54 protein-coding genes (2 of these 54 running past the window's edge) are annotated in these 56099 nt (G+C 71.9%); 25 read left to right on the top strand and 29 right to left on the bottom strand.

The genetic code is table 11. The annotated features are described in order from the left end of the window. On the top strand, positions 1 to 423 hold the 3' end of the coding sequence (locus tag CLV40_RS18745) for a VWA domain-containing protein (protein WP_104480289.1). 561 nt of this gene lie to the left of the window's left edge; the window shows 423 of its 984 coding nt (coding positions 562-984); the start codon falls outside the window, past its left edge; the stop codon is at positions 421 to 423. A 218-nt stretch (positions 424 to 641) separates the two neighbouring features. Next, entirely contained in the window at positions 642 to 1304 is a 663-nt protein-coding gene (locus CLV40_RS18740; RefSeq protein WP_104480228.1) for a hypothetical protein, read from the top strand. A gap of 128 nt (positions 1305 to 1432) precedes the next feature. Here CLV40_RS18740 and CLV40_RS18735 read toward each other — a convergent pair whose 3' ends face one another. Beyond that, positions 1433 to 2059: a DUF2461 family protein gene (locus CLV40_RS18735; protein ID WP_104480227.1), complete on the bottom strand. Its 627-nt coding sequence runs from the start codon at positions 2057 to 2059 to the stop codon at positions 1433 to 1435. Positions 2060 to 2221: 162 nt separating this feature from the next. Here CLV40_RS18735 and fabG point away from each other — a divergent pair, with 162 nt between their 5' ends. Genes fabG through CLV40_RS18720 form a run of 3 tightly spaced genes read left to right on the top strand, consistent with a single transcriptional unit; the run spans position 2222 to position 4776 of the window. Continuing rightward, positions 2222 to 2926 carry a beta-ketoacyl-ACP reductase gene (gene fabG / locus CLV40_RS18730; protein WP_104480226.1) on the top strand — a complete coding sequence of 235 codons (705 nt, stop codon included), beginning with the start codon at positions 2222 to 2224 and terminating at the stop codon, positions 2924 to 2926. Between the two features lie 48 nt (positions 2927 to 2974). Continuing rightward, positions 2975 to 3742 carry an enoyl-ACP reductase FabI gene (gene fabI / locus CLV40_RS18725; protein ID WP_104480225.1) on the top strand — a complete coding sequence of 256 codons (768 nt, stop codon included), beginning with the start codon at positions 2975 to 2977 and terminating at the stop codon, positions 3740 to 3742. A gap of 5 nt (positions 3743 to 3747) precedes the next feature. Then, the gene (locus CLV40_RS18720) at positions 3748 to 4776 is read left to right on the top strand and encodes a ferrochelatase (protein ID WP_104480224.1); all 1029 of its coding nucleotides are present in this window, start codon (positions 3748 to 3750) and stop codon (positions 4774 to 4776) included. Positions 4777 to 5591: 815 nt separating this feature from the next. On the opposite strand, the gene CLV40_RS38115 is transcribed toward CLV40_RS18720, so the two are convergent. From CLV40_RS38115 to CLV40_RS18705, 3 genes are all read right to left on the bottom strand, one after another. Continuing rightward, positions 5592 to 5759: a hypothetical protein gene (locus CLV40_RS38115; protein WP_181043580.1), complete on the bottom strand. Its 168-nt coding sequence runs from the start codon at positions 5757 to 5759 to the stop codon at positions 5592 to 5594. 77 nt (positions 5760 to 5836) lie between these two features. After that, the gene (locus CLV40_RS18710; RefSeq protein WP_104480222.1) at positions 5837 to 6409 is read right to left on the bottom strand and encodes a hypothetical protein; all 573 of its coding nucleotides are present in this window, start codon (positions 6407 to 6409) and stop codon (positions 5837 to 5839) included. A gap of 433 nt (positions 6410 to 6842) precedes the next feature. After that, complete coding sequence (locus tag CLV40_RS18705; protein WP_104480221.1) at positions 6843 to 7637, bottom strand: hypothetical protein; 795 nt, start codon at positions 7635 to 7637, stop codon at positions 6843 to 6845. Positions 7638 to 7698: 61 nt separating this feature from the next. On the opposite strand from CLV40_RS18705, the gene CLV40_RS40315 reads away from it, so the two are divergent. Continuing rightward, positions 7699 to 8175, top strand: a complete 477-nt coding sequence (locus tag CLV40_RS40315; RefSeq protein WP_146108099.1) for a YcxB family protein — start codon at positions 7699 to 7701, stop codon at positions 8173 to 8175. A gap of 22 nt (positions 8176 to 8197) precedes the next feature. Here CLV40_RS40315 and CLV40_RS18695 read toward each other — a convergent pair whose 3' ends face one another. Together CLV40_RS18695 and CLV40_RS18690 are read right to left on the bottom strand one after the other, a co-directional pair. Further along, positions 8198 to 8425, bottom strand: a complete 228-nt coding sequence (locus CLV40_RS18695) for a DUF397 domain-containing protein (protein WP_245931369.1) — start codon at positions 8423 to 8425, stop codon at positions 8198 to 8200. Then, positions 8400 to 9296 carry a helix-turn-helix domain-containing protein gene (locus tag CLV40_RS18690; RefSeq protein WP_104480218.1) on the bottom strand — a complete coding sequence of 299 codons (897 nt, stop codon included), beginning with the start codon at positions 9294 to 9296 and terminating at the stop codon, positions 8400 to 8402. The genes CLV40_RS18695 and CLV40_RS18690 overlap by 26 nt, the downstream gene beginning before the upstream one ends. Positions 9297 to 9580: 284 nt before the next feature. Between CLV40_RS18690 and CLV40_RS18685 the strand changes: the two genes are divergently transcribed. The 4 genes from CLV40_RS18685 to CLV40_RS18670 all read left to right on the top strand — a co-directional run bounded on the left by CLV40_RS18685 (position 9581) and on the right by CLV40_RS18670 (position 14467). Beyond that, entirely contained in the window at positions 9581 to 10975 is a 1395-nt protein-coding gene (locus CLV40_RS18685; protein WP_104480217.1) for an ATP-binding protein, read from the top strand. Further along, the gene (locus tag CLV40_RS18680; RefSeq protein WP_104480216.1) at positions 10972 to 12912 is read left to right on the top strand and encodes a vWA domain-containing protein; all 1941 of its coding nucleotides are present in this window, start codon (positions 10972 to 10974) and stop codon (positions 12910 to 12912) included. Before CLV40_RS18685 ends, CLV40_RS18680 begins: the two co-directional genes overlap by 4 nt. Next, on the top strand, positions 12912 to 13229 hold the full coding sequence (locus tag CLV40_RS18675) for a DUF2695 domain-containing protein (RefSeq protein WP_245931368.1): 318 nt from the start codon (positions 12912 to 12914) through the stop codon (positions 13227 to 13229). The genes CLV40_RS18680 and CLV40_RS18675 overlap by 1 nt, the downstream gene beginning before the upstream one ends. 302 nt (positions 13230 to 13531) lie before the next feature. Next, positions 13532 to 14467, top strand: a complete 936-nt coding sequence (locus tag CLV40_RS18670) for a hypothetical protein (protein ID WP_146108098.1) — start codon at positions 13532 to 13534, stop codon at positions 14465 to 14467. A 687-nt stretch (positions 14468 to 15154) separates the two neighbouring features. Here the strand turns inward: CLV40_RS18670 and CLV40_RS18665 are convergent. Further along, positions 15155 to 15730, bottom strand: coding sequence for a TetR/AcrR family transcriptional regulator (locus tag CLV40_RS18665; protein WP_104480214.1), 576 nt, complete (start codon positions 15728 to 15730; stop codon positions 15155 to 15157). A 61-nt stretch (positions 15731 to 15791) separates the two neighbouring features. Here CLV40_RS18665 and CLV40_RS18660 point away from each other — a divergent pair, with 61 nt between their 5' ends. Next, a complete protein-coding gene (locus CLV40_RS18660; RefSeq protein WP_104480213.1) occupies positions 15792 to 16451 on the top strand; it encodes an SDR family NAD(P)-dependent oxidoreductase in 660 nt (219 codons plus the stop codon). A gap of 127 nt (positions 16452 to 16578) precedes the next feature. Next, the gene (locus CLV40_RS38110; RefSeq protein WP_181043579.1) at positions 16579 to 16755 is read left to right on the top strand and encodes a hypothetical protein; all 177 of its coding nucleotides are present in this window, start codon (positions 16579 to 16581) and stop codon (positions 16753 to 16755) included. 61 nt (positions 16756 to 16816) lie between these two features. Here the strand turns inward: CLV40_RS38110 and CLV40_RS18655 are convergent, their stop codons facing one another. From CLV40_RS18655 to CLV40_RS18635, 5 genes are all read right to left on the bottom strand, one after another. Beyond that, on the bottom strand, positions 16817 to 17095 hold the full coding sequence (locus CLV40_RS18655; protein ID WP_104480212.1) for a DUF1048 domain-containing protein: 279 nt from the start codon (positions 17093 to 17095) through the stop codon (positions 16817 to 16819). A 1-nt stretch (position 17096) separates the two neighbouring features. After that, a complete protein-coding gene (locus tag CLV40_RS18650) occupies positions 17097 to 17453 on the bottom strand; it encodes a DUF1048 domain-containing protein (RefSeq protein ID WP_104480211.1) in 357 nt (118 codons plus the stop codon). Beyond that, positions 17450 to 17776 (bottom strand): PadR family transcriptional regulator, encoded by a 327-nt coding sequence (locus CLV40_RS18645; RefSeq protein WP_104480210.1) that lies wholly within the window; start codon positions 17774 to 17776, stop codon positions 17450 to 17452. The genes CLV40_RS18650 and CLV40_RS18645 overlap by 4 nt, the downstream gene beginning before the upstream one ends. A gap of 70 nt (positions 17777 to 17846) precedes the next feature. Continuing rightward, positions 17847 to 18635: a hypothetical protein gene (locus CLV40_RS18640; protein WP_104480209.1), complete on the bottom strand. Its 789-nt coding sequence runs from the start codon at positions 18633 to 18635 to the stop codon at positions 17847 to 17849. Continuing rightward, positions 18632 to 18853 (bottom strand): hypothetical protein, encoded by a 222-nt coding sequence (locus CLV40_RS18635; protein ID WP_146108097.1) that lies wholly within the window; start codon positions 18851 to 18853, stop codon positions 18632 to 18634. The genes CLV40_RS18640 and CLV40_RS18635 overlap by 4 nt, the downstream gene beginning before the upstream one ends. A 329-nt stretch (positions 18854 to 19182) precedes the next feature. On the opposite strand from CLV40_RS18635, the gene CLV40_RS18630 reads away from it, so the two are divergent. Both CLV40_RS18630 and CLV40_RS18625 read left to right on the top strand, forming a co-directional pair. Then, positions 19183 to 20466, top strand: a complete 1284-nt coding sequence (locus tag CLV40_RS18630) for a toll/interleukin-1 receptor domain-containing protein (protein WP_146108096.1) — start codon at positions 19183 to 19185, stop codon at positions 20464 to 20466. Between the two features lie 31 nt (positions 20467 to 20497). After that, entirely contained in the window at positions 20498 to 21715 is a 1218-nt protein-coding gene (locus CLV40_RS18625) for a TIR domain-containing protein (protein ID WP_104480206.1), read from the top strand. On the opposite strand, the gene CLV40_RS18620 is transcribed toward CLV40_RS18625, so the two are convergent. From CLV40_RS18620 to CLV40_RS18605, 4 genes are all read right to left on the bottom strand, one after another. Next, positions 21667 to 22572: an ADP-ribosylglycohydrolase family protein gene (locus tag CLV40_RS18620; protein WP_104480205.1), complete on the bottom strand. Its 906-nt coding sequence runs from the start codon at positions 22570 to 22572 to the stop codon at positions 21667 to 21669. The two genes, CLV40_RS18625 and CLV40_RS18620, sit on opposite strands and share 49 nt — an antisense overlap. Next, positions 22573 to 23664 carry a J domain-containing protein gene (locus CLV40_RS18615; RefSeq protein ID WP_104480204.1) on the bottom strand — a complete coding sequence of 364 codons (1092 nt, stop codon included), beginning with the start codon at positions 23662 to 23664 and terminating at the stop codon, positions 22573 to 22575. It abuts the gene before it with no gap. Positions 23665 to 23756: 92 nt separating this feature from the next. Further along, the gene (locus tag CLV40_RS18610) at positions 23757 to 24638 is read right to left on the bottom strand and encodes an ABC transporter permease (protein ID WP_104480287.1); all 882 of its coding nucleotides are present in this window, start codon (positions 24636 to 24638) and stop codon (positions 23757 to 23759) included. Positions 24639 to 24733: 95 nt separating this feature from the next. Next, the gene (locus CLV40_RS18605; RefSeq protein WP_104480203.1) at positions 24734 to 27601 is read right to left on the bottom strand and encodes an alpha/beta fold hydrolase; all 2868 of its coding nucleotides are present in this window, start codon (positions 27599 to 27601) and stop codon (positions 24734 to 24736) included. A gap of 392 nt (positions 27602 to 27993) precedes the next feature. Between CLV40_RS18605 and CLV40_RS18600 the strand changes: the two genes are divergently transcribed. Then, a complete protein-coding gene (locus tag CLV40_RS18600) occupies positions 27994 to 29079 on the top strand; it encodes a TerC family protein (RefSeq protein ID WP_104480202.1) in 1086 nt (361 codons plus the stop codon). A gap of 117 nt (positions 29080 to 29196) precedes the next feature. Continuing rightward, a complete protein-coding gene (locus CLV40_RS18595) occupies positions 29197 to 31122 on the top strand; it encodes a S9 family peptidase (RefSeq protein WP_104480201.1) in 1926 nt (641 codons plus the stop codon). 613 nt (positions 31123 to 31735) lie between these two features. Here the strand turns inward: CLV40_RS18595 and CLV40_RS18590 are convergent. Both CLV40_RS18590 and CLV40_RS18585 read right to left on the bottom strand, forming a co-directional pair. Then, positions 31736 to 32389 (bottom strand): RES family NAD+ phosphorylase, encoded by a 654-nt coding sequence (locus tag CLV40_RS18590; protein ID WP_104480200.1) that lies wholly within the window; start codon positions 32387 to 32389, stop codon positions 31736 to 31738. A gap of 18 nt (positions 32390 to 32407) precedes the next feature. After that, positions 32408 to 32992 (bottom strand): DNA-binding protein, encoded by a 585-nt coding sequence (locus tag CLV40_RS18585; RefSeq protein WP_104480199.1) that lies wholly within the window; start codon positions 32990 to 32992, stop codon positions 32408 to 32410. 200 nt (positions 32993 to 33192) lie between these two features. Here CLV40_RS18585 and CLV40_RS18580 point away from each other — a divergent pair, with 200 nt between their 5' ends. Continuing rightward, on the top strand, positions 33193 to 35187 hold the full coding sequence (locus CLV40_RS18580) for a beta-propeller domain-containing protein (protein WP_181043578.1): 1995 nt from the start codon (positions 33193 to 33195) through the stop codon (positions 35185 to 35187). On the opposite strand, the gene CLV40_RS18575 is transcribed toward CLV40_RS18580, so the two are convergent. Both CLV40_RS18575 and CLV40_RS18570 read right to left on the bottom strand, forming a co-directional pair. Continuing rightward, the gene (locus CLV40_RS18575; protein WP_374065073.1) at positions 35160 to 36473 is read right to left on the bottom strand and encodes a nitric oxide synthase oxygenase; all 1314 of its coding nucleotides are present in this window, start codon (positions 36471 to 36473) and stop codon (positions 35160 to 35162) included. The genes CLV40_RS18580 and CLV40_RS18575 overlap by 28 nt on opposite strands. Positions 36474 to 36978: 505 nt before the next feature. Further along, on the bottom strand, positions 36979 to 37371 hold the full coding sequence (locus CLV40_RS18570) for an SSI family serine proteinase inhibitor (RefSeq protein WP_104480196.1): 393 nt from the start codon (positions 37369 to 37371) through the stop codon (positions 36979 to 36981). A gap of 303 nt (positions 37372 to 37674) precedes the next feature. Between CLV40_RS18570 and CLV40_RS18565 the strand changes: the two genes are divergently transcribed. The 4 genes from CLV40_RS18565 (at position 37675) to CLV40_RS18550 (ending at position 41751) form a co-directional block, all read left to right on the top strand. Beyond that, complete coding sequence (locus CLV40_RS18565; protein WP_146108095.1) at positions 37675 to 38679, top strand: transposase domain-containing protein; 1005 nt, start codon at positions 37675 to 37677, stop codon at positions 38677 to 38679. A gap of 204 nt (positions 38680 to 38883) precedes the next feature. Further along, positions 38884 to 40335, top strand: coding sequence for an MFS transporter (locus CLV40_RS18560; RefSeq protein ID WP_245931366.1), 1452 nt, complete (start codon positions 38884 to 38886; stop codon positions 40333 to 40335). 105 nt (positions 40336 to 40440) lie between these two features. Next, positions 40441 to 40998: a hypothetical protein gene (locus tag CLV40_RS18555; protein ID WP_104480194.1), complete on the top strand. Its 558-nt coding sequence runs from the start codon at positions 40441 to 40443 to the stop codon at positions 40996 to 40998. Positions 40999 to 41049: 51 nt separating this feature from the next. Further along, entirely contained in the window at positions 41050 to 41751 is a 702-nt protein-coding gene (locus CLV40_RS18550; RefSeq protein WP_104480193.1) for an alpha/beta fold hydrolase, read from the top strand. Positions 41752 to 41893: 142 nt separating this feature from the next. Here CLV40_RS18550 and CLV40_RS18545 read toward each other — a convergent pair whose 3' ends face one another. Then, positions 41894 to 42268 carry an FKBP-type peptidyl-prolyl cis-trans isomerase gene (locus CLV40_RS18545; RefSeq protein ID WP_104480192.1) on the bottom strand — a complete coding sequence of 125 codons (375 nt, stop codon included), beginning with the start codon at positions 42266 to 42268 and terminating at the stop codon, positions 41894 to 41896. A gap of 105 nt (positions 42269 to 42373) precedes the next feature. Continuing rightward, complete coding sequence (locus CLV40_RS18540) at positions 42374 to 43081, bottom strand: GAF and ANTAR domain-containing protein (RefSeq protein WP_104480191.1); 708 nt, start codon at positions 43079 to 43081, stop codon at positions 42374 to 42376. A 144-nt stretch (positions 43082 to 43225) separates the two neighbouring features. Here CLV40_RS18540 and CLV40_RS18535 point away from each other — a divergent pair, with 144 nt between their 5' ends. Both CLV40_RS18535 and CLV40_RS18530 read left to right on the top strand, forming a co-directional pair. Further along, positions 43226 to 43942, top strand: a complete 717-nt coding sequence (locus tag CLV40_RS18535) for a response regulator transcription factor (protein WP_104480190.1) — start codon at positions 43226 to 43228, stop codon at positions 43940 to 43942. Continuing rightward, the gene (locus CLV40_RS18530; protein ID WP_104480189.1) at positions 43942 to 45165 is read left to right on the top strand and encodes a sensor histidine kinase; all 1224 of its coding nucleotides are present in this window, start codon (positions 43942 to 43944) and stop codon (positions 45163 to 45165) included. Before CLV40_RS18535 ends, CLV40_RS18530 begins: the two co-directional genes overlap by 1 nt. Positions 45166 to 45308: 143 nt before the next feature. Here CLV40_RS18530 and CLV40_RS18525 read toward each other — a convergent pair whose 3' ends face one another. The 5 genes from CLV40_RS18525 to CLV40_RS18505 form a co-directional block, all read right to left on the bottom strand. Beyond that, on the bottom strand, positions 45309 to 45647 hold the full coding sequence (locus CLV40_RS18525; RefSeq protein WP_104480188.1) for a DUF4180 domain-containing protein: 339 nt from the start codon (positions 45645 to 45647) through the stop codon (positions 45309 to 45311). Beyond that, positions 45644 to 46051, bottom strand: a complete 408-nt coding sequence (locus CLV40_RS18520) for a helix-turn-helix domain-containing protein (protein ID WP_104480187.1) — start codon at positions 46049 to 46051, stop codon at positions 45644 to 45646. Before CLV40_RS18520 ends, CLV40_RS18525 begins: the two co-directional genes overlap by 4 nt. 47 nt (positions 46052 to 46098) lie before the next feature. Further along, positions 46099 to 46533, bottom strand: a complete 435-nt coding sequence (locus CLV40_RS18515; protein ID WP_104480186.1) for a YdeI/OmpD-associated family protein — start codon at positions 46531 to 46533, stop codon at positions 46099 to 46101. A 15-nt stretch (positions 46534 to 46548) separates the two neighbouring features. Further along, complete coding sequence (locus CLV40_RS18510; protein ID WP_104480185.1) at positions 46549 to 50121, bottom strand: ATP-binding protein; 3573 nt, start codon at positions 50119 to 50121, stop codon at positions 46549 to 46551. Between the two features lie 128 nt (positions 50122 to 50249). Then, complete coding sequence (locus tag CLV40_RS18505) at positions 50250 to 51050, bottom strand: TetR/AcrR family transcriptional regulator (protein ID WP_104480184.1); 801 nt, start codon at positions 51048 to 51050, stop codon at positions 50250 to 50252. 69 nt (positions 51051 to 51119) lie between these two features. Between CLV40_RS18505 and CLV40_RS18500 the strand changes: the two genes are divergently transcribed. Both CLV40_RS18500 and CLV40_RS18495 read left to right on the top strand, forming a co-directional pair. Continuing rightward, positions 51120 to 53405: an excinuclease ABC subunit UvrA gene (locus tag CLV40_RS18500; protein ID WP_104480183.1), complete on the top strand. Its 2286-nt coding sequence runs from the start codon at positions 51120 to 51122 to the stop codon at positions 53403 to 53405. A gap of 76 nt (positions 53406 to 53481) precedes the next feature. Beyond that, positions 53482 to 54519: a hypothetical protein gene (locus CLV40_RS18495; RefSeq protein ID WP_104480182.1), complete on the top strand. Its 1038-nt coding sequence runs from the start codon at positions 53482 to 53484 to the stop codon at positions 54517 to 54519. On the opposite strand, the gene CLV40_RS18490 is transcribed toward CLV40_RS18495, so the two are convergent. Further along, positions 54485 to 55774, bottom strand: a complete 1290-nt coding sequence (locus tag CLV40_RS18490) for an alpha/beta fold hydrolase (RefSeq protein ID WP_104480285.1) — start codon at positions 55772 to 55774, stop codon at positions 54485 to 54487. The genes CLV40_RS18495 and CLV40_RS18490 overlap by 35 nt on opposite strands. A gap of 140 nt (positions 55775 to 55914) precedes the next feature. Continuing rightward, a protein-coding gene (locus tag CLV40_RS18485) for an ABC transporter permease (protein ID WP_104480181.1) crosses the window boundary here: on the bottom strand, positions 55915 to 56099 show its 3' end. The gene runs 607 nt beyond the window's last position; the window shows 185 of its 792 coding nt (coding positions 608-792); the start codon falls outside the window, past its right edge; it ends in the stop codon at positions 55915 to 55917.

Raw genomic sequence — 56099 nt, 5'->3', positions numbered from 1 at the left:
GGCCCGGACGGCCCCCCGCCCGCGCGCATAGTCCTCATGTCGGACGGAAAACAGACCATCCCGACGGAGAACGAGGACGACCCCCGCGGCTCCTTCACCGCCGCCAAAGCCGCCGCGGAACGCAAGATCCCCATCACCACGATCTCCTTCGGCACCGCCGACGGCACGGTGGAAATCGAAGGCCGCACCCAATCGGTAGCCGTCGACGACGACGCCATGAAAGAAATCGCCTCCCTCTCCGCGGGCGATTTCTACAAGGCGGCGACGGCCGACCAACTCCGCAAGGTCTACGACACCCTCGGCGAGCAGATCGGCTACGAGATCAAGGAAGCCGACGCCAGCCGACCGTGGCTCATCCTCGGCACCATCGCGGCACTCATCGCCGCCGCGGGCTCCCTCGTCCTGAGCCAACGGCTACCCTGACCGCGAAAGCGCCCGGCCACCCACCAGGCCGGGCGCCCAATCCGAACGCGAACCGGGAACAAGGCCACGCCTGTCCATCCATGGAATAGCGGGCACCACCACTGGTCAATTCCTGGACAACCGCCTCCGCGCCGCGCGAATTCCGCGACAACGGTCCGTGAACCGCCGTTTGGCAAGATCGACAACCACTACCTTGCCGGTGCGGGAGATGGCCCGTCGTGCTGCCCGCACAACAGGCGATCGGATCCTGGATCAACAACAACACCGAGGCCGCGATCGCCTTGGTCATGCTGGTGGTCACCATCCTCGGCTACGCGGGGAACCTGTGGCTCAAGCGCATCGCCTACCGCGTGCACCTCGACGCCCCGATCGGCGTCACCCCGCGCGAAGCGCCGGACATCGACCTCATCGAGGTCGAGCCGCGCGACAAGGGTCGACTGGTGCCGGATCCGGCGTTCGCGCTGGTCCGGATCACCAACTCGGGGAGCAGGGAGATCCACGAGAGCGACCTCACCAGCTCCCTGGTGCTGCTCTCCGGCGTGGCCACCGAGAAACCCGCGGTGGTGTGCCGGAACTTCCCGCGCGGCGGTCGGATCATCCGGGACACCACCAAGGGCAACGGCCGCAGCCTGGTGTTGGGCGGTCTGGCCCTGGTCGTCGTCAGCGCGTCGACCACCGTGCTGCTCGCGGACGGCGCCGGCGGATTGGTCGGCAAGTGCGCGGAGGGCACCCTCGAGGTCGCCGGGTCGAGCGCCTTCGCGGACGTCACGAACACGATCGGCCCGCAGCACGAGTCGGACTGCTACCGGTCTGGGTCGTCGAGTACTCCTACGGCCGCGGCAAGGACGACGGACCGCTCAGCCGCTTCCTCACCTACCTGACCTCCGAGACGCCAAGGCCGTCCTGCGCGACCGGGGCTACTTCCCCCGCGGCGACCCGTGGCCCAACGTCGTCGCCAACGGCGCGCGGAAGCACCCCCGCGACCGACCCACTGTCCACACCAGACTGATCACACCTGCTCCGGCACGTGCCGCGCCAGCCAACCGAGCAGCTCCGCCAGTTCCTCCGTCGCGTTCAACACCTCCGCCAACGCCTCCGCCGAGTGCAGTGACTCCTCCGAGCACACCGCCCGCGATGCCACCATCGACCGGTACCGCAGCAGTTCCGCGCGCGGGTGCGACGGCGGGTACTCGCGGGGTGCGCGGCGCATCAGGTCGCCGTGGAGTTCGTAGTCCTTGGGGAGTTCCGCGATGATCCGCTCCAGTTCGCAGCCGCTGTCGTCCTCCGCCACCGCCGCCCGGAACCGCCGGACCTGGGCCGGGTCGGGGTAGTGCCAGGCGCCTTTGACGTGCAGGCCGTCCAGGTCGAAGCGCAGGCCGATCTCGACGTTGCGGGCCAGGCGGACGATCGCGCCCTGGTGCTGCCACCACCACACGTTCTTGCCGTAGTGCCAGACCGAGTAGTCGGCGAACCGGGGGTTGGCCGACGCGAGGCCGTCGAGCAGCGCGAGCATCGGGCGGCGCACGAGCCGCTCGCGGTCGGCGCGGACCCGGTCCCTGGTTTGCTGGGTGGGGATCCCCTCCAGCTTCAGCAGTACCTCGTACGCCTGTTCGGGCCAACCGGTGAACTGGGGCATGACACCACATTCTATCCGGTCTGCGATCACACAGTGAGACCGATTCGGCGCGCAGAGCGACGAATCACGGTACCGGCGAGTACACCCGGCCGCGCACGGCGCCCGCCACCCCGCCAGATAGCCTCACTGGCGACGGGTTCCCGGTGGACAGGAAGCAGGGCAATGGGCAGGTCGGTACTGGTCACGGGCGGCAACCGGGGCATCGGACTGGCGATCGCGCGGGCCTACCAGGCCCAGGGCGACAAGGTGGCGATCACCCACCGCGGTTCCGGCGCCCCCGAGGGCCTCTTCGGCGTGCGCTGCGACGTCACCGACTCGGCCGCCGTCGACGCGGCGTTCACCGAGGTGGAGGCCGAGCACGGCCCGGTCGAGATCCTCGTGGCCAACGCGGGCATCACCGACGACACCCTCCTCATGCGAATGGATGAGGAGCAGTTCACCCGGGTGATCGACGCCAACCTGACGGGTGCCTGGCGGGTCACCAAGCGCGCGACGCGCGGCATGCTGCGCGCCCGCTACGGCCGCATCGTCTACATCTCCTCGGTCGTCGGCCTGCTCGGCTCGCCCGGCCAGGTCAACTACGCCGCCAGCAAGGCCGGTCTGGTCGGCATGGCCCGATCCATCGCCCGCGAGCTCGGCTCCCGCGACATCACGGCCAACGTCGTCGCCCCCGGCTTCGTCGCCACCGACATGACCGACGCCGTCTCCGAGGACCGCCGCAAGCAGATCCTCGCCTCCGTGCCCGCGGGCCGCTACGCCAGCCCGGAGGAGATCGCCGCCGCCGTCACCTTCCTCACCTCCGAGGGCGCGGGCTACATCACCGGCGCGGTGATCCCGGTCGACGGCGGCCTCGGCATGGGCCACTAGCACTTTCCTTACCGCACAACCAAGAACACCCCCGGAGGAGACCCCGCGATGACCGGACTGCTCGACGGCAAGCGCCTGCTGATCACCGGCGTGATCACCGACGCGTCCATCGCCTTCCACACCGCCAAGGTCGCCCAGGAGCAGGGCGCCGAGGTCGTGCTGACCGGCTTCGGCAGGCTCAGCCTGGTCGAGCGGATCGCCAAGCGGCTGCCCAAGCCCGCGCCGGTCGTCGAGTTGGACGTGCAGAACCCGGAGCAGCTCGACTCCCTGGCCGACCGCGTCCGCGAGCACGTCGACGGTCTCGACGGTGTGGTGCACTCGATCGGGTTCGCTCCGCAGTCGTGTCTCGGGGCGCCGTTCCTGGACGCACCGTGGAGCGACGTGTCGGTGGCGGTGGAGGTGTCGGCGTTCTCGCTGAAGTCGCTCGCCGTGGCGGCGCTGCCGCTGATGGGGCCCGGCGGGTCGATCGTCGGCCTGGACTTCGACGCGCGCGTGGCGTGGCCCGCGTACAACTGGATGGGCGTGGCGAAGGCCGCGTTCGAGTCGGTGAACCGGTACCTGGCGCGCGAGCTAGGCCCGAAGGGCGTCCGGGTCAACCTGGTCGCGGCGGGCCCGGTCCGCACCATGGCGGCGAAGTCGATCCCCGGTTTCGGTGAGCTGGAGGCCGGGTGGAGCGACCGGGCGCCGCTCGGCTGGGACGTCGACGACGCGATCCCGGTCGCGAAGTCGGTGTGCGGGCTGCTGTCGGACTGGTTCCCGGCGACGACAGGGTCGATGGTGTGGGTCGACGGGGGCGTGCACGCCCTGGGGCTCTGAGCGACATGGCCGACGCGCTGCTGTGGCTGTCCTTCGGCGGGCCGGAGGGGCCCGCCGACGTCCGTCCGTTCCTGGAGAACGTGACCCGTGGCCGGGGCGTCCCGGCCGCTCGCCTGGACGAGGTGGAGAAGCACTACCAACACTTCGGTGGTGTGTCACCCATCAATGAACTGAACCGTTCCGCGATCGCCGCGGTCGAGTCGGCGCTGGCCGCCGCGGGCCTGGACCTGCCGATCTACTTCGGCAACCGCAACTGGCACCCGATGGTGGAAGACACCGTCGCAACGATGCGGGATGACGGGATCCGGCGGGCATTGGTCTTCCCGACGAGCGCCTATGGCGGGTACTCGGCGTGCAGGCAGTACCACGAGGACATCTCGCGGGCGCGGGACGCGGTCGAGGGCGCGCCGGACCTGGTGAAGCTGCGCCAGTTCTTCGACCACCCGCTGTTCGTGGCGGCCTTCGCGGACGCGGTGCGGGCTGTTGCTCCTGTGGGTGACTACCGATTGGTGTTCACCGCGCACTCGGTACCGGACTCGGCGGACCTCGCGGCCGGACCGGTCTCGTTCGGGGGACGGCTGTACTCCCGGCAGGTGGCGGAGGCGTCGCGGCTGGTGGCGGAGTCGGTGGGGGCCGCGGAGTACGACGTGGTGTGGCAGTCGCGGTCGGGGCCGCCGCAGGTGCCGTGGCTGGAGCCGGACATCGTGGATCATGTCGAGGCGCTGCACGGTGCGGGTGTGCGGTCGGTGGTGGTGTGCCCGATCGGGTTCGTGAGCGACCACCTGGAGGTCGTGTGGGACCTGGACACGGAGGCGCGGGAGAAGGCGGAGGAGCTGGGGATGGGCTTCGCCCGCGCGGCTACGCCGAACGGGGACGCGCGGTTCGCGGAGCTGGTGGTGGAGTTGGTGCGGGAACATCTCCAGGGGGAGACGGCGGAGAAGCTGTCGGACTTCCCGGTGCTGGGGTGCGCGGCGAACGGGGCGTTGTGCGCGGTGGCTTGTTGTGAGCCGCCGAAGCGGCCGAGCCGGGGGTAGAGGTCGACCGCCGCTGAGTGTCGGGGACGGGTTATCCACATGCCTCGGACCTGTCCACAGGTCTGGGGGAGTGGGCGGTGGCGAGCCGCGGAAGTGAATGAGAATGGGTGGTGCGGCTGGGAACGCCGCAGGTCAGCAAGTATCGTCCCCGCGCACGCGGGGCTGGTCCCGCGAACACGTGCCGCGGGTGGTCATCGCGCTGGTCGTCCCCGCGCGAGCGGGGCTGGTCCTGCGTCCAACACCTTCTCCGTGATACGGCCCATGTCGTCCCCGCGCGAGCGGGGCTGGTCCCAGCGGCACCGCGGCGGGGGTGCGGACACAGGTTGTCCTCCCGAGCGGGGCTGGTCCCGGGCCACGTCGGCAGAAGGCGCCGATGACAAGGTCGTCCCCCCGCCTGCGGGGCTGATCCCAGCTCGCCCACGTAGTTCGGGGTGTTGACCGTGTTGTCCCCGTGCGAGCGGGGCTGGTTCCGCCGGTGACGTGTACTTCGAGCAACTCGAGGAGTTGTCCCCGCCCAGGCGGGGCTCGCACGCGGGGCTGATCCGGCGCGCCCGTCTCGATGGGCTACTGCGGACGAGTCGTCCCCGCGTACGCGGGGCTGTTCCTGAAACGGTGATCACCATCGGCGACAGGTTCCCGCCGTCCCCGCGTACGCGGGGCTGGTTCGGTCACGCGGGCGCCCAGGCGGCTTCGTGTGTTGTGGTCCCCGCACACGTGGGGCTGGGACAAGTGTGGTGGACGGGCTGGGGGCACCTCAGCCGAAGGGAGGGGGCGGAGTCGGGGGTGCAGGGGAACCCCCGACTCCGCCACCCGTATCAGGCGCGCAGCCGGACCTCGTGCCGGAGGTCTGGCGCTGTCGCCCCGGTCGGGAACACCGCGGCCACGTAGGCGATCGCGCACTCCGGGCACACGGTTCGCGCCGGTGGGCGGTCGCGGTGCCGCGTGTCCACCGGCAGTCCGCACAGGCCGGCAGCGCGGCTCATGAGGACCACGTGTGCCCGTCCGCCGTAGGTGGCGCTGGTTCCCCAGCACACCTCGCCGCGTGGGTCCCTGGTCGGTTTCATCCGTGGGCCGTCTGGGCTAGGTCCAGTCGGGTGTGCAGTTGCCTGCCGGTCTCGCTCAACGTCACCATCCGGCAGTCGCGCAGCCGGGCGGCGCCCACGATCAGGTGGCCCGCCGACACCAGCTCACGCAGGCGCGACGCCAGCCGGCTCTCCACGGGCATCCCGCGGTCCACCACCTGGTTGGCCTCGGTCATGCCCAGGTCGCCGCGCTGGGCGCAGCGCAGGAGCACGAACCAGTCGCGGCTGCGGGCGGCCTCGTCCGGCGACCGCCTGCCGCGGCGCAGCCAGATGTCGAGCAGCCGCTCACCGGCCGACGTCAGGCCCGCGCGCAGCCAGCCGTCGTGCGGGTCGGCGACGGCGTCGCCGAAGCCGATGAAGCCGTCGCGGCGCAGGGTGAACAGCGCGCTCACCATCAGCACGCCCAGGTCGTCCGTGCGGTGCCGCAGAGCCGCCCCCGCGCCGTACGCCCCGACCTCACCGCGCGCGACCATCTGCAGGGCACCGAGGTGGTTGGTGTCCAGGGCAAGCGGCCGGGCGGCCTGCTTGGGGTCGACGAGTTGTGCGGTCATGGTGTGACTCCGGTAACAACGGTTGGTCCAGTGCGATCACTATCGGGGAGTTCTCGCCCGGCCGCTCATCCCAAAGACCCATAGCATCGGGTTATGTCGTGCCCGATGTGGATGTTTTCGCAGCTCTAACCCGAAATCACGGTCATGCTGGCGCACCCGGGGACCCGATCGCAAGATGGGTTCGCCGATTGTCCGGTTCCCGCCCCGGCCTCGGCGAACCTCCCGCTACCACGCGGTTTTCGCCAACCGTCGACATGGTCGATCGACGTCGCGCAATTCGTCAACAACCATTCGCTGCACGTGCATCGGAATGGTTGAGGATGGAAACGACCCCGGACCGTGAGGGGTCCGGGGCCATCCGCGCGAATCGTATGGTGAATGTGAGTGAATGTCTTTGTGAATGGTGACGAATGTCCGGGAATGGTCCAGCGGGCTACAGCTGCTCGGCGTGGTCCGAGAAGACGCGCACCGCCTCGTCCACCGCCGCCAGCCGCGCCATCCGCACCGCGTCGAACAGCGGCCGCAGTGCCTCCGCCCGCCTGCGCGCCGAAGACGACGACAGAGCGTTACCGGGCGCGTCCTCCGACGCCAGCTCCAAGATCGCCGACACCTCGTTGGACCGCTGCAACACCCGCAGCGCGCGCGGCGGCGTCCCCTCCGGCCACGGCGCGGCCGACCGGTGCGCGATCCGCGCGGTGATCTCCTCCCGCACCCCCGCCCGGTGCTTGGCCACGCCCAGCTCGGTGAGCACCCCGGCCGCGACCCGCATGGCCCCGGTCAGCTCGTGCTCGGCCTCGCCGAGCGGCAGGTGCTCGGCGGCGGGCGCGGCGCCGATGTCGAAGGCGGTCCAGCGCAGCACGCCGTCCGCGATCGGCTCGGGGACCAGGCCGTACGGGGCACCGTGCAGCACGAGGGCCTCACCGGCGTGCAGCGCGACGCCCGCGAACTCGCTGCGGCCGCCGAGGCCGCGCACATCACCTGGCACCGGCAGAACCATCCGCCCACCGGTGGCTCCCACGCGGCGCACGGTGGCGAGCAGGGCGGCGACCTGGCCGCCCGCGCGACCGCGCGGCGGGACGTCGAGGGTGTCCGCGGTGGACTCGTCGACGGCGACCACGTCGTGCGCCTGAGACCAGTGGCTCAGGGCGTCCAAGACGTCGTCGGCGGCGGCGGAGCCGTTCAGCCAGGCCGAAACCCACACCGCGAAGGTGGCACTTGGAGTCGACACGGGAATCGAGCCTACGCGACCCGTTCCCGACCGTGGAGATCAGCTCCCTATGCTCGCCACCATGCGACTGCGCTGGACACCCGAACCGGGGGATTGGTCCGACGGCATCCGGGCCACCCTGCCGTTCGCGAGGTGGGTCCCGTGGTTCGCGGGGGCGTTCGGGGTGTTCTCGGTCGTGCTGGTGGTCGTGGGGCAGGTGTGGCCCGGGGTGTTCGGACTCGTGTGCGCGGTGGTGATCGGGTCGTTGCCGACGGTGGCGGTGCGCCGGTCGTTCCGGCGGGACCCGATCGCGGGGCGCGAGGTGACGGCGGAGGTGTCGTCGGGGGCCGTGCGGATGATGGCGGCCGACGGGACGGCGTGCAGCGATGTGGTGCTGGGGGAGTTGACGGGCTGGGTGGAGACGGAACGCAGCTTCGTGCTGCGGACGGGCGGGGGATCGTTCCACCCGGTGCCGGGACGCGCGTTCGCGTCGGTCGAGGACATCGACCGCTTCCGGGAGATCCTGGAGGAGGAGCTGGGACCGGCGCAGCGGACGTAGGACGCCGCCGCGCCGGTGGTCCCTAGCGAGTGGCGAGGAGGGTGTGCCAGGCGCGGGTGGGGATGGCGAGGGTGGGGCCGGTGGAGTTCTTGGAGTCCCGGATCAGGACACCTTCAATCGACGGCTGGCCGGTCCAGGCGACCTCAACGCACGAGGTTCCCTCTTGTCCGCTGTAGCTGCTCTTGCGCCAGGCGACCTCGACGCAGGCCGATCCCTGTTCCCCGCTAAAGCTGCTCTTTCGCCACGACATCTCCGACAACGTGGTGACTCCCTCGGTCGTACTCATCGGCCAAGTTGGCCATGAACTCCCGAGATTGTCCCTTATCCAGCGCGACCTCTGCGAGCTTGGGCACCAGGTCGCGGTAGTTGCGCACGTAGTCGGGGTCTTCGAGGATGAGACCGCCGCCGTGGTAGTTGTCGAGGTACACCATGGGATTGTGGTTCTCGAACGTCATCACGTTGAACGCGCCGCCTAGCACGGATCGTTCCCCGGCGTCGCTCGGCACGATCTGCACCGTGATGTTGTCCGCCGCAGCGACGAGCACGAGGTGAAGTAGCTGCTCGTGCATGATCTTGTCTGTGCCGATCCGGAGCCGCAGCGCTTGCTCGTGGATGTAGAAGGCGAACCGACCGGCGTTGGGCGTGGTCAGGATGCGGCGCCTGTCCAGCCGCGTGTGGACGGCGCCGACAACCTCCTCCTCGGTGACACCCGCCCCCGCGCCGATGATCGAGCGGGCGTAGTCCGGTGTCTGCAACAGCCCATTGACCACCTGCTGCTCGTAGATGATCGAGGACCTCGCCAGGGACTCGTGGAAGATCAGGGATTGCAGGGGACCGTTGATCTTCGCGTCCGACAGGTAGTAGCCCTGCCTGCGTTCGGCCATCTTGCTGAGTTCCACGTACGGGCGCATCTCCTTGACCTTCAGCCCGCACTGCACCAAGTAGTGGATGACATCCGGGGTGCTCACCGGTCGGTTGCCGCTCTCCACTCGGGAGAGGTACGACACCAGCCAGTCCAGGCGGTATGACAGTTCGGTGGAGGAGAGGCCCGCTCGTTTGCGGGCTTCGCGGAGGAGTCCGCCCAGTTCTCGGTACGCGGCTGATGAGTAGCTCTTGCCCATGGCGTCACGCTAGGGCGAACCGGGGGCGAATCCCGAGAGCGGCGCGGCAAGTCCACCCCATCGGCGCAGGTCAGGGGGCGATTTGCAGCCGGTGCAACGTGCAACCGGTGGTTGCGAACATGATCAACGTAGCCTCCGGCCCCCCGGAATCAATTCTAGGGGGGAGGGGTGACAGAAACCGGCGGCGATGATCTTGGCTGTGGACAACTCGCGATCTCGCGGAAGTGTCGGGTTGGAGTGGGCTCCACGTCGACCTGGCGACCGATCCTGCGTAACGTCGGGTCGTGACCGTTGTGAACACGCGCGCTCGTACTGTCGGTGAACTGCGCGCGCAGGGGCATGCCCCCAAAGGTGTGAAGGCCGAGATCCGGGACAACCTCCTGGCCGCGCTGCGGGCCGGGCGGGACCCGTGGCCCGGGATCGTCGGGTTCGGCCAGACCGTCCTCCCCCAGCTCGAGCGGGCCTTGCTGGCTGGACATGACTTCGTGCTGCTGGGGGAGCGGGGGCAGGGCAAGACGCGCCTCCTGCGCACCCTGGCCGGGCTGCTCGACGAGTGGACGCCGGTGATCGAGGGCTCCGAGCTGGGCGAACACCCCTTCGAGCCGATCACCCCGCGGTCGATCCGGCTGGCCGCCGAGCTGGGGGACGAGCTGCCGGTCGGCTGGCGGCACCGGTCCGAGCGGTACACCGAGAAGCTCGCCACCCCCGACACCTCCGTCGGTGACCTCGTGGGCGACGTCGACCCCGTCCGGGTGGCCGAGGGCCGCGCGCTCGGCGACCCCGAGACCATCCACTTCGGACTCGTCCCCCGCGCGCACCGGGGCATCGTGGCGATCAACGAGCTGCCGGACCTCGCCGAGCGGATCCAGGTCGCACTGTTGAACGTCATGGAGGAGCGCGACATCCAGGTGCGCGGCTACACCCTCCGGTTGCCGCTCGACGTCCTCCTCGTCGCCACGGCGAACCCCGAGGACTACACCAACCGCGGTCGGATCATCACCCCGCTCAAGGACCGGTTCGGCGCCGAGGTCCGCACCCACTACCCGCGCAGCGTCGGCGCCGAGGTCGAGGTCGTCCGGCAGGAGTCGGAACTGGTCGCCGAGGTGAGCGACGCGCTGCTGGAGGTCCTGGCCCGGTTCGTCCGCAACCTGCGCGACTCCACCGCCATCGACCAGCGCTCGGGCGTCTCGGCCCGGTTCGCCGTCGCCGCCGCCGAGACCGTCGGGGCCGCCGCCCTGCGCCGCTCCGCGCTGATCGGCGAGGAGCCCGCCGTGGCCCGGCCGATCGACCTCGACGCCGTGCCCGCCGTGCTGCGCGGCAAGCTGGAGTTCGAGTCGGGCGAGGAAGGCCGCGAGACCGAACACCTCAACCACCTGCTGCGCCGTGCCGTCGCCGAGACCGCCCGCGACCGGTTCGCCGGTCTGGACCTCGGTCCGCTGGTCGACGCCGTGGTCGACGGCCACCTCGTGGCCACCGGCGAGCGCGTGCCCGGCTCGGAACTGCTCGCCGCCCTGCCGGAGCTGCCGGTCCTGCACGAGGTCGCGGCCCGCCTCGACGTCAAGGCCACCGACGCCCCGGGCCGCATCGCGGCGGCCGTCGAGCTGGCCCTGGAATACCTGTACCTCACCCGCAAGCTGGCCAAGGATTCCTCCGACGGGGAGGCGGTGTACGGACCGTGAGCTACCGGTACGGCCCCTGGCACGAGGGACCCGACCCGCTCGCACCCCCGGTCGACCTGCGGGGCGCTCTTGAGGCCATCGGCCGCGACGTCATGGAGGGCTCGTCGCCGCGCGCCGCCCTCCAGGAACTCCTCCGCCGCGGCGAGGGGACCACCCGGGGCCTGGACGAACTGACCCGCCGGGTGTGGGAGCGCCGCTCCCGCATCCAGCGCCGCCACCGCCTCGACGGCACCCTCACCGAGGTCCGCGAACTGCTCGACCGGGCCCTCGACGCCGAGCGCCGGGAACTGTTCCCCGACCCGTCCGACGACGCCCGCTTCCGCGAGGCCCAGCTCGACGCACTACCCCCGGGCACCGCCGCCGCCGTCCGCGACCTCGCCGACTACGACTGGCGTTCGTCCGAGGCACGCGAGGCGTACCAGCGGATCCGCGACAAGCTCGGCTCCGAACTCATGGAATCCCGCTTCCAGGGCATGAAGCAGGCCCTCAGCGAGATGGGCCCGCAGGAGACCGAGCGAATCCGCGAGATGATGGCGGACCTCAACGCCCTGCTCCTGTCCCACCTCCGCGGCGACGACACCGACGACCAATTCGCCGCCTTCATGCGCGACCACGGCGAGTTCTTCCCGGAGAACCCCCAAACCGTGGAGGAACTCGTCGACGCCCTGGCGGCCAGATCCGCCGCCGCCCAACGCGTGATGAACTCCATGAGCGCCGCCCAACGCGCCGAACTGGCCGAACTCATGGGCAACGCCTTCGGTGACCCCCGCTTCGCCGAACAGGTATCCACTTTGGACGCCAACCTCCGAGCCCTCCGCCCCGGCGAGGACTGGACCTCCTCGACCCGCTTCCGCGGCGACAACCCCCTGGGCTTCGGCGAAGGCGCCCAAGCCATGGCCGACCTCGCCGAACTGGACGCCTTGGCCGAACAGCTCGCCCAGTCCTACCCCGGCGCCCGCCTGGAAGACATCGACCTCGAAGCCCTGACCCGCCAACTGGGCGAGGAATCGTCGGTCGACGCCCGCCGCCTGGCCGAGCTGGAACGAGAACTCCGCTCCCAGGGCCTGCTGGAACGCTCTGCCGACGGCACCCTCACCCTTTCCCCCAAAGCCCTGCGCCGCCTGGGCGAAACCGTGCTTTCCGAAGTCATCGGCGCCATCCGCGCCCGCCGCGGCGAACGCGACACCGCCCGCGCGGGCGCCGCGGGCGAACTCACCGGCTCCACCCGCCCCTGGCAATTCGGCGACACCGAACCCTGGGACGTCCCCCGAACCGTCCGCAACGCCTTGCTGCGCACCATGTCCACCAACGACAACGTCCACTTCGACGTGTCCGATGTAGAGGTGGTCGAAACCGAGGAACGCGCCCGAGCCGCCGTGGCCCTCTGCGTGGACACCTCCTGGTCCATGATCCAAGACGGCCGCTGGGTCCCCATGAAGCGCACCGCCCTGGCCCTGCACCACCTCATCCGCACCCGCTTCCGCGCCGACGCCCTGCAACTCATCACCTTCGGCCGTCATGCGTCCACAGTGGACATCGGCGAACTGACGGCCATGGAAGGCGTGTGGGAACAGGGAACCAACCTGCACCACGCCCTCCTCCTGGCAGGCCGCCACCTGCGCCGCCACCCCGACGCCCAACCCGTGGTCCTGGTGGTCACCGACGGCGAACCCACAGCCCACCTGGAACCCGACGGCGAAGCCGTCTTCCACTACCCGACAACCCAATCCACCCTGCGGAAGACCCTCGCCGAGGTGGACTCCCTGGCCAAACTGGGCGCCTCGGTCACCGTCTTCCGCCTGGGCGACGACCCAAGCCTCGCCGCCTTCGTAGACCTCCTGGCCCGCCGCGGCGCGGGCCGGGTCGTGGCCCCCGACCTGGACGGCTTGGGCGCGGCGGTGGTCAGCGACTACCTGAGCAACCGCAGGTCCCGCTGATGCCATCTCGCGAGGAACGCAAGCGCCTCAAGGACGAATACCTCCGCGCCGAACACAAAGCCTCCCGCGAGCGCATGGTTCTCGACCTCGCCCAACTCGATTCCTTGGTCACCTCCGTCGAGGCTTCCGTCGCCGAACACGGCTGCGACCACACCCTCCACGCCACCATCGCGTGGGCAGAGGAACGGGCGGTGGATCTGGAAAGCCTGATGATCGGCCTCGAAGACCAGGGCGCTTACTGCGACTGCGAAGTCGTCATGAACATCGACCCGGAGGACATCTTCGGCCCGGTCCGCGAGCGCCCGACCGGGGCGTGAGTATGGGCTGTGGAACCGGTCGAACCGCGAACGGAACCGGAATCCAGTGACCCCATCGGGTCGGTCGTGCAACGCCGTGATCGGGTTCAGCGACATTGATGGACGTGAGCGACGACGCACCGACGCCCCCTGAACCCGCTGCACCGGCTCCGTCGGGCACATCCGCGACGGCAGAGCGGGCGTGGCCGCGAGACCCGTCGCCGACGTGGACCAGGTACCTGGCTTCCGGTGCGTCGTTGCTGTACGCGGTCTGCCTTGGTGTGTACATCAACAAGATCTCTGACATCGCCGACAGTTGGTGGGTGTTGCTCTTGGGCGCGATCACCCTGGCCGTGGCCTTGGCGGTGTCGGTGCGCAGGCGCGGACAGGTAGCGCCGGTAGTCCGGACCGTGTTCTACGCGGCGTCGGTGATGTCGGGCGCGGGCATGATCCTCTCGGTGTTGTCGTGGCCACCCGCGCTGCAACGGGGTGGAGCCATCGCGGCGGTCAGCGGCCTCTTGGTCGTCGGGCTGATCACGCGGGGCGTCGACCGGGCGACCCGACGGTTGACCTTCGTCGCGACGTCCTTCCTCGGGCTGTCATGCGCGGCGTCCGCGGTGTGGACCGACGACAGCGCGTCCCGGTGGTTCCTCCTGCGATTCGCGGCGGTACTGCTGTTCATCGCGTGGAAGAGCCGGTCGGGCGGGCGGAACTGGGCGACTCTCGCGGTGGTGCTGCTGGCGGTGGTTGCCTCGATCGGCCTGCCGATGCGGTCTGACGCCCCGGTGGGCGCGGCCGTGCTGGTCTTCGCCTGTGGGCTGGCGGGCCTGGTCGCGAGGGACGACCGGTTGCGCCCGTTGGTCACGATCTTCGGCTTCTGCGGGGCGATCTTGGCGTATGTGCTGATCCAGGGACAGCACGCGACCCTGAACGGTGCTTTGGTGGGTGTGGCGGTATCCGCAGTGGGATGGTCGGTCGCGACTCGGCGCGGTCGGGACGACCTGGCGCTCGCGGCACTGGTGGTCTTCGCGCTCTGCACGGTGGTGGTGGGGGTCACCATGGCGTGGTCGACGACGCTCGGTCTCGGCTGCGCCTACCTCGCCACGGCTGTCGCGGCGCTGCTCAACGGTGTGCTGGTGTGGCTTCCCCGGTTGCCCGTGGCGCGTGCCAGGTGGAAATACTTCCTCACTGGCCCGGACAATGGCGGTGATGTGCCGGTGGCCGTGGTTCGCGGTGGGCCGGAGGACCAATGCCACTAACTTAGCGCGTTTTCGCTGGCCAGTATCGGTCTAAGCGATTGGCGATCGACCTCTGGAACACTCGGATCAAGTCCACTTGCGACAGTGGGTTGCGTGTTCGCTCGATGCCCCAATGCGGGCCATGGAACTATGGTGTGCCGCAGGGCGTCGTCGCACGTGCCGCCTGCCTCTCGCACGGCACCCCTCAAGATGCCGTTGACCTGCAACGATGCTCCGTAAGTTAGTGGCATTGGGCCGGAGGACGACACGGGCCAGACGGACCCCCGCGCCGGGTAAGGAGGCCCAATCGTCCGATTAGGTGATGTGCAAAGCTATGCGCTTTGGTCGGTTCCGATCCTCCAATCCATCAAACGTCTATTGTTGAGTGGACGTTTGGAAGATGGTTTTGATTGTGTGCGAGCAAGAGGTGTGATAGCTGCTTTCTGTCGACGTATTGGCGGCGAGCTTGTCGTGTGGCGGACATGACAATCGGCGATGGTCGACCTGCGGGTATTCGCTCAGGTGGTGTCGGACCGTAGCGGCGGTTACCCGGCTCGTGCTCGTGGCCCTGTTGTCAGGTTGTTGGACTCTCGCCCTCGTGACGAGTGGAGCGGTCACGTCGAGGTGATCGAGGTGTGCCTCCGCCTCTCGACGACCAGGCTCTCCGCGGGCGTCGGCGGTTCCCATGAGGGCGGGTGGTTCGCGGGGTCAGCGGGGGCCGAGCAGTTCCCCGATGAGAGTGTTCGCGAGGGTTCGGGGGATGGGCGAGTTGGTCAGGGCGCAGTAGACGATGGGGCCGAGGAGGACGTCCAAAGTGGCGTCCGGGGGGAGTTTCGGGGTGATCTCGCCCGCGTCGGTGGCGGCGGTGATCATGGCGCGTTCCTGTTCGCGGCGCGGGCCGAGGTAGCGCTCGTGGAAGGTCTTCGCCGTCGCCGGGTTGTGCTGTGACTCGGCGATGAGGGTCAGGAGGACCTTGCCCGCCGGGTCTTCCGTGACGAAACGGGCGTAGGCGCGCAGGTATTCGCGGATGGTGTCCGCGGTCGGGGGGTCGGTGGGGATCGGGAGGCGCTTCTCCGTGTCCTCGATGAGGGTGTCCAGGAGGATGTCGACCTTCGACGGCCACCACCGGTAGATCGTCTGCTTGGCCACCCCCGCCCGCTTCGCGATCGCCTCGACGGTGAGCCCGCCGAAGCCGTGCTCGACGAGGAGGTCGTCGGCGGCGTGCAGGACGTCGAGCCGGGCGGTCTCGTCGCGGCGGTTGCCGGAGCGGGTCCTCGGGGGCATGCCGACAGCGTAGTGGGGTACTGTCTAGACGCAACGTCTCGTCTATTCAAGGGGTGGTCGTGTGGAACGGGTCGCGTTGGTCGTGGGGGCGTCCCGTGGGCTGGGGTTCGTGCTCGCGGGGGAGTTGGCGCGGCGGGGGTGGCGGGTGATCGCGACGACGCGCGGGAGCGATGAGGGGTTGGTGGGGGTTGAGGTCGAGTCGCTGGAGATGACGAGTGCGGGTGAGGTGGCCGGGTTACGGGCGCGGTTGGCGGGGCGGCGGTTGGACCTGGTGTTCGTGAACGCGGCGATTGACCGGGGGGACGTGCCGATCTCCGAGGTGTCCGAGGAGGTGTTCACGGAGGTGATGGTGACGAACGCGCTGAGTCCGCTGCGGGTGCTGGAGGCGTTCCGGGATCTGGTGGTGCCCGGCGGGACGGTGGCGGTGATGTCGTCGGACCAGGGCAGCGTGTCGCTGAACGTGGAGCCGGGGTACGAGCTGTACAAGGCGAGCAAGGCGGCGCTGAACCAGCTGATGCGCAGCTACGCCACGCGGCACGCGGGGGACGGGCAGACGAAGCTGCTGATCGACCCCGGTCACAACCGGACCGCGCTGGGCGGGCCGGGCGCGTCCCTGGAGCCCCGGGACAGCGTTCCGGCGATTGTTGATGTCCTGGAGGCGCGGAAAGGGGCGCTGGGGCTGCGATTCCTCAACCTCCACGGCGAGACCGTTCCCTGGTAGGAAATCCTCGCGTACGAGTGGTTCGCGTGCGGACGGGTTCGGTTCTCGATGGGTGACAGCTCGGTGCGGGTGGTTGACCCGCCCGCGCGAAGAGGGCAACGATCGAATTCGCGTGGAGCCTGCGTAAATGCGCCACAAGAAAGGATCTCTCCGTAACCGGCAGTGGCTCGCAAAAGCGAACACCTATCAGGCCGACCAGACGGACGGCCTGTTCACCACCGCCTACTGGACATGCGACTTCGACGCGGGCAAGTACGAGGTCGTCGGTTTCGAACCGCTCCAGTACATCGACTGCACCGACTGAGGAGTCGACCCGCTGGAGCGCGCCGTTCGGGCGCGCTCCAGCGCGGGGTCGCGAAAATGAGCTAGTGCTCGGCTGTGCGGGAGCCTGCCAGCTCGTCGCAGAACTTGGCGACGTCGTGGCCGATGACCTCCAGCACGCCTTTCCCGGTCGCGGCGCTCTCCTCGAAGAAGTCGAGGACCCCCGAGAGCGGCTGCCCGTCGCGCGGGTCGATCGGTCCGACCCGGAACAGGTACTTCTCGATCTCCTCGTAGACGATCCGGTAGTCCGGCGGCAGCGCCCGCACCCGCGCCACGTGCGCCCGCCACTGCCGCTTGCCCTCGATGATGCCCCGAATCCCCATGTCAGCCTCCCAGCCTGCCCAGTTTCCGCGCGACGCTGCCGTTCAACCGGTCGCGCGCCCGGTCGCGGTAGTCGCGCGCCCCCTCCCCGCCCGCCAACTCCGCGCAGAAGCCCTCGATGTCCTCGCCCAGCACGTCGTGGCTGGACTGGCCGTCCGCCGCCGTCTCCTCCAGCAGGATCAGGGCGCTGTCGAGGATCGGCACCAGGTTGCGGCCCGTGAAGTCCGATCGGGTGCCGAGGTACGCCTTGATCCGCGCCCACGCCGCCCGGTGGTCGGCGGGCAGCGCGGCGGCCCGCGCCTCGAACGCCTTCCACTCGCGGGTGAGGTCGCTGCCGGTGATGGTCTGCCAGAAGGTCATTTCCCGCTCTCCCTGAGGCTGTCGATCCGCGACGACAGGTACTCCCACTTCGCCCAGAACGCCGCCAGCTCCGCGCGGCCCGCCGCGTTGAGCGCGTAGAACTTGCGCGGCGGGCCCTTCTCCGACGGTCTTTTCGTCACCCGCACCAGGTCGCCGCGCTCCAGGCGCAGCAGGATGGTGTAGACCGTGCCCTCGATGACGTCGGCGAAGCCGAGTTCGTTCAACCGGCGCGTGATGGCGTACCCGTAGGTCTCCTCGCTGCCGATGATCTCCAGCACGCAGCCCTCGAGGGTGCCCTTCAACATCTCCGTCAGGTCGTCCACCGCACCCCACTAGTACGTGCCACCGAGTACTGCTACACGGTATCACCGAGTAGTGGGGTGGTGTCCAGGGTCAGGACAGCACCTCGGCGAGGGAGCCCAGTCGGTCCAGGACGCCGGTGGTCTCGGCGAGGGCGGCGAAGTCGGTGCGCTCGGCCGCGGGGAGGGTGCGGACGGCGGCGGCCAGGCGGGTCAGAGCTGTCGGGTCGAGGTGGGGGAGGAGCGGGTAGACGTCCTCCGCGAACTCCGCGTCGGCCGCGGCGAGGGTGTGGGCGACAGCGGGCAGGCGCTCGTCCGGGAGGAGTGCGAACAGGACCGGGAACCGGTCGACCGACTCCGAGTAGACCGCCGTCCGCAGGAGGGATTCCTCATTGAGGATGGTGATCGTGGCCCGGAGGGTGGGTGCCGGTAGGTCCGCCACGAAACGGCCCATGGTGATGTGGTCGCGGCGGCGGAGGAGTTCCTTGCCGACAGCCAGGACCCGCTCGACGGGGAGTAGGGCGAGGACGTCGGCGATGCGGCGCGGGTCCAGTTCGGCGGCCACGTCGGCGAGGAACGGCACCGGGAGTCGACCCGCCAGGTCCACGGCGCGCGAAGGCTCCAGCGCGCCTGCCACCCGGGCGGACAGGAGCGGCCCGAACGTGCGCTGGGCGATCGCGGCGGTGATGGCGGACGGGACGAGTCGGCTCGCGGCGGCGATGCGGTCGAAGACCTGGCGGTTCGCGCCGAAGAGGACGTCCGTGGCGCGTTCGCGGACCACGCGCACGTCCGCGGCCGGGAGGGCGGCCAGGTAGGCGAAGCGCTCCGGGGGGTCGCCGAGGAGGCGGGCCAGCTTGGCGATCTCCGCTCGGGTGCCCGTCACCGGCCGATCGCCCGACGCACCAGGGGGCGGAGCAGGGCGGGGATCTGGGCGACGGAGGCGTCCGTGGCCTCGGTCAGGTGCCTGCCCTGCCGCTTGCGGGCCGCGCGCAGCGCCGCCGCCAGGTCGCGGACGTCCCGCTCGGCCATGTCCTCCACGGCGCTGGGCAGCTCCGAGCGGAACTCCGCCCGCAGCGCCGCCACCGGATCCGCCTCTGCCACGCCGCCCATGGTGGACCGATCCCGGCGCCCGCGCCCGCCCGGGACGGCGTGATGCGCGATTTCCGGACTCGGCGCGGGCCGCGGGACAAGATCTCCATTACCCAATGTGATCACCCGGGTGCCGTGGGGGCCGTCAATCACCGACCCGATCCAAGATCCACTCGTGAGTTGCCATCATGTGCCACACATCGCCTCCGGCCTGCGATCTTCCGGATACGGGGCGCGCTCCCAATCCGCCCACTAGGGCCGTTGGTCCCTGTCGTTCCCGCGATCGCCAACATAACGTGCGTGCACCCGCGAACTACGGACCGTGAACGTGAGAAGTGCGGATGCACGTATTCATCAGTTACGCCCGCCGCGACCAGGCGTCGATCTCCACGCTGCGCTCCGACTTCGAGCGGTTCGGCAATCGGGTGTGGTACGACCGGGAGAGCCACGGTGGGCAGGACTGGTGGGGTGACGTGCTCAGCCACGTGCGTGGGTGCGCGGTCTTCGCGTTCGCCGTCTCACCCGACTCGGTGCGCTCCCGGGCCTGCCTCTCGGAACTGCACTACGCGCGCGCACTGCGCAGGCCGATCCTGCCCGTGCTCGTGCGGCCCGTCGGCCGGGGCGTGATCCCCGACGGCCTCGACCCGCCGGTCGACTACGTCCACCGCACCGAGCAGAGCGTGATCGTGCTGCGCAAGGCGCTCAGCGCCCTGCCCGCCGCCCGGCCGCTGCCGCTGCGCCTGCCCCAGGAGCCCGAGATCCCCACCTCCTACCTCAACGCCTACCTCGCCCGCATCGACGCCCCCGAGCTCGATGACCGGGCCCAGGTGGAACTGCTGACCCAGCTGCGCAAGCGGATGGCCAACCCGGACGAGCGCGCCGAGGTGTGGGACCTGCTGGTGCGGCTGCGCGGCCGGGCCGAGCTGAGCCGCCCGGTCGCCGACGCCGTCGAGCGGATCCTGGCGCCGGGGTGGCAGCCCGACCCGCGCGAGCGGTTCGAGGGCCGCTACTGGGACGGGCAGAGCTGGACGACGCTCGTGCGCCAGCAGGGCCGCGAGTTCAACGACCGCAACCAGCCCCCGCGCGCGCACGCGCACCTCACCACGAGCACCGGCCCGTTACCCCGCGTCGTCGAGGAGACCCCGGCCGCCAAGCGGGAACCGGCCAAACGGGAACGTGAATCCGCGAAACCGGTCGACCACCGGCGGCGGACGCCGATGTCCAAGCGGCGGAAGGTGATCCTCATCGGCTCGGCCGCGGCCGTCGTCGTCGCGGGTGGCGCGGCCGCCGCCGGGGCGTTCCTGCTGGAGTCCGGACCGGACGAAGCGGCTGGTACGCAGGTCGCGCGCAACTTCGTCGACGCGGTCAACACCCACGACGCCAACGCGATGCAGCAGTTCGTGTGCGCTAAGGACCGCGAAGACAACGCCCACCTGTATACGGCGTTCCTCGACGCGGCTAACGTTACGCTCGAGAGCGTGAGCGTAACCGGGTCCGATCCCCGTTTCACCGTTCTCGCCACACGCACCGTCGGGGCAACCTCGGTGCGGTTGAGGATCCCGCTCATCGAGGAGAACGGTGAGTGGCGAGTGTGCGATATCAGCCGTGCGCTGTCGGGACGCTGACTGATCGCCCTGAATCGCCGGAGATTTCAAGATGCAGGTGTTCGTCAGTCACGCACCGTCCGACCGGGACGCCGCCGCCGCGCTGCGCGCCGACCTGGCCCAGTTGGGCAGGCAGGTCGCGCTCGACCGCGGTGAGCCCAACGGCGCGCGCTGGTGGGAGACGGTGCTCCAGCGCGTGCAGCGCTGCGACGTGTTCGTGCTGGTCGCCTCCCCGGCGGCCATGCGCTCCCCGGGCTGCGTGGCCACGGCCAAGTACGCGGCGTCGCTGGACCGCCCGGTGCTGGTGATCTCCGCGGCGGACGTGGCGCTGCCCGCCGAGCTGGCGTCCGCGCCGGTGTTCACCCCCGGTGGACTGTCCATTACGGAGCGAATTCCCCAGTTGCGCGGCGTGCTGCTCAAGCTGCCCGCCGCCCCGCCGCTGCCGGAGCCGCTGCCGCCGCAGCCCGTGGTGCCCTACATCGAGCAGCTGCGCGAGCGCCTGGAAGAGCCGGAGCTGGCGCCGGAGGAGTCCCGGGAACTGCTGCGGCAGCTGCGATTACGGCTGCGCGACGAGGGCGAGCGGGCCGCGGCCTGGAGCCTGCTGGTCCGCATGCGGACCCGGCCCGACCTGCCCGCGCCGGTCGCGACGGAGATCGAGAAGGTGCTGGCCCCCGGCTGGCAGCCCGACCCCGAGCGGCGGGTGGAGAAGCGCTACTGGGACGGCATGGCCTGGACGACGCTGGTCCGGCACGAGGGCCGCGAGTTCAGCGAGCGCCGCGTGCCGCCGCCCGAGGCGACCTGGTCCGGAGAGTCCGCCCCGGCCAAGCCCGGCCGTTCGCGGGCCGCACAGACCGCCACCCCGCGACCGGCGGCCGCGCCGAAACCCCAGCGCGACCCGGGTTCCGCGCCCGACCGCGGCCGGATGCTGCTCATCGGCGGCGTCTCGGTCGTCGTGGTCGGCGCCGCGGTGGCCGCGTTCACCCTCGTCGGCGGGAAGTCGACTTCGGACCCGACGTCCGCCGCCCGCGCCTTCGTCGACGCGGTCAACGTCAGCGACGTCGACGCGCTCGGCGACGTCACCTGCGAACGCGACCGGGCCCGCGCGTCCACGCTGTTCCTCGGCGTGCAGCTGACCCTGGAGCGGGTCGACGACGCCGCCGACCCGCCGACCTTCACCGTGCTGGCGTCGGACCCGGGTGGCCTCGGCGGCGACCGCCGCACCTACTCGCTGGTCAAGGAATCCGGTTCCTGGCTGGTCTGCCGGGGCTGACCCGGAGGACCCGGGGCCGGTCGGCCCCGGGTCAACTTCTCATCCACAGTGGACAGGTAGGCGCGGCCGTACGGGCCGTCCTCCAAGGTGTCCACCAGGTGCGCGGGCAGGTCGTCGGTGATTTCCGGTGACCGGGACGCGGCGGCGAGCGCGATGGTGGCCACGGTGTCCACGTCGCCGGTGTACGCCACGCACGCCCTCAGCAGCGCGCTCATCGTGCGGTGCGCGGCCAGGGCGGTGATCGCCGCGCGTGCGCTGTCCATGCCCGCGGAGCCGACTGTGCCGCGCCACGGGGTTTCCCACGGTCCCTCGACGTGCGAGGCGATCCAGGCGGGCAGGTCCGCCAACGGGCCCGGCGCGCGGTCGCAGTAGAAGACGGCGAGCGCGGCGGCCTGGGACGAGGCGACGCCGCCGGGGGAGTCGTGGGTGACCCGCGCCTGGATGTCCGCGTACCGCAGGACGTCCGGGACCGTCGGCAGCAGGCCGACCGGGCTGACCCGCATCGCCGCGCCGCTCTTGTCGCTGTGCGGGCGCAGCCTCCGCAGCAGCTCGGCGCCACTGTCCACATCGGACAGCAGGCCGTGGAAGCCGGACGCGTAGCCCTCGCGCGGGTCGCGGTCGAAGACCTCGAAGAACCGGTCGGCCAGGGCCTCGGGCGTCCACGGGCCGCCGTCGACGAGCAGTTCCGCGACGGCGAGGGTCATCTGGGTGTCGTCGGTGTAGCGACCCGGGGTGATCCCGGCGTGCTTGCCGTGCTGGACATAGCGTTCGAGGGTGTTGTGCTCGGTGACGAACGCGGCCGGGGCGTACTCGAACCCGGCGCCGTACGCGTCGCCGATGGCGAGGTGCACGAGCATCTAAGCGGCTTCCTCCTTCACGACACGGGCCCGCACGGCGCGCAGCACGTGGTGGTCGACGGTCGCGCACTCGGCGGCGAGCCACTCGCCGACGTCGCGGACGAACGCGGTCGGCACCATCGCGGACACGCCGAGACCAGGTGCGTCGTCGGTGGTGACCTCGCCGTCGCGGCTCGGGTAGACGATGACCACGCCCCACACCTCGACGCCGGGCAGGTGGTCGGCGAACGCCTTGACGGCGGCGAACAGGTCCGTGCCGCCGCCGCGGAACGGGTGGTCGTTGCGCCACAGCGAGCCGTCGTCGTCGATCTCGTAGTGGCCGGGCAGCCAGAGCCGGGACTCGATCAGCACGAGTCTATGTCCACAGAGGACGGCGTGCTCGATGTCGGCGAACACCGAGCCGGGGCGCGAGAGGCCGTGGAAGACGCGGGCGCCGGGGAGCCTGCTCAGGTAGGTCGTCAGCAGGTCGGAGGTGAGGCGCTCGCCCACCGGCTCGGCGTCGGCGACACCGAACTCGGTGCGCTCGCCGAACTCCTCGCGCACGGCCTTCTGCGTACGGGCGGCGGCCAGGTAGCGGCGGACGAGCCGGACGGTGGCAGCGATGGCGGCCGCGACGAGTGCCAGCCAGAGGACAAGGAGTGCCGGTGGCAGCCAGCCGGGGAGGACCAGGGGGAGCACCAGCACGAGGTTGGTGAGCGCGAGGTACGCGGCGGGGGCGTGACCGGGGGCGCCCGCGGTGCCGATGCGGGTCTGGTACTTCGTCAGGTGCCACCAGGGCAGTGACGCCGGGGGGACGTCGCAGGCCGGTGGGACGAAGGTGGGGTCGTCGCGGAACATCCGCCTGCGCGGGCGGGGCGGGCGCGCGGGCGCGGTCGGGGGAGGGGCCGCCGTGGTGACGCCCCGGTCGTACTCGGCGCGCTTGCGGCCGTCCGACAGGGTTTCGTAGGCGGATTTGAGGAGCCGGAACGTGCCCGCCGTGCCGCCCGCGTCGGGGTGCATCACCTTGGCCAGGGCCCGGAAGGCCGATTTGATCTCCCCGTGCGACGCCTCGCGCCGCACCCCGAGCAGGTCGTAGTAGTCGACCTCGTCCACTTCTCCGCCCGCACCTTCCGCCGTCGCGACGCCGGATCACGGTAGCGGATCAATGATCAACTTCTACCGGGACCCGGGCGTCGGGCACGGGGCTAGCTGGTTACGTCCTTGGTGCGGAAGCGCCGGGCCGCCAAGAGGCCGAAGATCGCGGCGTAGGTGACCGCCGAGAAGGCGCCCCGGGTCATGTTCGACCAGTCGATGTCGGTGGAGATCAGGTCGGACCAGGCGAACGCGAAGTGCGTCGGCAGGTAGTCGCGGAGGGTGCCGAGGGCGGTGATCTGGTCCAGGATCTGGGACAGGATCGCCACCAGGACCGTGCCGCCGACCGCGCCGAGCGGGGCGTCGGTGGCGACCGAGAGGAACATCGCCAGCCCGGCCACCCACAGCAGGTTCACCGAGATGTAGACGACCGAGAACACCATCGCCAGCAGCGAGTCCGAGAACGTGATCGCGTCGCCGGTGGGGCTGACCGCCTCGCCGGAGCCGTAGAAGAGCAGGCCGACCAGCAGGGCCACCACGGGCAGCAGCACGAGCGCGAAGAGTGACAACAGGCCCGAGGCCGTCGCCTTCTGGCGCAGCAGCCTGCCGCGCGGGACGGGCATGGCGAGCAGGTACTTCAGGCTCGACCAGGAGGCCTCCGACGCCACGGTGTCGCCGAAGAACAGGGCGACGATCATGGGGAGCAGGAAGCTGCCCGCCGCGAACAGCACGAACACCACGAAGTTCGGGGCGCTGGCGGTGGCCAGGTCGACGAAACCGCCGGAGCGGCGGTTGTTCGCGCTGGTGCCGAACTCGAAGGCCGCCCAGAGGATGAAGGGCAGCAGCACGAGGAAGCCCAGCAGCAGTTGGGTCCGGCGGCGGCGGAGTTGGCGGATCAGCTCGACCCGCAAAGGCAACGTCCGCGCCGACCGGAACCCGGACACCGACCCGTCGGCGTCGAACCCGGAGTGGTCCCGGTTGGCCGCGACCTCCATGTCGTCGATGGCCGCCGGGTCGGTGTGCACGGTGGTGACGTTCTCGCCACTGGTCACCGACGGCACCCCGTACCCGGCCTTGTGCCCGCTCTCGCTCACGATTCCTCACCAACCAGTTGCAGGAACGCGTCTTCCAGGCGCCGTCGGGGGCCCGCCTGTTCGACGGCCACCCCCGCGCGCACGAGCACTGTCACCGCAGCCGAACGGGGGAGGCCGTCCAGGTCCGCGTGGACCAGGTCGCCGTCCACCGTCACGTCGCTGACACCCGTGACCCCGCGCAGGGCCTCGGCGGCGGCGGTGGCGTTGTCCACGCGGAAAGTGGCTTCTCCGCCGCCCGCCACGATGTCGTCCACCTTGCCCGCCGCGACGAGCTTGCCGCGGTGCATGACGACCACGTGGTCACACGTCTGCTCCACCTCCGCCAGCAGGTGGCTCGACACCACGACCGTGCGGCCGGTCGCCGCGTAGCGGCGGAGGACCTCGCGCATCTGGTGGATCTGGGGCGGGTCGAGGCCGTTGGTCGGCTCGTCGAGGACCATCAGGTCCGGGAAGCCGAGCATCGCCTGGGCGATGGCCAGCCGCTGGCGCATGCCCTGGCTGTAGGTGCGCACTTTCCGCTCCACGGCCGCGCCCAGACCCGCGATCTCCAGCGCCTCCTCGAAGTGCGCCTTCTCCACCGGACGCCCGGTCGCCGCCCAGTACAGCTCCAGGTTCGCCCGGCCCGACAGGTGCGGCAGGAAACCCGCGCCCTCGACGAACGAGCCGATCCGGGACAGCACCGGTGCGCCCGAGTGGATCCGGTGGCCGAACACGCGGATCGTGCCCGCACTGGGCTGGATCAGGCCCATCAGCATGCGCAACGTTGTCGTCTTGCCCGCGCCGTTGGGGCCGAGCAGGCCCAGCACCTGGCCGCGCTCCACCCGGAACGACAGGTCGCTGACCGCCTTGAGGCCGCCCGGGTACGCCTTCGACAGGTCCTCGATCACCAGCGGCACGTCCGCCAGGTCCGGGTCCGCGTCGTCCGCGCGCCGCCGCCGCACGACGCCCCACACGACCGCGAGGGCCACCACGCCGAGCACCACCGCGATCCCGATCAGCGGCCCGGCGGGCGGCGCCGAGCTCGACCGCGTCCCCGGTACCACCGGTACCCGCAACGCGGGATCGGCCAGCGAGATCTTGTACGCCGCCGCGTCCGGCGACGACGCGTACGCCTGGTCGGTCGTCGACACCACCAGCTCGACCCGGTGGTCCGCCTCGATCGGCCGCACGACCGCGGGCAGCGCCACCGTCACCTCGACCGCGCTCCCGTCGGCGGGCAGCGGCGGCGTGCGCAGCGCCGACACCGCCGAACCCGGCAGCGTCCGCGTCCCGTCCGGGCCGACGTCGTAGAGCTTCGCGAACAACGCCGCGCCCTCCGGCGCCCCGCCGCCCGCGCTCGCCACCCGCAGCCGCGCGGTCGTGGCGCCCGCGATCAGCAGCTGCGACGTCATCGGCTGGCTGGCGAACCGCGCCGCCTGCCCCGGCAGGTCCACCGAGATCCGGCCCGACAGCCGCGACGAACCCGCGATCACCGACCCCAACCCCGGCATGCTGCTGATCGACGCCGGATTCCCGCCCGGCGGGTTCACCGCGGTCTGCTCCCGGCCCGTCAACTCGATCCCGCGCCGCTCGGCGCCCGGAGCGCCCGCCAGACCGGGGTACGCCCCCGCGCTGACCGTCCGCACCGACGGCGCCCCCTGCGCCCGCAGAGCACCCTGCACGGCGTACTCGAAACCGGTCCCCGGGTTCGCGCCCCGACCGCGCAGGTGGAAGTCGAACCAGTCCGCGATCTCACCGCGCAGCTCCGGCCCCGGCTTGCCGCCGTCGTGCCCGCCGGTGTACCAGACGACCTTGACCGGCGCCCCGGCCGCGCTCACCTGCCGCGCGGTCGCGTCCGCCTGGTCAAGACCGAAAAGGGTGTCCTGCTCGCCCTGCACCAGCATCGTCGGCTGGGTGATCCGCGCCGTCACCGAGACCGGCGACACCCGGTGCAGCAGGTCGACGGTGGCCTTGTCGGCCACGCCGGTGCGCGCGACCTGGTCGTACGCCCGGCACACCGCCTCGGTGAACCGGCCGCACGGGTCCACCGGGCCCGCCTGCGACCGGCCGCCACCCGGCGCCTCGTCGGCCGGGGCGGGGACCCCGGTACCGCCCGCGCCGCCGCTGCCGTCGTCCTTGGTGCCCGGCTCGGTCGCGTCCGAGGTCGGGTTGGCCAGCCCGGCCGCGCCCGTGCCCGCGGCGAAGAAGATGCCCGCCCAGGAGCGCTTGAAGACGCCGTCGGCGCCGTACGGGTTGCCCGCCGGGGTACCCGCGGGCGCGCCCGCCGAGTTGGGCAGCAGGGCCTGGCCGAGGTCGTTGTACGTGATCACCGGGGCGAGGGCGTCCACGCGCCGGTCCATGCCCGCCAGCAGCAGGGACAGGGCACCGCCGTACGAACCGCCGGTCACGCCGACCCTCGGGTCGTCGGGCCCGTCCTTGACCACCTCGGGCTGCTGGGCCAGCCAGTCGACCAGCCTGCTCGCGTCCGTGACCTCGTAGTCCGGGTCGTTCAGCCCGATCTGCCCCTCGCTGCGCCCGAACCCGCGCGCCGACCAGGCCAGCGCCACGAACCCGCGCTGGGCGAGCTCGCGCGCGTCCTGCTCGACGCTGTCCTTCGTGCCGCCGAAACCGTGCGCGACCAGCACCGCGGGCGCGGGCGTCGTCTCCGGCAGGTACAGCGTGGTGTCGAGGCGGACCGGTTCGTCGCGGTCGGGTCCGCTCTGCAGCGTGAGCAGCTGCGCGCGCGTGGTGACCGGGGGCGGGTCGCCACCGGCGTTGGCCCAGACCAGACCGGCGGTGGCGAGCGCGACGACGACCAGGGTGGTGATCACCTGGCGGGGCCGCGGGCGCGGGAGCGAAGGCACGCCGCCGACCGTATTGGACATTCCCTGAGAGTGCTCCCAGGAGCGGTGGACCGGTCCGGCGCGGACCCGGCCGCGTCCGGTTCCCGCGCGATGATCACTGATGGGTGATCGAGGTTCCGCTGGTCGGTGCTGATAAGGCAGAGTTTGGCGCGGCGCGCGGACGGGCATGTCGACACCTGAGGAACCTTGGCTGTGACCAAACCCAAAGGCTGTTGAGGGGACCCGGACTGGTGTGCCGTCAGGCGACAGGGAAGAATCGGACATCGAAAGTGTCGGAGGGGAGTATTCCTTCGCACCGGTGTCGTCAGCACGGACCACTCGCGGGTCCCGGGGCCGGTGGCCGGAAGTTTTCCGGCGGAAGAGACCTCCGGTTGTCGGCATGCGCACGTGCCCGTACACCGGAGGTTTGATCCATGGTTGTCCCCACCTGGGCTTGGCTGGCCACGATCGGCGGCTTGATCGCGCTGCTGGCGATCGATCTGTTCATCGTGGACCGCAAGCCGCACGAGGTGACCGTCGGTGAGGCGGGTCGCTGGGTCGCGTTCTACATCGGATGCGCGATCGCGTTCGGCGGCGCGATCTGGGCGTTCTCCGGCGGCACGTACGCGGGCGAGTTCTTCGCCGGCTACATCACCGAGTACTCGCTGTCGGTCGACAACCTGTTCATCTTCTTGATCATCATGGCCGCGTTCAAGGTGCCGCGGATCCACCAGCACAAGGTGCTGCTGATCGGCATCGTGCTCGCGCTGGTGATGCGCGGCATGTTCATCGCCGTCGGCGCCGTGGCCATCGCCAAGTTCAGCTGGGTCTTCTACCTGTTCGGCGCGTTCCTGATCTACACGGCGTGGAACCTGTCGAAGCAGGGCATCGGCGGCGACGACGAGGAGTACGAGGAGAACGCCCTCACCCGGATCGCCCGCAAGGTCTTCCCGGTCACCGACACCTACCACGGCGGCGACTCGTTCGTGAAGGTCGACGGCAAGCGGTTCGTCACCCCGATGTTCATCGTGATGATCGCCATCGGCACCGCCGACCTGCTGTTCGCTGTGGACTCCATCCCGGCGATCTTCGGGCTCACCAAGGAACCCTTCCTGGTCTTCAGCGCCAACGCGTTCGCGCTGATGGGCCTGCGCCAGCTGTACTTCCTGCTCGGCGGCCTGCTGCGCAAGCTGATCTACCTGTCGGTGGGCCTCGCGGTCATCCTCGCCTTCATCGGCGTGAAACTGGTGCTGGAGGCGCTGCACACCAATTCGCTGCCCTTCATCAACGGCGGCGCGGAAGTGGGTGTGTGGGTGCCCAACATCGCGGTGTCGCTGTCGGTCATCATCGGTGTCCTGGCGGTCACCACAGTTGCCAGTCTGCGCAAGTCCAAGCGGGACGAGGCGGCCGCCGCCGCGGCGGGCACCCCCGCCGCCACCGACGAATCCACGGTCGCGGAATCCCGGGGCGCGCAATCCTCCGCGTCGGATTCGGCGTCGCCGGTCGAACCCCGGCACTGACCTCACCACGGTCGGGTGAAAGCGGCGCGCACGCACGGTGCGCGCCGCTTTTCTGTGGACGAGTGGGAATAATCAAGGGGTCCTGAGGTTTGCTAACCGTCGGGTACGGTTCATCGCGTGCGCCCTGAGGACATCGAACTGCTGGCGGCGCCCGGCGCGCCCGCCCTGCGCGGCGACCTGCTGCTGGTCGGTCTCGCGAACCCGGACCTGGCGGCCAACGCCTACCGCGGCGGCCTGCACCGGGTCGGCCTCGGCGGCGGTGACGTGCGCGAGTTCACCCGAGGCTTCCGCGACTGGGCGCCCGCGCCGTCCCCAGACGGCACCCTGGTCGCCTTCCTGCGCTGCGCCGACGCGTCGTCCGCGCCGGTCCTGCACGTGATGCCGGTCGACGGCGGAGAGGCCCGCCCGGTCGCGGCGCTTCCTTTGGGCGCGGGCGCGCCGGTGTGGGCGCCGGACTCCCGGCGGATCGCTTTTGTGGCACGGGTTCCCGAGGCCGGGCGCTACGGCGTGGCCGATGCCGACGGACGGACTCCCGAGCCCGCCGCCGAAGCGCCGCGCCGGATCACCCGTCTGGAGTACCGATTCGACGATGTGGGTTTCCTGGGTGACCGTCCACCCCAACTGTTCGTCGTGGACACCGGGGGTGGCGAGCCCCGGCAGTTGACCGAGGGGCTCGGCGAGCCCTCCGCGCCCGCGTGGACATTGTCGGGTGCGCATGTATTGATTAGTGCGAAGCGGGACTGGGGCGCGGACGATTCGGTCAACACCGATCTCTACGCGGTTCCTGCCGACGGCGGCGCGCCCGTGCTGGTCGCGCGCAGCGAGGGCACGGTCGAGCACCCGGTGGCGCTGGCGGACGGCACGGTCGCCTTCCTGGGCGAGGCGTTCCCGGGGACCGCGTCGGTCGCGCGCAACGTCGGCCTGTGGACGGTGCCGTTCGACGGCTCGGCGGCGCCCGCGCGGCTGACCGACCCGGAGACCGTGGACTGCGACGTCGCGGCGGGGCGGCCCGTGGAGACGGCGTCGGGGATCCTGGTCGCGGTGCGCAACCGCGGCGCGGTCGAACTGCGCCGTGTGGCGCGTGGTGCGGATGGGGCCACGCTGTCGGAGTTGACCCTGGTGGCGGGCGAGCAGAGCCTGGTCAAGGGCTTCGCCGCCGACGGCGACCGGGTCGTGTGCACGGTGTCCACGTGGGACACCGCGGGCGAGGTCGTCCTGGTCGAGGACGAGACGACCCGGCGGCTCACGGACTTCTCGGCGCCGCTGCGCGCGCGGGTGGCGGTACGACCGCTGATCGAGGTCAAGGCGTCGGCCCCCGACGGGTACGCGACCCACGGGTGGCTGGTGTTGCCGGAGGGCGACGGCCCGCACCCGGTGCTGCTGTCGGTGCACGGCGGCCCGTTCATGTACTACGGCTGGGGCCTGTTCGACGAGGCCCAGGTCTACGCGGCCGCCGGGTACGCGGTCGTGCTGCCCAACCCACGCGGCTCGGCGGGCTACGGCGAGTCCCACGGCCGCGCGATCATCGGCGCCATGGGCACCGTCGACGTGGACGACGTCCTGTCGGTGTTGGACGCGGTCCTGGAGCGCTCCGACGTCGACCCCACCCGGGTGGGGATCATGGGAGGTTCGTACGGCGGGTGGATGACGGGGTGGCTGGCGGCGCACCACGGCCACCGCTTCAAGGCGGCCTGGAGCGAACGCGCGGTCAACGCGTGGGACTCGTTCGCGGGGACGTCGGACATCGGGTGGTGGTTCACGGAGGCGTACTGCGGGGACTCGCCCGCGGAGTGGGCCGCGCGGAGCCCGCTGACGTACGCGGACCAGATCGAGATCCCGTTCGCCGTCGTCCACTCGGAACATGACTGGCGCTGCCCGGTCGAACAGGCGCAGCGCATGTACGTGGCCCTCCGCAGGCGCGGGGTGCCGACCGAAATGCTCCTTTTCCCCGGAGAAGGTCACGAGCTGACCAGATCCGGAAAACCCCGCCACCGCGGACAACGCTTCGAAGCGGTTCTGCACTGGTGGGAGAGGCACCTGTGAACAGGTGCGGCCCGGGGGCGGCGTAGGACCTCGGGCCGTTCGCAGCCGGTGGGCGAGGGCGTTCGCCCACCGGCTGCGAACCGAATCCGGTCGAGCCGCTGCCCCTCGGGCGGGTTGTCCACAGGCATGATCATCTCTGCCCGGAACTGTCGGTCCTTCCCTTTAGAATGGATACCGGGGGCCGGAGGCGTGCGTTGATCATCTTGTGGCCCGCGGGGTGCCGGTTGGCGGCGTGGTTGGGTTGATCGGTCCGGCTGTTCGCGGAAAAGATGCGCGGCCTCGATTGAGTGAACTTGCTTTGCGCGGGGCCCCTACGGACCTGCGGTGGGGAAGAGCGGTGGGGAGGGGCAAGCCCACCCCACCCGCAGGGGAAGCTTGGCAGGTTCGTCCCCCCACGCAAAGCAAGTCCACCCAATCAAGGCGTATGACGGGGGCGCGTCGCGTCAGGTGGTGGGCTGGGATTCTGCGGCGGTTACGGGGTGGGTCCGGTACAGCCGCGTTGGGTTGGGTGGGGCTGGGGGATTCAGGCGGCGATTTCGAGGTGGGTGCGGTGTTGCCGCGGTGCGTTGGGGTGGATTTTGGGTGGTGTATGGAATCCGTGCGAAGTGTGGTGTTAGAGCAGGGTGTAGTTGAGTTCTTCGCAGACTCGGGCCAACGGGAGGTCCAGACCAGGGTAGTCCAGCGGTAGCAACACATCCGGCGTCCGTGGTAAAGAGCCGCTGGCGGGCGGGTCCCACAGGCAGACCGCGGGCTCCCCACTGTCCATTGAGGACCGGTACCACACCCCGTCCAGGTCCGGGTAGGCCTCGCGGATGGCGCGGGCCCAGGCCTGGGTGGTGGTCTTGGTGCCGCTGTTCATCTCCTGCGACGCGCCCGCCCTGGTGGGCCACAGGCCGCAGAGGTCGAGCAACCTCAAGGTCCGGCGGGGGCGGAAGACGACCAGGTGGGGCTTTCGCGTGGTTCGGTCCACCACCGAGGTCTGCTGGAAGACCTCCGCGACGCACGTCCGCACGCTCAGTCCGAAGTAGAGCACCCCGTGACCCGGTGCCGTCGCCGGGCCCGCGTCGGGGCCCAGGGGTTGCGGGTCGAAGCGGGCGTGGGGGAGTGGGCCCGTGTAGCGGAACGAGTTCCAGCGCTGGCGGTGCGCGCCCGCCGCCGCGAAGATGCGGACCAGGTGGGTCCCGCTGTGCAGCGCGACGACGTCCTCGTCCACGCGCAGGAGCGGTTTCAGGTCTTCGGGGGCGGGCGGCTGGGGGAGCCGGGACATCTGCTGGTCAGGTCCCGCTCAGGCCGGGGTGCCCAGGGCCGACGCCAGGGCGGCGACGCGGGTGGGGGAGCCGCCCGCGAGCAGCCACTGCCGGGGGGTGGCGGGCTCCTCGTCGATGCGCAGGTCCGGCTGCGGCGTCGTCATGAACGCGGCGACCACGAGCGGGGGCTGGTCGTCCGGCACGGCGGCCAGCACCGCCTCCAGACCCGGCAGCACCCCCGACGGCGCGAACTGCCACGCGGGCAGCCGCCAGCCGCCGCGGTCCTTCCAGCCCGCCAGGCGACCGGCGGCCAAGCGGTGGCGGATGCGGCTGGTGTCCACGCCCACGGCCTCCGCGGCGGCGGCCACGGTCAGCGCCGAGTCGCGCAGCACCGCCTGGGCGGCCACCGCGCGGGCGCGGGAGTCCACCTCGTCGGGACGCCGCGGCGTCAGGTCCAGGCCGACGTCGGTCAGGGCCTCGCGCTGGTCCGCGGAGAAGTAGTCCGCCGGATCGGGGTTGGCGGGTGACAACCTGCGCGCCGCTTCCTCGACCAGTTCCAGGAACTCGGTCGGGTCGACCCGCAGGCCCGCCTTGGCGAGCACGTGCTCAAGCGCGACTGTCATGCGCCTAGCGTAGCCCGGATGTGCGGGTTCGTGCGCCTTTGTGGGAAAACTCACCTAGATCGACACGCACCGCACACTGTCAAACACCGACAGTTGCCTACTCTAGTGCAACGTATCCCCCGTCCCGGTACGTCCATCCGGGTATGAGCGGTGGAAGACACGGATTCCCGAGAGTCGGTGCCCGACTGGGGGTCACCGTGATGGCTGTCCTGCTAGTCGGGTCGGGGGTGGCGGCAGGCGCCTATTTGGCGGTCGGTGGTGATCCGACAACCTCCGACACCAGTTCGACAAAAACCTTCTTTGGGGGTGGAACCACACAAGACCGCTCCAGGGCGGTCCGCCTCGTCGCCTACGACGACTGCGCCACCGCCGAGGCCGACCTCAAGCGCGCGGCGAAGGACCAGGTCAAACCCTGGGGCTTCGACACCATCGACGGCGTCCCGCTGGCCACCGGCGCCGCCGAGGACAGCGGCGCGGGCGCGCCCCGGCAACAGGTACCCCAGGAGGGCGGCGCCGTCGCGAAGAGCGCCCCCGCCCCCGACCACTCCACCACCAACAACCACGAGAAGTCCGCGGACGAGCCGGACATCGTCAAGACCGACGGCAGGCGCGTCGTCACCATCACCGACACGTCCCTGCGCGTGGTCGACGTCGAGACCCACCGGGTCACCTCGACCGTCCAACTCCCCGGCTACCCGACCGCCATGCTCCTGCACGGCGACCGCGCCCTCGTCGTCGTCCCGCGCTCCTACCGGCAGGACGTCCCCCAACAAGTCCCCACGCAGGTCCCCCCGACGGGCAAGCGCAAGCCCGCCCCGCCCACCACCCCGGAAGCCGTCCCGCCGTCGGACTCCTACCCGAACCCGAACCCCGGCACCAGCTTCCTGGCCGTCGACCTCGCGGGCTCCGGCGAGATCGCGGGCAGGCTCGACGTCGACGGCACCTACCTCGACGGCCGCCAGGTCGGCGCCGTCGCCCGGCTCGTCGTCCGCTCCACCCCGCGCATCAACTTCGGCAACACCGGCGGCACCGCGGACGAGGCCATCGCGCACAACCGCGACATCATCGACAAGGCGCCCCTCGACGCCTGGCTGCCCCACTACGAGCTGTACTCCGACAAGAAAGAGGACTCCGGCAGGCTCGTCGAGTGCGCCGCGGTCCGCAGGCCCTCGGGCTACACCGGCACGGCCATGCTCACCGTGCTCACCTTCACCATGCTCACCCCGCTCGACCAGGGCGACCCCGTCGCGGTGGCGGCCGACGGCGACACCGTCTACGGCACCGACCGCTCCCTCTACATCGCCGACGACCGCGTCGCCCGGTCCGAGAGCACCCCCCAGGACCTGCCCACCGGCGTGGACACCGAGATCCACGCCTTCGACATCACCGCACCCGGCAAACCCGTCTACACCGCCTCGGGCGCGGTCGACGGCACGCTGATCAACCAGTACGCCCTCTCCGAGTACAACGGGAACCTGCGCGTCGCCACCACGACCGGCGACGTCCGGCCGCGCGGCGGCCGCAAGCCGGACTCGGAGAGCGCGGTGAGCGTGCTGAGCAGGCAGGGCGACACCCTCGCCACGGTCGGCCGCGTCGCCGGGCTCGGCAAGGGCGAGCGCATCCACTCCGTGCGCTACGCGGGCACCACCGCCTACGTGGTGACCTTCCGCCAGACCGACCCGCTCTACACCCTCGACCTGGCCGACCCGGCGAACCCGAAGGTCACCGGCGCGCTCAAGATCACCGGCTACTCCGCCTACCTGCACCCGCTCGCCCCCGACCGGCTCCTGGGCATCGGCCAGGAGGCCGACGAGCGCGGCCGGGTCACGGGCCTGCAGGTCTCGCTGTTCGACACCTCCGGCGCCGAGGCCCGCCGGATCGGCCAGGTGCGCCTGCCCGGCGCCACCTCCGACGCCGAGTTCGACCCGCACGCCTTCCTCTACTGGGCCGAGCGGGAACTGCTCGTCATCCCGGTCAACAACCGCGACGGCGCGAGCACCGTGCTCGGCCTCAAGGTCACCCGCGACGCCATCACCCAGGTCGGGAGCCTCAAGCACCCGGTCGGCCACTACGGCCCGACGCAGGTGCGGCGGTCACTGGTCGCGGGCGACGCGCTGTGGACGATCTCGCCCGCGGGCACGCTCGTCTCCCGGCTCGACGACCTCGGTCAGCTGGACTGGGTGCCCTTCGACTGATCCGGGACCCGGTCCGGGTACCGGGCCGCGGGCACGGCGGGCTCGGTGGCCGTGCCCGCGCCGCGCAGGAACGACCACACCGGCGGGGCCGACCCGGCCCCGCCGGGCAGCGGCGGCGGCGTGCCGTGCAGCGCGGTGCGCACGGCGTCGTCGTCGCTGATGAACTCCGGCCGCAGCGGTTCGGTGTCGTAGTAGCGGTGGAACACGCCGGTGAGCGAGCCGGACATCGGCGGCACGATCCAGCTCCAGTCCGCCGGGCAGCGCCTGCCCGCCCGCTCCTCCCGCTCGACGTGCTTGAGGAAGCGCTCGGACTCGGTGTGGTGGTCGCTGATCGCGACCCCGGCGGCGGCGTAGGAGTGCAGCACCGCCACGTTCAGCTCCACCAGCGCCCGGTCCCGCCACAGCGACGCCGCGCGCGAGGTGTCCAGGCCGAGGCCGCGGGCCACGACCGGCAGCAGGTCGTAGCGGTCGTGGTCGGCGAGGTTGCGGGCGCCGATCTCGGTGCCCAGGTACCAGCCGTTGAACGGGGCCGCCGGGTAGTCCACGCCGCCGATCCGCAGCCGCATCGAGCTGATCGCGGGCACCGCGTGCCAGCGCAGGTCCAGCTCGGCGAACCACGGGTGGTCGGGGTGGCGCAGCGGCACCTCCAGCACCGCGTCCGGCGGCAGGTCGAACAACCGGGGCGGCTCGCCGGGCGCGGACACCACCAGCGGCAGCACGTCGAACGGCGACCGGCGCGCGGGCGGGCGCCAGCCCAGCTCCCGCAGCGCCGCGGTGAACCCGGTGTAGCGCGGGTCGCCGAGCACGCGGCCGTCCGGGCCGTCGGCGTAGCCCGCGTACCGGATCAGCTGCTCGTTCCAGATCCGCGGCCCCGGCCGCCCCGGCGCGTCCGGGGCGAACACGGTGATCATCGGCCGGATCCGGCCGTCGTTGCCCGCCAGCCGCAGGTGCCGCGCGCACTGGTCGGCCACCGCGGCGGCGGTGTGCACGGCGCGCAGGTCGCGCACCCGCAGCGACTGCCAGTACAGCCGCCCGATGCAGCGCGCGCTGTTGCGCCAGGCGACCCGGGCGCCGAAGGCCAGCTCGGCGCTGGTGTGCTGGTAGGTGCCGGTCAGCTCGATCTCGGCCCGCGCCCACGCCACGCGCGGCGCCGCGGGGCCCGCGTCGGGGTGCTCGGCGTGGAAGAGCTCGAGGAACTCGGCTGCCTCGTCGGGGTCGGCCACCCCGGGGGAGGGGGTCGTGGGCCGGTCGAGCGCGCGGGGCAGCGTCCAGATCTGTCCGGTCACCCGCGAGAACCTAACAGGCACGCGCTGTAACACCACCCTTCCTCACTCGTTCGGGCCATCCCGCGATCGGGAACGGTGTGACGGTTCGCCGCGGGCACCGGTGGGGACCGGGCGGGCGGTGCGGATCGCGTCGGCGGACGGTCCCCGACTCCCCGCCCGCCGTGGCGCCGCAGGGTGGAACCGACCGGCGGTACCGCGTCGAACGCGCGGCGAACCGCAGTGCGAACCGACTCGATCCGCGGCGCGACCGGCAACGACAACGATCCGCGCGGGAGGGAACCCGCGGCCACCGCCAAACGCCGGGAACCCGGGCGCCGTGATGGCGAACACGGACTCGACTGGCAAATGCGCGCGTTCGCCGATACCGCATTTCCTACGCGGTGTCATTCCATGTGGCGACACCCGATAAGGTGATTGATGTGACGGTTAGTGGAAGTGACCGTGAACTACTCATCGGTGTGCCAAGGCCTCGGCCGGACCGGGTGCGCGCGGCCCGGTGCCGTACCTACAGGTCGAACACCGGTCCGGTCGCCGCGGCCAGCGCGCAGCGGTTGGGGTGGGTCTGCTGGTAGCGCACGAACCGCGGGCCCCAGAGGCCGTGCACGGTCGCCCGCGCCGGCGCGTACTCCAAAGTGCACAGCTGCCCCGGGTTGCCCGGCAGCTGGGCCACATCCCCGTTCACCTGCGACAGCGCCGCGCACGCCGCCGTCGGGTGCGCGTGCGTGCCGCGGTCGGGAGCGCACTCCAGGTACGCCACGTCGCTGCGCCCGTCGGCGGTGGTGACGGTCAGCAGCAGCGCCCCGCGCACCGGTGCGGTGCTTGCCTGGGCGGCGGTCGCGGGTACCAGCGCGGCGGCCACCGCGCAGGCGGCGGCGGTGGCGAGTCTCTTTGCCGACATCTCGGATCACTCCTTCTCGGCGGCGTGCTTTACCCGCCGAATGGGTGTAGGGGAAAACGTCGCCCGGCCCGCGCTCGACGGCCGGGGGATTCCGAGGGTAGGTCTTCTGAGAATTGTCTGGCGGTCCGGGGCCTCTGGCGCGTGCCCGGCTCCCGATGCTATTCATGTCGCCGCACTCGTCGACAAGATCGACAAGGCGTTACTTCCTTAAGTTGGCATCGGGTGAAAGGTCCTTCTGTGGGCGGAATTACACGGGCGACGAAGGCGTCGCGGGACCGTTTGTCCGACCGGGTGGCGATCGGGATGCTGATCAGGGCCTTCCCCCCGGAGGAGGTCGACGCCGCGATCGACGCGGCGGGGGCGCGCGAGCAGCGGTCGCGGGCGCTGCCCGCGCGCACAATGGTCTACTTCACCCTCGCCTTATGGCTCTTCGGCGGCGCGGGCTACGACGCCGTGCTGGCCCGGTTGACCGCGGGCATGCGGTGGGCGGGCGTGGCGACCGGGACCCGGTCGGCGCCCAGCACCGGTTCGATCACCAAGGCCCGCAAGCGGTTGGGGCCGGAGGTGATGCGCAGGCTGTTCCAGCGCCGCGCCGCCGCCGACCGCGTGGACACCGCGCGCTGGCGCGGCATGCGGGTGTGCACCCTCGACGGCGGCGCGGTCGACATCCCCGACACCGCGGCGAACCTGGCCGCGTTCGCCCACCCCACGGTGCGGGTCTCGGTGCTGGCCGGGCACGACACCGGCTCGCTGCTCGACGTCGCCGTCGGCTCGCACCGCGACGAGCTCGCGCCGCTGGTGCTCGACACGCTCGGTCCGGGCACGCTCGTGGTCTCGCACCGGGTGGTCGGTGGGCACCGGCTCTGGCGGGCCGCCGCCGACCGCGGCGCGGACCTGCTGTGGCGGGCCCGGGTCCCGGTGGCGCTGCCGCGGCTGCACACCCTGCCCGACGGCACCTACCTGTCCCGGCTGCTGCCCGACGGCGACCCCGTCGGCGGCTCGCTGGCGGTGCGCGTGGTCCAGGTGCCCGACGCGGTATTGGTCACCACGCTGCTGGACCCGGACCAGGCGCCCGCGACCGAGCTGGCCGCGTTGCACCGCACCCGCTGGCGGTTCGAGGCGCTGTTCGAGTCGCTGGAGGCGGGCCCGGTCGCGCTGCGCTCCCAGGACCCCCACGGGGTGGCGCAGGAGCTGTGGGCGATGCTCTGCGTGTACCAAGCGGTGCACCCGTGGCGCCGTAAGGAAGCACCCGTACGCGGCGGGATCGGTGCCGTGGCGGGGATCTCGCCCCGTCGGGGCTCCCCTTAGGGCAGTGAAACCGACACCTCCGGCGGCCGAGTGTGCACAGGGAGAACAAGATCGTCGCACGGTGTGGCAATAGCTTCGCGGTGAAGGCAGTGAGTTAACGCGATCGTGCTTCATATTCCCCCGTCCGAAGGGGACGAACCATTCCGGTGTGACGAAGAGTGGACCGATGGTGCGTTCCTCCCCGTCAGGGGGTAGGACGTTAGGGTGACCAACAGCCAGGCCGACGCGCCGACCGAGCCGGACCCGCGGCGGTGGCGGGCGCTGGCGGTGACCCAGGCGGCGGGCTTCATGAGCCTGCTCGACGTCAGCATCGTCAACGTGGCCCTGCCCTCGATCCGCGCCGACCTCGGTGCCGCGCCCGGCGCCGCGCAGTGGGTGGTCTCCGGCTACGCCCTCACCTTCGGCCTCTCCCTCGTCGCGGGCGGCAGGCTCGGCGACGCGCTCGGCCGCAGGCGCATGTTTCTCATAGCTCTCACAGGTTTCGTGCTCACCAGCGTGCTCGCGGGCGCCGCGCCGAACCTGACCTGGCTGGTCGTGGCGCGGTTGTCGCAGGGCCTGGCAGGCGGCCTGCTCACCCCGCAGAACTCGGGCCTCATCCAGGACCTGTTCTCCGGCGCGGAACGCGGCCGCGCCTTCGGCGTGTTCGGCGCGACCGTGGGCGTGTCCACCGCCGTCGGCCCGGTCCTCGGCGGGTTGATCCTCGCGGTGTTCGGCGACCCCGAGGGCTGGCGGTGGATCTTCTACGTCAACCTCCCCATCGGACTCGTCGCGCTCGCCCTCGCCGCGCGGCTGCTGCCCGCCCGCGCGTCCGGCGGCAGGCCGGACATCGACGTGGTGGGCGCCCTGCTGCTCGGCGCGACCGTGCTCGCCGTGCTGTTCCCCTTGGTGCAGGCGGAGGACGGCGGCCTGAGCCGGTTGTGGTGGCTGTTCGCGGTCGCCGTCGCGCTGGGGTGGCTGTTCCTGCGGTGGGAGCGGCGGACCGCGCGGCGCGGGCGGGCGCCGCTGCTGGACACCTCGTTGTTCACCGAGACCCCCGGCTACCTCGCGGGCGCGGGCGTCGGACTGGCGTACTTCTCGGGGTTCACCGGTGTGTGGCTGGTCTTCGCGCTGTTCTTCCAGACCGGGCTGGGCTACACGCCGTGGCAGTCCGGGCTGGCGGTCACCCCGTTCGCGATCGGCGGCGCGGTGTCCGCGGCGGTGGCGGGCAGGCTGGTGGCCCGGTACGGCCGGTTGATCACCGTGGTCGGCCTGGCGCTGGTCGCGGGCGGACTGGCGGTGGTGGCGGGGATCGCGCTGCTGGGCCCCGGGCGGGCCACCGGCTGGTGGATCGCGCTGCCGATGCTGGTCGCGGGGGTCGGCGGCGGCGCGGTGATCTCGCCCAACACCACCATGACGCTGGCCCGGGTGCCCAACCGGATGGCGGGGGTGGCCGGGGGCGTGCTGCAGACCGGGCAGCGCATCGGGACCGCGGTCGGCACGGCGACCCTCGCGGCGATCTACCAGGCCGTGCTCGGCGGCTCGGGGGACGACTACCCGCTCGCGCTGGCGGTCGCGCTGGCGGCGGCGGTGGCGCTGGTCCTCGTCGCCCTGCTGCTGGCGATGCGGGACCGGCGCGCCAACCGGGCGCTCGACGCGGCCGAGGTGGGCGCGGGGTGAACGGGGCATGACCGGTGGGAAAGTCACCGTTGAAACCGGTTGACGGCGAGAAAGTGACAAATAGGCTACCGGGTGTCACTCTCCAACCCCACTCGGAGGTCACTCGTGCGCGTGTTCACTCGGGCTCTTGGTGTCTTAGCCGCCGCCGCGGTCGGTGTCGTCCTGGCCGCGTCCCCCGCGTTCGCCACCGCCCCGACCGCCACCGGCGCGGCGTCCGAGCACGACCCGGTCTTCACCCCCGACGCCGACACCCAGGTGGCGCTGCTGGTCACCAAGCTGACCCACGCCCAGGCCACCGCGCAGCTGACCGCGTCGGGCATCACCTGGTCCTCCAGCGGCAACTGCTCGGACCGCAACAACGCCACCTGCACGTCCTTCGAACAGGTGAACCAGTCGACCATCCAGGGCGCGCAGACCCTCAAGAGCGCCAGCGGCTGCGGCCTCAACATCACCGGCGGCACCGAGGTCGGCCACGCCGCGGGCACCTACAGCCACTACAACGGCTACAAGCTCGACTTCGCCCTCAGCACCTGCCTCACCAACTACATCCACAACACCTTCACCTCCATCGGCGGTGACAAGTGGGAGTCGGCCAGCGGCAACATCTACTACTACGAGTCGAACCACTGGGACGTCACCTACTACACCTGCGGCGGCTGCTGACCCCCTCGCGGGGGCTGCCGGACCCCGGTCCCGGTGCGGCAGGATCACGCCGTGACCGACGGACAGGCGCCCACCCTCGTGCTGCTGCACGGGCTCGCGGGCAGCGGTGAGGTGTGGACCGGGCTCGACGCGGCGCGGCACTGGGCGGGTCCCGTGCGCGCGCCCGACCTGCCCGGCCACGGCACCGCCGCCCCGCTCGACCGCTACACCTTCGGCGGCTTGGCCGCGCGGGTCGCCGAGGGCTTGGACCCCGCCGAGCCCGTGGTGGTGCTCGGCCACTCGCTGGGCGGGGTGGTCGCGCTGGCGCTGGCGTCGGGCTGGTTCGGCGTCCGCGTCGCCGCGGTGGGGGCGCTGGGGGTGAAGGTCAGCTGGACGCCGGAGGAACTGGCCAAGGGCGCCGCGCTCGGGGCCAAACCGGCCAAGGTGTTCGGCACCCGCGAGGAGGCCGCGGCGTGGGCGGGCAGGCTCGCGGGGTTGCCCGCCGGTCCGGTCAACGGCCGTGACGGCGGTTGGCGCGCGGCGGTCGACCCCCGCGCGTTCGCTGTGGGGCGACCGGATCTGCCGGGGCTGCTCGCCGCGGCCCGCTGCCCGGTGCTGCTCGCGGCGGGGGAGACGGACCCGATGTCCCCCGCCGAGCACCTGCGCGCGCTGGTCGCGGATCCCGTGGTGCTGCCCGGGTTCGGCCACAACGCGCACGTCGAGTCGCCGGAGGCCGTGCGGCCGTTGCTGGCGCGGTTGGCCGCGCTGGTGTGAGTGCCGATCTGGTGTGGGTGCCGGTGGAGCCCCGCCCGACGCCGGGTTGTCAGGCGACGGGCGGGGAGCTTCAGACTGTGCCGGTCCGAGCCGACTTACCGCACTCCTCTTACCGCGTGGGCTTAAAGCGCCCTACCGCGTGTCAGTGGACCGCGAGGAGGTCCACCACGAAGATCAGGGTCTCGCCGGGCTTGATGACCGCGCCCGCGCCGCGGTCGCCGTAGCCCAGGTGCGGCGGGATGACCAGCTTGCGCCGACCGCCCACGCGCATCCCCGCCACACCGCGGTCCCAGCCCGCGATGACCCGGCCGCCGCCGAGCGGGAAGTCGAACGCCTCGCCGCGGTTGTAGGAGGCGTCGAACTCCTCGCCGCTGGAGTGGGCCACGCCCACGTAGTGCACCGAGACGACCTTGCCCGGCACGGCCTCGTCGCCCTCGCCGACCTTGAGGTCGGTGACCACCAGGTCGGTGGGCGGCGGGCCGTCGTGCGGCTCTACCTCGGGCTTCTGCTCTGCCATGCGTGCTCCTCGGGTGTCGAGAGCCCCGATCCGCGCCGGATCGGAGTGATCGGTCCGGGCCATCCTCTCCCGGCCGCCGATCTCCCGCCCGAGTGCCCCGTTCCGTCAACCGCGCGCCGCCACCGGGGTGGGCAGGGCGCTGCGCACCACCTCCTCGGCCACCTGGCCGATCTTGAGGTTGTGGTTGCGGGCCAGCCTGCGCAGCTCCTGGAACGACTCGGTGAGCCGGATCCCCTTGCGCTCGGCCAGCACACCCTTGGCCTGCTCGATCACCACCCGGCTGTCCAGCGCGGACTGGAGCTGGTCGGCCAGCACCTGCCGCTGCCGCACGGCCCGCTCGGTGCCGATGCCGACGGCGGCCATGTGCGCGAGGGCGCGGACCGCGGCGATCTCCTCCTCGTCGAAGGGCTCGTCGGCGACCCGGTACAGCACCACCGCGCCCGTCGCGACACCGCGCAGCCGCATCGGCACCGCGTGCGCGTACCGGAACCCGGCCTCCTCGGCGGCGACGCCGAACCCGGCCCAGGCGTCCACCGCGCCCGCCACATCCACCGACGTCGCGCAGCACAGCACCGCCGGGCCCTGGGCGCACTGCAGGTCGAACAGGTCGGCGAACACGCGCTCACCCGGACGCGCGTCCAGCGCCCGGAGGGAGCCGTCACCCTCGGCGAGGACGACGCCCACCGCGTCGGCGCCCGCGAACCGCGCGCAGTGCGCGGCCAGGGAGCGCAGGTAGCCCGACAACCGAAAATCAGGCGCCAGCGTGTCGGAAAGGTCGATCAACACGTCCGCCAACCGCGCCCTGCTCACCATGATCCGCGCCTCGTTCCCAAAAAGGTTTCAGTTATGCCCCGAATGGCGGTCACCCGACCTATGCGGGGTGTTCTCTCCCAGTGATACCGTTCGGTCTTGGCCGCGCCGTCCCAGCCGAATCAACATTTCCTCAACGAGGCCGGAGTGGAATCCGAGAGCGAGTCACTTCCCACCGCCCGACCGGTGGTCATCCTGGTCGAGGACGAGGCCGACCTGGCCGCGATGTCCCGCGACTACCTCGCCCGCGAGGGCTTCCGGGTGCTGCCCGCCGCCGACGTGCGGACCGGGCTGCGGCTGGTCGACAGCGAGGAGCCCGACCTCGTCGTGCTCGACCTCGGCCTGCCCGACGGCAACGGCCTCGACCTGCTGCGCGGGTTGCGCGGCCGGGACAACCCGCTGCCGGTGATCGTGGTGACCGGCCGCGGCGAGGAGGCCGACCGGGTCGTCGGGCTGGAACTCGGCGCCGACGACTACCTGGTCAAGCCGTACTCGCTGCGCGAGCTGGCGGCCCGGATCCGCGCCGTGCTGCGCCGGTCCAAGCCGCCCGCGCCACCGCCGACCGCCATCCGGGTGGGCGGTCTGGAGATCGACACCGGCGCGCGCGAGGTGCGGCGCGCGGGCGAGCCGATCGCGCTGACGCCGCGCGAGTACGGGCTGATCGAGTTCCTGGCCTCGGCGCCGGGCCAGACCTTCTCCCGCGAGCAGCTGCTCGACCACGTGTGGGGCTCGTCGTCGCGCTGGCAGGCGGCGACCACGGTCGACGAGCACGTCTACCGGATCCGGCGCAAGCTGGTCGCCGCGGGCGTGACCGTCCCGAAGATCACCACCGTGCGCGGGTTCGGGTACCGGCTGGACTCCTGATGGACTTCGCCCTGCTGTTCGCCGCCACCCCGTCGCCCTATCTCGTGCTCGGCCCGGACCTGGTGATCGTGGAGGTGAATCCGGCTTATCTGGCGGCGACCGCGACAAAACGCGAAGAACTCCTCGGAAAACACCTCTTCACCGCCTTCCCCGACAACCCGGAACTCGTCGGCGCCGACGGTGTCCGGAATCTGCGGAGGTCGCTGGAAACGGTGCTCGCCACCGGCCTGCCGGACACGATGCCGCTGCAGCGCTACGACATCCCGGTCGGGCCGGGCGGGGAGTTCGTGGAGCGGCACTGGAGCCCGGTCAACACCCCGCTGATCGGCGCCGACGGCGCGATCGCGTACATCCTGCACCGCGTCGAGGACGTCACCGAGCTGGTCGTGGGCCGCACCGGCGACGAGCACCTGCGGGCCAGCCTGGAGCGCATGCGGGTCGACCTGTTCGTCCGGTCGCGCGAGCTCAAGGCCGCCAACGACCGGCTCGCCGAGGCCGGGGCCGCGCTGCGCGCCGAGCACCTGGCGAAGGACCGGTTCTTCGCCGCCGTGTCGCACGAGCTGCGCAACTGCCTGGGCGCGCTGCGCGCCGCCGCCGAGGTGCTGAGCCTGGACGTGGGGGAGCACCCCGCCCTGGCCGTGCTGGAGCGGCAGGTGGACGGGCTCAACCGGATGACCGGCGACCTGCTCGACGCGGGCCGCGTGCTGACCGGCGCGCTGCGCGTCGACCGGCTGCCGGTGCGGATGCGCGACCTCGTGCGCGCGGGTGTCGCCGCGGTCGAACTCGGCGGTCGAGCGGTGGCCGTGACCCTGCCCGACAGCCCGGTGCGGGTGCTGGGCGACCAGGTCCGGCTCGACCAGGTGCTGCGCAACCTGCTGGCGAACGCCGTCCGGCACAGCCCGGTCGACACCGCCATCGCCGTGTCCCTGGCCACCCGGCCGGGGGAGGCAGTGCTGGAGGTCAGCGACACCGGCGCCGGTTTCGACCCGGCGACCGCGGAGTCGCTGTTCGAGGCGTTCACCCGCGCCCCGGGTGCCCGCGGCTCCGGTCTTGGCCTGGGGCTGCTCGTCGTGCGCGGCGTGGTCGCCCTGCACGGGGGAGCGGTCACCGCGCACAGCGACGGCCCCGGCACCGGTGCCCGCTTCCGCGTCACCCTCCCCCTGGAACCGTCCACACCCGACGTCCCGGCGGGCCGTGCCGAACCGGTCCACAACAACCGGTAACGCGCGGGCCGTCCTGGCGATACCAAGAGCGCGGCCCTGTCACCCCCCGACGGCAGGGCCGCTTCCCTTGTCCGGGACCGGGTTCACGCGGCTGTCCACCTTGGTTGGATGGTCCCTGCCGCGCGCCCCGGTGTGGTGTTCGCTCACACCTGGGCGAGTCGGGTCTCGGCCTCGGCCGCGTCGGCGGCGAACCAGAACTGCCTGCCCCGGTTCGCCTCCGCCACGAACGCGCGCAGCGCCTCGCTGCGCTCGAGGTGCGCGGCGATGTCGCCGACCACGACCAGCACCAGCCGGTAGTTGACGAACTTGCCGATGAACGCGCCCGCGAAACCGGTCGACAGGCGGAAGAACCGCTCGTCGAGCCGCTCGACCGGCAGCACCACGGCGGTCGCCCCGGCGCCCCACGCCTCGCCGATGAGGTCGTTCGCGTCGTCGGCGGTGGTCAGCAGCGGGCCGTCGGCCGCGCAGCGCAGCACCGTCACGGTCCTCGTCCCTCCTGGTCGGTGAGGACGTGCACCAGCCGCAGCAGCTCCGCCGTCGCGGCCAGGCCGCCGAGCAGCATCACCGTGAGGCTGGCGTTGTCCTCGTCGTAGGAGATCTGGATCCGCACCCCCTCGCCGCGCGCGGTCGAGGCGGTGAGCAGGGTCGAGATCCGGTCCATGTCGGACCGGCCGATCCCGTCGACCCGCACGGTGGTGGCGGCCTCGGCGCGCCGGGCGGCCACCGGCGGCGGCGCGCCGGTCATGGCCTCCAGGTCGGCGCGGGTGATCCGGTACTGCTTCCCGATCCGGACGGCGTTGAGCCTGCCCTCGCGGATGTACGTGCGCACGGTGCGCACGTGCAGTCCCAGTTCGTCTGCCACCTGCTCCACGGACAGCATCTCCATAGTTATCTAATCTACCGTATCAGTCCCTATGAGTTGGAGACAGGGAGTTATGAGGTAAGGGCGGTCACTACCTTCGCGATCCGGCGCTGCCGGGTGGCCTCGGTCTTGGCGTCCGCCACGGACAGCGCGTGCGCGCGCTGGTGGCTGTAGGACAGCGCGTCGAACGCGGCCCGCGCGCCGCCCTCGGCCAGCGCGGCGGCCAGGTCGTCGGGCACCTCCACCACGCGAGGCTCGGTGTCGACCTCGATGTCGACGTCCACCTCGTCGCCCGCCGCGACCCCGGCCGCGGTCCGGTGCTCCGCGCTCAGCGGCACGAAGAAGTCGCCCCCGTACGGCGCGACCGTCGTCCGGTAGGTGTGCCCGCCCACGGTGACCTTGACCGGCACCCGCTTCTTCGGCCCCAGCGCCTCGACGACGTCGGCGGGGACCCGCAACCCGGTGGCGGTCTTGCCGCCCAGCTCCACAGTGGTCCGAAACCTCATGGCACGCAGTATCGCCTAGTGGACCCGGGCCAGCCGGGTCTCGATGTCGGCTCGGCGGCCCGGGTCGTTCGTGGTGGCGGCCAGCCAGGCGCGGGCGTGCGCGCGGGCCGCGGCCCGGTGCGCGCCCGGCAGGTCGAGCAGCGGGATCAGCACGAACCACGCCTTCGGGTACACCTCGTTGTGGTCCAGCCACCGCAGCGCCTGGTCGACCGCGCGGACCGCCAGCGGGCCCAGGTCGGGGCGGGCCAGCAGCCTGCCGATGACGAACCGGGCGCGGGTGGCGTGGCCGGAGTCGGCGATCCACGTGCACGCGTACGCCATCGCGTGCGCGGCCCACGGCCCGAGGTCGGGGCGGGTCAGCAGCTTGCTCAGCACCGCCGACGCGCCCGCGTGCCCCGGGTTGGCCCGCACCCAGGCCAGCGACCGCACGGTCACCGGCTCGGCCCACACCCCCAGGTCGGGGCGGTCGACGAGCAGGTTCAGCACCTGCGCGGTGCTGGACGTGCCGTCGTGGTCGTCGAGCCAGGTCACCGCCGCCGCGTGCGCCCGCGCGGGCAGGTCGGGGCGGTCCAGCAGGCACTTGAGCACGACCAGGTGCGGCTCGCGCAGGAAGTCCTCCTCCTCGCCCAGCCAGTCCACCGCCAGCGCCACCGCGGCCGGGGCGCGCGCGCCCAGGTCGGGGTGGGTGAGCAGGGACCGCAGGATCAACGCGCGCCCGGGCAGCCGGTGCTCGGCCAGCCACGCCAGCGCGACCTCGATCGCGGCCGTGCCCGTGGTGCGCGGCAGGATCGCGTCGATCAGCGCCGCCGCGTCCGGGTGCAGGCCGTTGGCCGACAGCCACGCCAGCGCGTGCGCGACCACGGTCGACTCGTCCGACCCCAGGTCCTCGTGCAGCAGCAGGTGCCGCAGCGGCACCTCGGTCGCGGGCACGTCCGCGTGACCGCCGACCCACGCGACCGCCCCCGCGAGGTCGCCGCACCCCGACCGGTCGGGGAAGCCGAGCGCGACCCGCATGTCCGGGGCCGCCGGGTGGTCGCGGTGCCCGACGAGCCACCGCAGCGCGTGCGCGGTGACGGTGTCGCGGTGCCCGCCCAGGTCCGGGCGGCGCAGCAGGGCCACCGCGATCGACCCGGACCGCGGGTGCTTGCGGTTCGCCGTCAGCCACGCCACCCCGTGCGCCAGCACGCCACCCGCGTCGGGGCGGCGCAGCAGGCAGGCGATCAGCGGCCCGGCGGTGTGCGACTCGTGGTGCGCGCCCAGCCACTCGCGCGCCGCGGCGGCCACCGCCTGCCCGCGCCCGCCCAGGTCGTCGCGGCCGACGAGCCTGCCGAGCACCGCGCCCGCGACCCGCTCGGCACCGTGCCTGCCCAGCCACACCACCGCCAGGTCGAGCGTGTCGCCGGTGTGCGCGCCCAGGTCGCGGCCGTCGAGCAGGGCTTGGAGCAGGAAACCGCCCGCGAACCGGTCGAGGTTGTCCAGCAGCCACAGCAAACCGTGCCGCACCACCGCCTCGGCCTGCGCGCCGTCGAGCCTGCGCGCGGTGAGCAGCTGCTCCAGGACGTACTGGGCGTTGGGCAGCGCACCGTGCGCGCCCAGCCACTCCAGCCCGGTCGGCACCGCGGAGTCGGTGCGCCGCAACAGGACCGACAGCACCATGGCGCCCTCGGGGCCGCGGTGGCGCGCCAGCCAGTCCAGCCCGCAGCCGATGATCTCCTTGGTGGCCAGGCCCAGGTCGTCGCGGGTGAGCAGCGCGTTGAGCACGTACCGGGAGTCGTCCCGGTCGCCGTGCTCGCCCAGCCACCGGCGCGCGTGCTCGACCGCGACCGCCGCGTCCAGGTCGTCCTGGCGCCTGCCCAGGACCCCGGTCAGCACGTACTGCGCGTCGACGCGGCGCCAGTGCCTGCGCACCCAGTCCAGCGCGGTGCCGACCACGGCGTCGGAGTGCGCGCCCAGGTCGGCCTTGGCCAGCAGCGCGCTGAGCACGAACCCGGCACCCGCCCGGGCGCCGTGCTCGCGCAGCCACAGCACCGCGCCGTCGGACAGGTGCGCCGCGCGGTCGGCGGAGGCGACCGCCAAGCCCTTGAAGTACAGGTGCCGGGCCTGCGCCGTGCGGCCGTGCTCGGCCAGCCACGGGCCGATCAGCGACGGCCACCCGGCCAGCGCGGCCGTCGCCCACGGCGCGCCGCCGAGCAGGGTGCCGAGCGTGTAGCCGCCGGACTCGGTGTCGGCGAGCAGGGTCTGCCCGATCGCCGCGGCGTTGTCCGCGAGCCACTCGCCGCAGAACCCGGCGAGGTCGTCGGCCCGGCCCTTGGCGCCCAGCTCGCGCACCAGCCGCGCGAGGTTCGTGGCGTAGCGGCCCATGGTGCGGGCGTCGTCGACCGCGGGCGCCAGGATGGCCGTGGCCACGCCGCGCCGCACCCGGTCGCCGGGCCCGCTGAGCATGGTCTGCTCCAGCAGCTGGTCGACCACGATGTCGTGCACCACGGCCAGGGTCGGCCCGTCCTCCTCGATCCACCGCATCCGCAGCAGCGTGTCGACGTACTGCCGCGCGTCGTCCCCGGCGGTCTCGGTGTCGCCGAGCACGCCCTCCGCGACCCGCTCCAGCGCCTCGCGCGGCTGCGGGCACGCGGCGACCATCGCCGCGGCCACCTGCAACCCGACGTCCGGCTCGACGCGGTCGAAGGCGCGCTTCGGGCGCGGCAGGACCAGCCCGTCCTCCCAGAGCCTGCTGAGCAACCAGCCCGCGAGGTCGCGGCGCGGGTCGTCCTCCGGGCGCGCGCCGCTGCGTGCCCGGGCTTCGATCTCCCGCGCGACCAGCATCGCGATCACCGGCCTGCGCCCGCACACCCGCTCGACCCACTCGCGGGTGTAGAGCCTGCAGGCGGTCGGGGCCTCCAGGTCGAGGATGGCGGCGCGGATCGCGTCCAAGTGCTCGTGGTCCGCGCGCAGCTCGACGGTCTCGAACTCCAGGTGCACCGGGTCGGCGTCGTCGAGCAGCATCCAGCCGGGCCGCGCGGTGGCCAGCACCGCCACGCGCACGCCCTGGGCGCGGGCGGCCGGGATCAGCCAGCCGCGCAGGTCGGTGTGGTCCAGGCCGCGGCACTCGCTGAGGTAGTCGATGACGACGAGCGCGGGGGCGGAGTCGGCCAGCACCGCGTCGACGATCTGCTCGACGGACTGCTCGCCGCCGAGCACGTGCAGCGCCCGCCAGCCCTGCTGCTCGGCCAGCGCCGCGACCTCCAGGCAGGTGCGCGTCTTGCCCGCGCCCGCCGGGCCGACCAAGACGACGCCGCGGTCGTCGGCGCGCCCGCGCAGGGCTGCGAACAGCCGCGCGGGGTGCGAGGGGTGGTCGTCACCGGGGCCGACGAAGGCCAACCGGTCCGGGGTCAGGTCGCGCAGCCCGGAGAGCCGCGCCAGGCGTTCCTGGTGCGTGAGCACCCCGCGCCCGCCGGGGTCGCCCCGGTAGTGGATCCCGCCGCTGATCGACTGCGCCTGCACGACCACCCGGGGGTTGCCGACCAGCGTGTGGGCCCCGCCCGCACCGCGCCGCACACCGGTCACCGCCGGGAATCGACCGTTCGCGGCCACCCGCTACGCCGTACGACTCCCATCGGCACGCACCCCGCAATCGAGACCCCACTGGGGTGCCAATCATATAGCTCATTGTCAACCGCGTCCGCCCGAGTAAAGGCGGAACGGGCGATCAGGTGTTTTTGTCAAATCGTGTCCGAGGGTGTCCTGGAAACGTCAATACCAGCGACAATGACCTTGAGACCCTCGGCCAGCGCCTGCCGCGCCTCGTTCTCCATGTAGCCGACCGCGTCGTCGTCGGCCGCGTCCCGACCGGCTTCCAGCCAGGTCAGCAGGGGGAACCGGGTCTCGTAGTCCGGCGCGACCGCCGCCAGCACCGGGGAGCGCGCGTACCACCAGTCGGCCTCCGACTGCCCGGTCTCGCGCGCCGCCTGCCGCGACTCCGCCGCCATCGCCGCGGCGCCGCGCACCAGGTGCGTCAGCGCGCCGACGATTCCGCGCGTCCGCCGGGCGGAAACGCCGGTGGGGCGCAGAATGCGCAGCAACCGCTCCATCGCGGCGTTCTCGTTCGGTCCCAGCACCGGCCGCGTCATCGATACCTGCGAAACCCACGGGTGCCGCAGGTGGAAATCCCACGACTCCGCCGCCCACGCCGCGAGCGCGGTCCGCCAGTCCGCGCCGTCGGCGGTGTCCGCCACTAGTTCGGCGTGCACCTGGTCGTACATCAGGTCCAGCAGCTCGGCCTTGTCCGACACGTACGTGTAGAGCGCCATCGCGGTGCGCCCCAGGCGTTCCCCGACGGCGCGCATCGACAGACCCGCCAGCCCGTCGACGTCGGCCACCTCGATGCCCGCCGCCACCACGGCGTCCAGCGTCAGCCCCGGCCGGGGCCCGGGCCGCCGGTCGGGAGCGGCCGCCGACCCGGTGTCGCGCCAGAGCAGCGCCATCGTGCGGCGGGGGTCGCCCTGGGAGGCGAAAATCACCACGAGACATCTCCTTATGCCGTAAAGTGTCGGCGCCAGCCCGTCTAGTTTACGTCGTAAGGAAACCACCTGATGCAGAACCGGCACCCCGCCGACGGCCACGACACCATCCAGGTCCGCGGCGCGCGGGAGAACAACCTGGCCGACGTGTCCCTGGACATCCCCAAGCGCAGGCTGACCGTGTTCACCGGGGTGTCCGGCTCCGGGAAGTCGTCGCTGGTGTTCGGCACCATCGCCGCCGAGTCGCAGCGGCTGATCAACGAGACCTACACCGCGTTCGTCCAGTCCTTCATGCCCGCGCAGAGCAGACCGGACGTCGACGCGCTGCACAACCTCAGCGCCGCGATCATCGTCGACCAGGAGCGCATGGGCGCCAACGCGCGCTCCACCGTCGGCACCGCCACCGACGCGTTCACCATGCTGCGCATCCTGTTCTCCCGCCTCGGCACCCCGCGCCTCGGCGGGGCGGGCGCGTTCAGCTTCAACAACCCCGAGGGCATGTGCCCGGCGTGCGAGGGCATCGGCCGGGTCTCGGCGGTCGACGTGGACGAGCTGGTCGACCGCGACCTCTCGCTCAACGAGGGCGCGATCACCGTGCCGAACTTCGCCGTCGACTCCTGGTACTGGCGGGCGTTCGTCGACTCCGGCCTGCTCGACCCGGACAAGAAGATCCGCGACTACACCGAGCGCGAGCTCGACGACTTCCTGCACAAGCCCGCGACCAAGCTCAAGCTGGACACCTTCAACCTCACCTACGAGGGCCTGGTGGTGAAGGTGCAGCGGCTGTACCTGTCCAAGGAACGCGAGTCGATGCAGTCGCACATCCGCGCCTTCGTCGACCGCGCCGCCACCTTCGCGGTCTGCCCGGACTGCGCGGGGTCGCGGCTCAACGCGGCGGCGCGCTCCGCGACCGTCGAGGGGCACACCATCGCCGAGTGCGCGTCGATGCAGATCAGCGACCTGGCCGCGTTCGCCGCCAAGCTCACCGACCCGGAGGTCGCGCCGCTGATGGCGGTGCTGCGCGGCACGCTGGACTCGCTGGTGGAGATCGGCCTGGGCTACCTCAGCCTGGACCGCGAGTCGGCGACCCTATCCGGCGGCGAGTCGCAGCGGGTGAAGATGGTGCGGCACCTGGGTTCCAGCCTCACCGACGTCACCTACGTCTTCGACGAGCCCACCGTCGGCCTGCACCCGCACGACATCGCCCGGATGAACGACCTGCTGGTCCGCCTGCGCGACAAGGGCAACACGGTGCTCGTCGTGGAGCACAAGCCGGAGGTGATCCGGATCGCCGACCACGTCGTCGACCTCGGTCCCGGCGCGGGCACGCGCGGCGGGCGGCTCTGCTACTCCGGCGACTACGCCGGTCTCGCCGGGTCCGACACTTTGACCGGCCGCCACCTCGGCCACCGCGCCCGGCTGCGGCCCGAACCGCGCACGCCCCAGGGGGTCGTGGAGATCCGCGGCGCCGACACCCACAACCTCGACAACGTCGACGTCGACATCCCGCTCGGCGTGCTGACCGTCGTCACCGGTGTCGCCGGGTCGGGCAAGAGCTCGCTGATCCACGGCTCGCTCTCCAAGCGCGACAACGTGATCGTCGTCGACCAGTCCGCCATCCGCGGGTCCCGGCGCAGCAACCCGGCCACCTACACCGGCCTGCTCGACCCGATCCGCACCGCCTTCGCCAAGGCCAACGGCGTCAAGGCCGCCCTGTTCAGCGCCAACTCCGAGGGCGCCTGCCCGACCTGCAAGGGCATCGGGCTCGTCTACACCGACCTGGCGATGATGGCCGGTGTCGCCTCGGTCTGCGAGGAGTGCGAGGGCAAGCGCTTCACCGCTGCGGTCCTCGCGCACACCCTGCGCGGCAAGAACATCAGCGAGGTGCTGGCCATGTCGGTCGACGAGGCCCACGGCTTCTTCACCGCCGGGAAGGCCGGGGCCGTCCCCGCCGCGCGCCGGATCCTCGACCGGCTGGTGGACGTCGGCCTCGGCTACCTCAGCCTGGGCCAGCCGCTCAACACCCTCTCCGGCGGCGAGCGGCAGCGGCTCAAGCTGGCCATCCGGATGGCCGAGACCGGCGGCACCTACGTGCTCGACGAACCCACCACCGGACTGCACCTCGCCGACGTCGACCAGCTCCTCGGCCTGCTCGACCGGATCGTCGACGCGGGCAACACCGTCGTGGTCATCGAGCACCACCAGGCCGTCATGGCGCACGCCGACTGGCTGATCGACCTCGGCCCCGGCGCGGGCCACGACGGCGGCCGGGTCGTGTTCACCGGCACCCCGGCCGCGCTGGTGGCGGACGCGAACACCCTGACGGCCCAACACCTCCGGGACTACGTCACGTCGTGACCTGGACCGGCTGCGTAACATCGGTACCGGGCCGGTGATCGACTTCCCGGTGGCGCGGTGAGCGGAGGAGCGGGTCGTGGACGGTATCGGCATCACCGTCGCCTTGGCGGACGGCACGCTCTCGGTCACACCGACCAACGCCGTGGGCCGACTGGCCCTCGGCGGCGGCCCGCTCTCCGTGCCGGTGCGCGAGATCGCCGCGGTGACCGTGCACGAGGCGGGGCCGCTGCGCAACGGCAGGCTCGACCTGCGGCTGCGCGACGGCCGCCGCTACCAGCTCGCCTTCACCCGCGCGCACCAGGAGGAGTTCTCCCGGCTGCGCGGCATCCTCGCCGCGCAGAAGGCACCCGTCGTGCCGCTGCCGCGCCCCGCCGACCAGGCGCCGCCGCTGCGCGGTCGCGGCCACTTCGCCCAGCCGGTGGTGGAGATCCAGACCGCGCTGCGGGCGCTGTCCGGTGAACAGTCCACCGGGGAGCGCGTCACCACCGCCGAGCTGCGGCTGCGCGACGGAGCGGTGCAGGTGCTGGTCGAGGGGCACGCGGTCGGGCACCTGCCGCCGGAAGGCGCGGCGGCGTACCGGGTCCCGCTGGAGCGGCTCGGCGGCGCGGGCGCGTGCCGGGCCCGGCTGTGGTGGACCCGCGACCGGCCGGAGTTCGCCGCCTCGGTGGCCCTGGACATCGCGGACCCCGAGTTCGCGCTGCCGATCACTTCCGTCGACCAGGCCGCGCTGCGCATCCCGCCCGGGCGGCCGTTCCAGCTGACCCGCGAGAGCGACCACCTCGACGTGCTCGTGCCGATCATCGACCGCGCCTACCTGCCGGGCCGCGCGCTCGTCGAGGCGAGCCTGCACCTCGACGAGCGGGCGGGGCCGCGCTCGACCAGCGTCGTCGTGGCGCTCCGGGTCGACGGCGCGGAGATCGGCGAACTCGGCAAGCAGACCTCCGGTCGGCTGCGCGCGCTCGTCGGTCCGCTGGAGGAGGCCGGGGTGCCCTGCTACGCCGACGTCCAGTTGGTGGGCAACGCCTTCGCGGTCGAGGGCCGGGTGCTGATCACCCCGCCGGAGGAGCTGCCCGCCGAGTTCATCCAGCGGGTCCAGGGCCTCCTGCGGGCTTGACCACCAACCCGATCAACCGGTCCAGCACCGCGCCGTTGCTGGCCCGCAGCCCGTCGTGGCCCCACTCCGCGGTCAGCCACGGGCGCGCGCCCGCGATGGTCCGCGCGGTCTCCAGCGACAGCTCGCGGTCGACGTACATGTCGTCGCGGTACACCGCCGCCGCCACCGGCACCCGGTTCGCCCGCAGCTGGGCCGCGTCGTAGAGCGGCGGCCAGTCGTCCTTGCGCGCCAACAGGTGCGCGGCCTCGCGGAAGGGGACCAGGGCCGGGTCGGTGTCGAACACCGCGGGGTCGATGACCTCGCCGGTGAACAGCGGCGGGCCCGGGTCGTCGACGCCGAACCCGGTGAACTCGGCCCGGATCCGGCTCCCCGACCACGCGGTGGCGCCGGGTCCGTCGGCGTAGGAAGCCTCGTGCAGCACCGAGTACAGCGGGTAGGTCGCGGTCCAGCCCAGCTCCCGCTCGACCTCGACGAGGAACGCGTCGGACAGGTCCGGGCCGTCGAAAGGGGACTCCAGCAGGTAGTGCAGGCGGGTGCTGCCGGTCTCCGAACCGAGCTGGCTGCCCAGGCTCTGGAACGTCGTCGTGGTCAACGCGCGACCGGAGGGCAGCCGGATGTCGTTCGCGCGCAAGTGGTCCACGACCCGGCGCGCGCGGTCGACGTCCTCGGGGAACCGCTCGTAGTGCGCGGCGTTGCGGTCCACGACGGTCGCGAAGAGCCTGCGGTAGACGTCATCCGCGGTGACGCCGAGGCCGGGGACGCCGCCGGTGATGAGGACCTCCTTGAGGCCTTCCGGGGCGAACGACAGGTAGGTGACCGCGCAGTAGCCGCCGAAGCTCTGCCCCAGCACGCTCCACTGGTCCACCGACAGCGCTTTGCGCACCAGCTCGGCGTCGCGCACGATCGAGTCCGCGCGGAACCGGGTCAGGTACTCGGCTTGCCGCGCCGGGCTTCCCAGGCGCGCCAGGGTGTTGCGGGTGACCGGAGTGGAGCGGCCCGTGCCGCGCTGGTCGAGCAGCAGCACCCGGTAGTCGGCCAGGGCCCGCCGCAGCCAGCCCTCGCCGCCGAGCGGTCGGGGGGAGGAGAAGCCGGGGCCGCCGTTGAGGTACAGCAGCCACGGCCGCTCCTCGCGGTCGCGGCGGACCTCCCGCCCGTACACCTCGATCGTGGGGCCGTCCGGGTCGGCGTGGTCCAGCGGCACCGTGAAGGTGTGATCCGACAGCCAGAACCGGTCCCGTGTCGCGGGCTCACTCATGGCCGCGGCGCGCGCCACGGGACGGCACGCGCTGGGGGCCGCCGCCGCGGCCCGGGGGAACACACCTCACGGGAGCAACCCTACCCAGCGCGGTGGCCCGGCGTGATCACCCGTCATCGCCAGTTGCCACTCCCGGTCGTTCACGCTCGGCGCCGCACGGCCGCGACCGCCGCCCCGGCCAGCGCGAGCGACGCGGTGCCCAGGATCGCCGCCTCCGTCCACTGGAACCGCCAGTACCGGTCGGCGGGCTGGACCAGCATGCCCGGGACAGCCGCGCTCGGGCCGAGGACCGGCTTGACGAACAGCCACCGGTCGGCGCCCGCGA

The sequence above is a fragment of the Actinokineospora auranticolor genome (genome assembly GCF_002934265.1).
Lineage (GTDB): Bacteria > Actinomycetota > Actinomycetes > Mycobacteriales > Pseudonocardiaceae > Actinokineospora > Actinokineospora auranticolor.
Note: the sequence above shows the minus strand (reverse complement) of the source record. Positions and strands in the feature narration are given on the sequence as shown.

Excerpts from the sequence above, each read along its gene's own strand:
- CLV40_RS18585 (WP_104480199.1), bottom strand. The coding sequence starts at position 32,992 with ATGACAGTCGCGCTTGAGCACGTGCTCGCCAAGGCGGGCCTGCGGGTC.
- CLV40_RS18650 (WP_104480211.1), bottom strand. The coding sequence starts at position 17,453 with ATGACCTTCTGGCAGACCATCACCGGCAGCGACCTCACCCGCGAGTGG.
- CLV40_RS18695 (WP_245931369.1), bottom strand. The coding sequence starts at position 8,425 with ATGTCGTGGCGAAAGAGCAGCTTTAGCGGGGAACAGGGATCGGCCTGC.
- CLV40_RS18620 (WP_104480205.1), bottom strand. The coding sequence starts at position 22,572 with ATGCTCGTGCACCTCGCCATCGGCGACGCGTACGGCGCCGGGTTCGAG.
- fabI (WP_104480225.1), top strand. The coding sequence starts at position 2,975 with ATGACCGGACTGCTCGACGGCAAGCGCCTGCTGATCACCGGCGTGATC.
- CLV40_RS18610 (WP_104480287.1), bottom strand. The coding sequence starts at position 24,638 with ATGGAGGTCGCGGCCAACCGGGACCACTCCGGGTTCGACGCCGACGGG.
- CLV40_RS18655 (WP_104480212.1), bottom strand. The coding sequence starts at position 17,095 with ATGGGGATTCGGGGCATCATCGAGGGCAAGCGGCAGTGGCGGGCGCAC.
- CLV40_RS18605 (WP_104480203.1), bottom strand. The coding sequence starts at position 27,601 with ATGTCCAATACGGTCGGCGGCGTGCCTTCGCTCCCGCGCCCGCGGCCC.
- CLV40_RS18540 (WP_104480191.1), bottom strand. The coding sequence starts at position 43,081 with ATGGTGAGCAGGGCGCGGTTGGCGGACGTGTTGATCGACCTTTCCGAC.
- CLV40_RS18565 (WP_146108095.1), top strand. The coding sequence starts at position 37,675 with ATGCTGATCAGGGCCTTCCCCCCGGAGGAGGTCGACGCCGCGATCGAC.
- CLV40_RS18500 (WP_104480183.1), top strand. The coding sequence starts at position 51,120 with ATGCAGAACCGGCACCCCGCCGACGGCCACGACACCATCCAGGTCCGC.
- CLV40_RS18710 (WP_104480222.1), bottom strand. The coding sequence starts at position 6,409 with ATGACCGCACAACTCGTCGACCCCAAGCAGGCCGCCCGGCCGCTTGCC.
- CLV40_RS18520 (WP_104480187.1), bottom strand. The coding sequence starts at position 46,051 with ATGGAGATGCTGTCCGTGGAGCAGGTGGCAGACGAACTGGGACTGCAC.
- CLV40_RS18600 (WP_104480202.1), top strand. The coding sequence starts at position 27,994 with ATGGTTGTCCCCACCTGGGCTTGGCTGGCCACGATCGGCGGCTTGATC.
- CLV40_RS38110 (WP_181043579.1), top strand. The coding sequence starts at position 16,579 with ATGCGCCACAAGAAAGGATCTCTCCGTAACCGGCAGTGGCTCGCAAAA.
- fabG (WP_104480226.1), top strand. The coding sequence starts at position 2,222 with ATGGGCAGGTCGGTACTGGTCACGGGCGGCAACCGGGGCATCGGACTG.
- CLV40_RS18735 (WP_104480227.1), bottom strand. The coding sequence starts at position 2,059 with ATGCCCCAGTTCACCGGTTGGCCCGAACAGGCGTACGAGGTACTGCTG.
- CLV40_RS18630 (WP_146108096.1), top strand. The coding sequence starts at position 19,183 with ATGCACGTATTCATCAGTTACGCCCGCCGCGACCAGGCGTCGATCTCC.
- CLV40_RS18515 (WP_104480186.1), bottom strand. The coding sequence starts at position 46,533 with ATGAGGTTTCGGACCACTGTGGAGCTGGGCGGCAAGACCGCCACCGGG.
- CLV40_RS18580 (WP_181043578.1), top strand. The coding sequence starts at position 33,193 with ATGGCTGTCCTGCTAGTCGGGTCGGGGGTGGCGGCAGGCGCCTATTTG.
- CLV40_RS18625 (WP_104480206.1), top strand. The coding sequence starts at position 20,498 with ATGCAGGTGTTCGTCAGTCACGCACCGTCCGACCGGGACGCCGCCGCC.
- CLV40_RS38115 (WP_181043580.1), bottom strand. The coding sequence starts at position 5,759 with ATGAGCCGCGCTGCCGGCCTGTGCGGACTGCCGGTGGACACGCGGCAC.
- CLV40_RS18530 (WP_104480189.1), top strand. The coding sequence starts at position 43,942 with ATGGACTTCGCCCTGCTGTTCGCCGCCACCCCGTCGCCCTATCTCGTG.
- CLV40_RS18675 (WP_245931368.1), top strand. The coding sequence starts at position 12,912 with ATGCCATCTCGCGAGGAACGCAAGCGCCTCAAGGACGAATACCTCCGC.
- CLV40_RS18720 (WP_104480224.1), top strand. The coding sequence starts at position 3,748 with ATGGCCGACGCGCTGCTGTGGCTGTCCTTCGGCGGGCCGGAGGGGCCC.
- CLV40_RS18570 (WP_104480196.1), bottom strand. The coding sequence starts at position 37,371 with ATGTCGGCAAAGAGACTCGCCACCGCCGCCGCCTGCGCGGTGGCCGCC.
- CLV40_RS18590 (WP_104480200.1), bottom strand. The coding sequence starts at position 32,389 with ATGTCCCGGCTCCCCCAGCCGCCCGCCCCCGAAGACCTGAAACCGCTC.
- CLV40_RS18490 (WP_104480285.1), bottom strand. The coding sequence starts at position 55,774 with ATGAGTGAGCCCGCGACACGGGACCGGTTCTGGCTGTCGGATCACACC.
- CLV40_RS18545 (WP_104480192.1), bottom strand. The coding sequence starts at position 42,268 with ATGGCAGAGCAGAAGCCCGAGGTAGAGCCGCACGACGGCCCGCCGCCC.
- CLV40_RS40315 (WP_146108099.1), top strand. The coding sequence starts at position 7,699 with ATGCGACTGCGCTGGACACCCGAACCGGGGGATTGGTCCGACGGCATC.
- CLV40_RS18690 (WP_104480218.1), bottom strand. The coding sequence starts at position 9,296 with ATGGGCAAGAGCTACTCATCAGCCGCGTACCGAGAACTGGGCGGACTC.
- CLV40_RS18665 (WP_104480214.1), bottom strand. The coding sequence starts at position 15,730 with ATGCCCCCGAGGACCCGCTCCGGCAACCGCCGCGACGAGACCGCCCGG.